This is a genomic window from Thalassotalea profundi, assembly GCF_014653195.1.
GTDB classification, from domain to species: domain Bacteria; phylum Pseudomonadota; class Gammaproteobacteria; order Enterobacterales; family Alteromonadaceae; genus Thalassotalea_B; species Thalassotalea_B profundi.
Map to the genome: position 1 here is coordinate 115,343 of NZ_BNAH01000002.1, position 57,671 is coordinate 173,013.

Annotated in this window: 53 protein-coding genes (2 of these 53 running past the window's edge); 10 read left to right on the top strand and 43 right to left on the bottom strand. The window is 35.3% G+C overall.

All coding sequences use genetic code 11. The features are described 5' to 3' along the window. A protein-coding gene (locus IE155_RS02655) for a sigma-70 family RNA polymerase sigma factor (RefSeq protein ID WP_189376559.1) crosses the window boundary here: on the top strand, positions 1–185 show its end. 331 nt of this gene lie to the left of the window's left edge; the window shows 185 of its 516 coding nt (coding positions 332–516); the start codon falls outside the window, past its left edge; its stop codon occupies positions 183–185. Next, complete coding sequence (locus IE155_RS02660) at positions 178–891, top strand: DUF3379 family protein (protein ID WP_189376560.1); 714 nt, start codon at positions 178–180, stop codon at positions 889–891. The genes IE155_RS02655 and IE155_RS02660 overlap by 8 nt, the downstream gene beginning before the upstream one ends. A 49-nt stretch (positions 892–940) precedes the next feature. Here the strand turns inward: IE155_RS02660 and putP are convergent, their stop codons facing one another. Further along, complete coding sequence (gene putP, locus IE155_RS02665) at positions 941–2,425, bottom strand: sodium/proline symporter PutP (protein WP_189376561.1); 1,485 nt, start codon at positions 2,423–2,425, stop codon at positions 941–943. Positions 2,426–2,714: 289 nt separating this feature from the next. On the opposite strand from putP, the gene IE155_RS02670 reads away from it, so the two are divergent. After that, positions 2,715–3,935, top strand: a complete 1,221-nt coding sequence (locus tag IE155_RS02670; protein ID WP_189376562.1) for an EAL and HDOD domain-containing protein — start codon at positions 2,715–2,717, stop codon at positions 3,933–3,935. Between the two features lie 45 nt (positions 3,936–3,980). Here IE155_RS02670 and galE read toward each other — a convergent pair whose 3' ends face one another. From galE to tviB, 10 genes are all read right to left on the bottom strand, one after another. Continuing rightward, positions 3,981–4,991, bottom strand: a complete 1,011-nt coding sequence (gene galE / locus IE155_RS02675) for a UDP-glucose 4-epimerase GalE (RefSeq protein WP_189376563.1) — start codon at positions 4,989–4,991, stop codon at positions 3,981–3,983. Between the two features lie 51 nt (positions 4,992–5,042). Next, complete coding sequence (locus tag IE155_RS02680) at positions 5,043–5,996, bottom strand: DHH family phosphoesterase (protein WP_189376564.1); 954 nt, start codon at positions 5,994–5,996, stop codon at positions 5,043–5,045. 17 nt (positions 5,997–6,013) lie between these two features. Then, positions 6,014–6,631, bottom strand: coding sequence for an adenylyl-sulfate kinase (gene cysC / locus IE155_RS02685; protein ID WP_373295347.1), 618 nt, complete (start codon positions 6,629–6,631; stop codon positions 6,014–6,016). Positions 6,632–6,646: 15 nt separating this feature from the next. Further along, the gene (locus tag IE155_RS02690; RefSeq protein WP_189376566.1) at positions 6,647–8,374 is read right to left on the bottom strand and encodes an SLC13 family permease; all 1,728 of its coding nucleotides are present in this window, start codon (positions 8,372–8,374) and stop codon (positions 6,647–6,649) included. Positions 8,375–8,501: 127 nt separating this feature from the next. Continuing rightward, a complete protein-coding gene (gene cysN / locus IE155_RS02695) occupies positions 8,502–9,917 on the bottom strand; it encodes a sulfate adenylyltransferase subunit CysN (RefSeq protein ID WP_189376567.1) in 1,416 nt (471 codons plus the stop codon). Between the two features lie 100 nt (positions 9,918–10,017). Then, a complete protein-coding gene (gene cysD, locus IE155_RS02700; RefSeq protein WP_268245236.1) occupies positions 10,018–10,950 on the bottom strand; it encodes a sulfate adenylyltransferase subunit CysD in 933 nt (310 codons plus the stop codon). Positions 10,951–11,053: 103 nt separating this feature from the next. Further along, a complete protein-coding gene (gene pgi, locus IE155_RS02705) occupies positions 11,054–12,682 on the bottom strand; it encodes a glucose-6-phosphate isomerase (protein WP_189376569.1) in 1,629 nt (542 codons plus the stop codon). 55 nt (positions 12,683–12,737) lie between these two features. Beyond that, positions 12,738–13,637, bottom strand: a complete 900-nt coding sequence (gene galU / locus IE155_RS02710) for a UTP--glucose-1-phosphate uridylyltransferase GalU (RefSeq protein ID WP_308433805.1) — start codon at positions 13,635–13,637, stop codon at positions 12,738–12,740. A 107-nt stretch (positions 13,638–13,744) separates the two neighbouring features. Beyond that, the gene (locus IE155_RS02715) at positions 13,745–14,764 is read right to left on the bottom strand and encodes an NAD-dependent epimerase/dehydratase family protein (protein ID WP_189376570.1); all 1,020 of its coding nucleotides are present in this window, start codon (positions 14,762–14,764) and stop codon (positions 13,745–13,747) included. A 106-nt stretch (positions 14,765–14,870) separates the two neighbouring features. Then, on the bottom strand, positions 14,871–16,151 hold the full coding sequence (gene tviB, locus IE155_RS02720; protein ID WP_189376571.1) for a Vi polysaccharide biosynthesis UDP-N-acetylglucosamine C-6 dehydrogenase TviB: 1,281 nt from the start codon (positions 16,149–16,151) through the stop codon (positions 14,871–14,873). A gap of 360 nt (positions 16,152–16,511) precedes the next feature. Between tviB and IE155_RS02725 the strand changes: the two genes are divergently transcribed. The 4 genes from IE155_RS02725 (at position 16,512) to serA (ending at position 20,842) form a co-directional block, all read left to right on the top strand. Continuing rightward, a complete protein-coding gene (locus IE155_RS02725) occupies positions 16,512–18,041 on the top strand; it encodes a peptide MFS transporter (RefSeq protein ID WP_189376572.1) in 1,530 nt (509 codons plus the stop codon). Between the two features lie 114 nt (positions 18,042–18,155). Then, positions 18,156–18,779, top strand: a complete 624-nt coding sequence (locus tag IE155_RS02730; protein WP_189376573.1) for a 5-formyltetrahydrofolate cyclo-ligase — start codon at positions 18,156–18,158, stop codon at positions 18,777–18,779. Positions 18,780–18,858: 79 nt separating this feature from the next. After that, positions 18,859–19,515, top strand: coding sequence for a ribose-5-phosphate isomerase RpiA (rpiA, locus tag IE155_RS02735; protein ID WP_189376574.1), 657 nt, complete (start codon positions 18,859–18,861; stop codon positions 19,513–19,515). A 91-nt stretch (positions 19,516–19,606) separates the two neighbouring features. Beyond that, entirely contained in the window at positions 19,607–20,842 is a 1,236-nt protein-coding gene (gene serA, locus IE155_RS02740) for a phosphoglycerate dehydrogenase (protein ID WP_189376575.1), read from the top strand. A 71-nt stretch (positions 20,843–20,913) separates the two neighbouring features. Here serA and IE155_RS02745 read toward each other — a convergent pair whose 3' ends face one another. The 5 genes from IE155_RS02745 to ribH all read right to left on the bottom strand — a co-directional run bounded on the left by IE155_RS02745 (position 20,914) and on the right by ribH (position 24,625). Next, positions 20,914–22,080, bottom strand: a complete 1,167-nt coding sequence (locus IE155_RS02745) for a nucleotide sugar dehydrogenase (protein ID WP_189376576.1) — start codon at positions 22,078–22,080, stop codon at positions 20,914–20,916. A gap of 21 nt (positions 22,081–22,101) precedes the next feature. Then, the gene (locus tag IE155_RS02750; RefSeq protein WP_189376577.1) at positions 22,102–22,608 is read right to left on the bottom strand and encodes a phosphatidylglycerophosphatase A family protein; all 507 of its coding nucleotides are present in this window, start codon (positions 22,606–22,608) and stop codon (positions 22,102–22,104) included. Next, on the bottom strand, positions 22,601–23,569 hold the full coding sequence (gene thiL, locus IE155_RS02755; protein ID WP_189376578.1) for a thiamine-phosphate kinase: 969 nt from the start codon (positions 23,567–23,569) through the stop codon (positions 22,601–22,603). Before thiL ends, IE155_RS02750 begins: the two co-directional genes overlap by 8 nt. 141 nt (positions 23,570–23,710) lie before the next feature. Then, entirely contained in the window at positions 23,711–24,127 is a 417-nt protein-coding gene (nusB, locus tag IE155_RS02760) for a transcription antitermination factor NusB (RefSeq protein WP_189376579.1), read from the bottom strand. Positions 24,128–24,160: 33 nt separating this feature from the next. Beyond that, the gene (gene ribH / locus IE155_RS02765) at positions 24,161–24,625 is read right to left on the bottom strand and encodes a 6,7-dimethyl-8-ribityllumazine synthase (RefSeq protein ID WP_189376580.1); all 465 of its coding nucleotides are present in this window, start codon (positions 24,623–24,625) and stop codon (positions 24,161–24,163) included. Positions 24,626–24,803: 178 nt separating this feature from the next. Between ribH and IE155_RS02770 the strand changes: the two genes are divergently transcribed. The 3 genes from IE155_RS02770 (at position 24,804) to IE155_RS02780 (ending at position 27,564) form a co-directional block, all read left to right on the top strand. Continuing rightward, positions 24,804–25,100, top strand: coding sequence for a DUF6170 family protein (locus tag IE155_RS02770; protein ID WP_189376581.1), 297 nt, complete (start codon positions 24,804–24,806; stop codon positions 25,098–25,100). 116 nt (positions 25,101–25,216) lie between these two features. Further along, positions 25,217–26,557, top strand: a complete 1,341-nt coding sequence (locus IE155_RS02775; protein WP_189376582.1) for a BNR-4 repeat-containing protein — start codon at positions 25,217–25,219, stop codon at positions 26,555–26,557. Between the two features lie 212 nt (positions 26,558–26,769). Next, entirely contained in the window at positions 26,770–27,564 is a 795-nt protein-coding gene (locus IE155_RS02780; RefSeq protein WP_189376583.1) for a glycosyltransferase, read from the top strand. A gap of 40 nt (positions 27,565–27,604) precedes the next feature. On the opposite strand, the gene IE155_RS02785 is transcribed toward IE155_RS02780, so the two are convergent. The 27 genes from IE155_RS02785 to IE155_RS02915 form a co-directional block, all read right to left on the bottom strand. Then, positions 27,605–28,906 carry a hypothetical protein gene (locus IE155_RS02785; protein ID WP_189376584.1) on the bottom strand — a complete coding sequence of 434 codons (1,302 nt, stop codon included), beginning with the start codon at positions 28,904–28,906 and terminating at the stop codon, positions 27,605–27,607. 5 nt (positions 28,907–28,911) lie between these two features. After that, the gene (locus tag IE155_RS02790; RefSeq protein WP_189376585.1) at positions 28,912–29,829 is read right to left on the bottom strand and encodes a Wzz/FepE/Etk N-terminal domain-containing protein; all 918 of its coding nucleotides are present in this window, start codon (positions 29,827–29,829) and stop codon (positions 28,912–28,914) included. Positions 29,830–29,928: 99 nt separating this feature from the next. Further along, a complete protein-coding gene (locus IE155_RS02795; protein WP_189376586.1) occupies positions 29,929–30,708 on the bottom strand; it encodes a glycosyltransferase family 2 protein in 780 nt (259 codons plus the stop codon). Between the two features lie 14 nt (positions 30,709–30,722). Then, positions 30,723–31,595 (bottom strand): glycosyltransferase, encoded by an 873-nt coding sequence (locus IE155_RS02800; RefSeq protein WP_189376587.1) that lies wholly within the window; start codon positions 31,593–31,595, stop codon positions 30,723–30,725. A gap of 12 nt (positions 31,596–31,607) precedes the next feature. Further along, the gene (locus IE155_RS02805; protein WP_189376588.1) at positions 31,608–32,714 is read right to left on the bottom strand and encodes a glycosyltransferase; all 1,107 of its coding nucleotides are present in this window, start codon (positions 32,712–32,714) and stop codon (positions 31,608–31,610) included. A gap of 27 nt (positions 32,715–32,741) precedes the next feature. Continuing rightward, entirely contained in the window at positions 32,742–34,040 is a 1,299-nt protein-coding gene (locus tag IE155_RS02810; RefSeq protein ID WP_189376589.1) for an oligosaccharide flippase family protein, read from the bottom strand. After that, complete coding sequence (locus IE155_RS02815; protein ID WP_189376590.1) at positions 34,030–35,259, bottom strand: glycosyltransferase; 1,230 nt, start codon at positions 35,257–35,259, stop codon at positions 34,030–34,032. Before IE155_RS02815 ends, IE155_RS02810 begins: the two co-directional genes overlap by 11 nt. 2 nt (positions 35,260–35,261) lie before the next feature. Next, positions 35,262–36,503 (bottom strand): colanic acid biosynthesis pyruvyl transferase WcaK, encoded by a 1,242-nt coding sequence (wcaK, locus tag IE155_RS02820; protein ID WP_229816988.1) that lies wholly within the window; start codon positions 36,501–36,503, stop codon positions 35,262–35,264. A gap of 74 nt (positions 36,504–36,577) precedes the next feature. Next, complete coding sequence (locus IE155_RS02825; protein WP_189376592.1) at positions 36,578–38,641, bottom strand: secretin GspD/PilQ domain-containing protein; 2,064 nt, start codon at positions 38,639–38,641, stop codon at positions 36,578–36,580. A 1-nt stretch (position 38,642) separates the two neighbouring features. Continuing rightward, positions 38,643–39,125, bottom strand: a complete 483-nt coding sequence (locus tag IE155_RS02830) for a hypothetical protein (protein ID WP_189376593.1) — start codon at positions 39,123–39,125, stop codon at positions 38,643–38,645. After that, positions 39,122–39,664 (bottom strand): hypothetical protein, encoded by a 543-nt coding sequence (locus IE155_RS02835; protein ID WP_189376594.1) that lies wholly within the window; start codon positions 39,662–39,664, stop codon positions 39,122–39,124. Before IE155_RS02835 ends, IE155_RS02830 begins: the two co-directional genes overlap by 4 nt. After that, complete coding sequence (locus IE155_RS02840) at positions 39,654–40,832, bottom strand: hypothetical protein (protein ID WP_189376595.1); 1,179 nt, start codon at positions 40,830–40,832, stop codon at positions 39,654–39,656. The genes IE155_RS02835 and IE155_RS02840 overlap by 11 nt, the downstream gene beginning before the upstream one ends. Positions 40,833–40,862: 30 nt before the next feature. Further along, positions 40,863–41,744 carry a type II secretion system protein GspK gene (locus IE155_RS02845; RefSeq protein WP_189376596.1) on the bottom strand — a complete coding sequence of 294 codons (882 nt, stop codon included), beginning with the start codon at positions 41,742–41,744 and terminating at the stop codon, positions 40,863–40,865. Continuing rightward, positions 41,737–42,456, bottom strand: coding sequence for a type IV pilus modification PilV family protein (locus IE155_RS02850; RefSeq protein WP_189376597.1), 720 nt, complete (start codon positions 42,454–42,456; stop codon positions 41,737–41,739). The genes IE155_RS02845 and IE155_RS02850 overlap by 8 nt, the downstream gene beginning before the upstream one ends. Next, entirely contained in the window at positions 42,419–42,859 is a 441-nt protein-coding gene (locus IE155_RS02855; RefSeq protein WP_189376598.1) for a prepilin-type N-terminal cleavage/methylation domain-containing protein, read from the bottom strand. The genes IE155_RS02850 and IE155_RS02855 overlap by 38 nt, the downstream gene beginning before the upstream one ends. An 18-nt stretch (positions 42,860–42,877) precedes the next feature. After that, the gene (locus tag IE155_RS02860; protein WP_189376810.1) at positions 42,878–43,366 is read right to left on the bottom strand and encodes a pilus assembly FimT family protein; all 489 of its coding nucleotides are present in this window, start codon (positions 43,364–43,366) and stop codon (positions 42,878–42,880) included. A 27-nt stretch (positions 43,367–43,393) separates the two neighbouring features. Further along, complete coding sequence (locus IE155_RS02865; RefSeq protein WP_189376599.1) at positions 43,394–44,593, bottom strand: type II secretion system F family protein; 1,200 nt, start codon at positions 44,591–44,593, stop codon at positions 43,394–43,396. Next, complete coding sequence (locus IE155_RS02870) at positions 44,590–46,275, bottom strand: GspE/PulE family protein (RefSeq protein WP_229816989.1); 1,686 nt, start codon at positions 46,273–46,275, stop codon at positions 44,590–44,592. Before IE155_RS02870 ends, IE155_RS02865 begins: the two co-directional genes overlap by 4 nt. Next, positions 46,265–46,672 carry a type II secretion system major pseudopilin GspG gene (gene gspG, locus IE155_RS02875; protein WP_189376600.1) on the bottom strand — a complete coding sequence of 136 codons (408 nt, stop codon included), beginning with the start codon at positions 46,670–46,672 and terminating at the stop codon, positions 46,265–46,267. Before gspG ends, IE155_RS02870 begins: the two co-directional genes overlap by 11 nt. Before the next feature lie 179 nt (positions 46,673–46,851). Then, positions 46,852–47,619: a DsbA family protein gene (locus IE155_RS02880; RefSeq protein WP_189376601.1), complete on the bottom strand. Its 768-nt coding sequence runs from the start codon at positions 47,617–47,619 to the stop codon at positions 46,852–46,854. Between the two features lie 78 nt (positions 47,620–47,697). After that, the gene (locus tag IE155_RS02885; RefSeq protein ID WP_189376602.1) at positions 47,698–49,491 is read right to left on the bottom strand and encodes a hypothetical protein; all 1,794 of its coding nucleotides are present in this window, start codon (positions 49,489–49,491) and stop codon (positions 47,698–47,700) included. 426 nt (positions 49,492–49,917) lie between these two features. Beyond that, on the bottom strand, positions 49,918–50,973 hold the full coding sequence (gene wecA / locus IE155_RS02890; RefSeq protein ID WP_189376603.1) for a UDP-N-acetylglucosamine--undecaprenyl-phosphate N-acetylglucosaminephosphotransferase: 1,056 nt from the start codon (positions 50,971–50,973) through the stop codon (positions 49,918–49,920). A gap of 199 nt (positions 50,974–51,172) precedes the next feature. Continuing rightward, complete coding sequence (locus tag IE155_RS02895; RefSeq protein WP_189376604.1) at positions 51,173–53,911, bottom strand: SLBB domain-containing protein; 2,739 nt, start codon at positions 53,909–53,911, stop codon at positions 51,173–51,175. 124 nt (positions 53,912–54,035) lie between these two features. Continuing rightward, positions 54,036–54,812 carry an MlaA family lipoprotein gene (locus IE155_RS02900; protein ID WP_189376605.1) on the bottom strand — a complete coding sequence of 259 codons (777 nt, stop codon included), beginning with the start codon at positions 54,810–54,812 and terminating at the stop codon, positions 54,036–54,038. A gap of 155 nt (positions 54,813–54,967) precedes the next feature. Then, entirely contained in the window at positions 54,968–56,473 is a 1,506-nt protein-coding gene (locus IE155_RS02905) for a flavodoxin domain-containing protein (RefSeq protein ID WP_189376606.1), read from the bottom strand. 34 nt (positions 56,474–56,507) lie between these two features. Then, positions 56,508–57,341, bottom strand: coding sequence for a DUF4198 domain-containing protein (locus tag IE155_RS02910; RefSeq protein WP_189376607.1), 834 nt, complete (start codon positions 57,339–57,341; stop codon positions 56,508–56,510). Between the two features lie 21 nt (positions 57,342–57,362). Further along, positions 57,363–57,671, bottom strand: partial view of a DUF2271 domain-containing protein gene (locus tag IE155_RS02915; protein WP_189376608.1) — the 3' portion only. It continues 219 nt past the right edge of the window; only the last 309 of its 528 coding nucleotides appear in the window; its start codon lies off the right edge, out of view; the stop codon is at positions 57,363–57,365.

The window sequence follows — 57,671 nt, forward strand, 5'->3', positions numbered from 1 at the left end:
AAATGCCTGAAGAATATCGAGAGCCATTAGTGCTACAAGTTATCGGCGGTTTTAGCGGTGAAGAAATTGCAGATTTATTATCGCTCAATAAAAATACCGTAATGACGCGACTTTTCAGAGCGCGTAATCAGTTAAAAGAAGCCCTTGATGAAGAGCCGGAAGTAAGAGGTCAATATAATGGATGATTTGCAATTTAGACGTAGTTTGTACGCAGATCCCAATAATCGTGATAATGACTTAATAGAGGCATTATCTAAGGATCCACAAAAGCAAAAGTTTGCCCATGAAGTATCAATACTCGAAGATAAAATATTCAATGCTTTGAATGTTCCTGTTCCTGATGATCTTGCAAAGAAATTATTGCTTAAACAAACTTTTGCTAGCCATAAACAACATAAACGTAAAACTCGTATTCAATTAGCATTAGCGGCTTCTGTTGCTATAACCTTTGGTATCACTTTTAGTTTAATGCAATTTTCACATACGTATAAAACAATAAGTGACTATGCTATTGCTCACGTTAATCATGAAGCAGAATATTTTAATAATGATATTAAAACCAGAGTTAGCTTAACCAAATTAAACCAAAAGATGTCGGCATTTAATGGTGTTTTCTTAGAGCAACTAGGCGAATTGATCGCCGCAAATTATTGTCGATTCGATGGTACAAAAAGCTTACATTTGGTATTCAAAGGACAGTCAACCCCGGTAAACATTTTTATTGTACCTAAGAGTGAATATTTGAAAGTAGGTGATCACTTTGAAAATGAGCACATGCAAGGACTGGTAAATAATTTTTACAATAACAACATTATTATTGTCGGTGATAAGAATGAGCCTTTAAAAAAATGGCAGGCTCAGATCAGTCAAAAAGTTCGTATCTCTACATAACCCATTGAATAAAGCCTAATAGCAAACGATATGCTATTAGGCACATTCCTTAATGATGCTCTAGTACACGCTCAAATGTTGCCTCTATTTCGGCATTAGGCTTATAGGTTAATTTACTGACGATGATAATAGTCAAGAAAGATAATATAAAACCAGGAACAATTTCATAAAGCGTTGCACTTAAGGATTGACCATTTATTGTTAATGGTGCATAAATCCAGAATAATACAGTTAATGCGCCAACAATCATACCGGCTAAGGCTCCATTACGATTCATTTTTTTCCAATGCAGGCTTAAAATAATAACGGGGCCAAAAGCAGCACCAAAACCAGCCCATGCATTGCTTACTAAGGTTAATATCGAGCTATTTCTATCAAAAGCTAACATAACAGCAACAATCGCGACTATTAAAACTGAAACTCGACCAGCAAAAACCAATTGCTTTTCGGTTGCTGTTTTATTTAAAAATTCTTGATAAAAATCTCCAGTTAATGAGCTAGAGGTAACCAAAAGTTGAGATGAAATAGTACTCATTATTGCCGCTAAAATAGCCGCTAATAAGAAGCCTGCAATAAAAGGGTGAAAGAGTAATTGAGATAACACGATAAAAATAGTTTCAGCATCATTTAATGTAGCACCTGTTTTAGCTATATAAGCAATACCAACAAAACCAGTAGCAACAGCACCACACACCGAAACAATCATCCAACTCATGCCTATACGACGAGCTGCAGGCAAGTCTTTAATAGAACGTATTGCCATAAATCTCACAATAATATGAGGTTGTCCAAAATACCCTAAGCCCCAAGCCATCGCCGATATAATACCAATGAGACTAACACCACTAAATAAATTTAACAGTTTGGGATCAATTTGTTCGATACTCTGTTGTACAGCGGTAACCCCACCAACATCAAAAAGCACTACTGTAGGTACAAGTATCAACGCAAGGAACATAATACAACCCTGAACAAAGTCAGTGAGACTGACCGCTAAAAAACCTCCAAAAAGTGTATAAGCCACCACAACACCTGCGGTAATATAAAGACCCCACTCGTAATTCAATCCAAATGAGCTTTCAAACAATTTACCGCCAGCTACAATTCCTGATGAAGTATAAAGTGTGAAAAAAATAATAATAACGATTGAGGAAACCAAACGTAGCATTCGGCTTTTATCTTGAAATCGATTTTCAAAATAATCAGGAAGTGTTATCGAGTTATTAGCCTGTTCTGTATAAGTTCTTAGTTTCGGCGCGACAATCAAGTAATTCAAATATGCACCAATAACTAAGCCAAACGCAATCCAAGTGCTGCTCAACCCAGTTAAATACATCGCACCGGGTAAGCCCATTAACATCCAACCACTCATATCAGAAGCGCCTGCAGAAAGTGCCGTTACCCCAGGGCTTAAATTTCGCCCTCCAAGCATAAATCCAGCAACATCACTGGTTGATTTTTTATAAGCGTATAAGCCTATCCCCAGCATAGTGATAAAATACAGCGCTAAAGCAATAAATGTTGCAATTGACAATTAAACCTCCCAAATTATGTTTTTCTTACATGATGACATAAATAATGTATCTAGAGTAAAAAAATAAAACAACTGTAAACAAAGCGCTATACTATAGACTATTAGTCTTGCTTTCTTTAAATAACAAAAATAAGATTAAAAAAAGTGTACCGATTTTCTGCCAATAAAACCTATTAATTAAACTTTATGGATGAAGACTTAGCATTACTATAAGACGTAAGATAAAATATTTAATGAATTTATTTCTTTTATGAAATATATTGAATACAGAAAATAATCAGGATGCTATATGTATTTTTATGCTGCTCGACAACCAATTTTAGATGAAAACAAAAACCTATTTGCTTACGAGCTTTTGTTTCGCGATAGCATAAATAATGTCTTTCCTAATATTGATGGCGATGAAGCAACAAGTAAAATGGTTGAAGCAAGCCAATTTAATGTTGGTGTCAGCGATTTTACCGGCAACAAGCCAGCATTTATTAACTTTACTCAAGAAACTATAGAGCAAGGATATCCTACAATGCTAACGCCTGAAGAGGTGGTAGTAGAAGTATTAGAAACAGTTAAACCAGGTAAGAGACTCCTCGCCTTAATCAAAACTTTACACGAAAAAGGCTATACCATAGCGTTAGATGATTATGAACATCAAAATGTTTGGGCGCATTTTTTCCCATTCATCCACATTATAAAAATTTGTTGGCGTAGAACGAGTCCAGAAGATAGGCTAACGATTAAAAATGCAATTGCAGCATTCCCTCACATTAAGTTACTTGCCGAGAAAATAGAAACTTATGAAGAATATGATCAAGCCAAAGCATTCGGTTGTGAATTATTTCAAGGTTATTTTTTTGCAAAACCAGAGATGATGAAAACAAAGAACTTGTCACCCTCTCAAATGGCAATGGCAGAGCTTTTATATGAAACATCAAAACCCGAACTTGATCTAGAAAGTATCACGGCGGTATTTCAACGAGACGTGTCACTTTCTTATAAATTATTACGTTATGCAAACTCGCCTATTTTTAGACGAAGAACTGAAATATCGACAATTAAACAAGCGCTTGTGACCTTAGGCGCAGGAGAGCTAAAGCGCTTTTTAGGTTTAATGTTCGCAACCAATGTTAATCCTGACAAGCCAACTGAGTTAATCAATTTAGCGATGGCTAGAGCTAAATTTTGTGAATTAACAGCTGTGCGTCTAAAAACACCACTTGATGCATCAACCGCTTTTCTTACTGGACTCTTATCAAAAATAGATGCAATTCTTGATGAAACGCTAGAAAATGTTTTAGAAAAGCTACCGCTTGCTCAGCAAATTAAAGATCCGCTACTGACAAAAAAAGGCCCTATGGCCGCACTTATTACCCTTGTTACGCTAATTGAATTAGCACAATGGGGGAAAATAGGAAAAGTGATGGAAAAATTAGGACTAGAAAAAGAGCAAACGCTTAAAAACTATAACCAAGCTTTAGCTTGGGCTGATGAACAATCTAAACATATTGATTAAATAAGGATCTAGGTCATCAGATAGAGCTAGATCCTTACAGGTTATTTACTCAAATCCGTTCGGGTTATTAGACTGCCAGCGCCAAGTATCAACGATCATAGTATTTAAATCACGCTCCGCGCGCCAAGACAATAAGCGTTCAGCTAATTCTGCATTAGCAAATACTGTTGCAATATCACCAGCACGTCTTGGCTTTATTTCATAAGGAATAGCTTTTCCACTCACTTGACGAAAATTATCGACTACCTCTAGTACTGAGGTACCGTTTCCTGTACCAAGATTAATAGGTCGGCAACCTTGGATTTTCTCAATACTTTCTAGTGCTTTAACATGTCCAATAGCTAAATCAACCACGTGAATATAATCCCTTACGCCAGTTCCATCAGGCGTATCATAATCATCACCAAAAACTTGTAATTTAGGTAAACGCCCAACAGCAACCTGAGCAACATAAGGCAATAAGTTGTTAGGAATACCATTTGGGTTTTCACCGATTAGTCCTGAATGATGAGCGCCAATAGGATTAAAATAACGCAAGCATGCAATTGACCATTGAGGATCGCTCTTGGCTAAATCAAACAAAATATGTTCAATCATTAACTTTGTTTGGCCATAGGGATTTATCGCCGACGTTGGCATAGTTTCTACTAATGGCGAAACATTATGCTCTCCATAAACAGTGGCTGAAGAACTAAAAACGAGCTTCTTAACATTATGTTGCGCCATTACCTGCAACAAAGTGATAGTTCCAGCAACGTTGTTTTGGTAATACGTCAATGGCATATCATTTGATTCACCAACCGCTTTTAAACCTGCAAAGTGAATAACTGAATCAATAGTATGCTGAGAAAAAAGCTGTTCCATCGCATCATGATCACAAATATCAGCCTTAATAAAACTAACCGTTTTACCAGTAATCTCTTTGATGCGATCGAGTACTAAAATGTTAGCATTTGATAGATTATCAACAATAATAATGTCATCGGTTGACGCTAATAATTCAACTACAGTATGACTACCAATATAACCTGCACCACCTGTGATTAAAATGCTCATTTACTTATTCCCTTTAAATACGATTTTCAACAACAAACTAATATTAGAAAACTAATAATATAGTTTAACTGTTTCAATGAACTTTGACACTAGTTCTGCAGGTAAATAATTAATTCCTGCCGCCGCTGATCGGCCGCCACCTGTTGGAAACTGAACACAAATAGTATCAGCTCCTTGCTTGTTGGATAATGGCGCACGCAAACTTACCCGATACGACCCATCAGCATTTTCGGTAAACACCGCATGAGCTTTATTAGGTGACTGGTTAGCTAAATCATTACCTAAAACACCACTTATTCGCCTTGCCCATGCCTCATCAGGTAATACAATGACTTTACACTTAGTTTCATCCGCTAGAATCTCTGCTTGTTTTACTTTGAGCATATCTTCTTGATAAGCTTTTTCTAAGGATGTAAATACAGAATGCTTATCGTTAATTAAATCAAAAGGGTTTTCAAACTGTACCAAAAGCTTAAACAGCTCAGCTGGCGGGTAATGTAGATCTTCAATTGTAGCGCCATATCCATTGTAGTTAACGTAAATACCCAGTGCTTTTAATTGAGCTTGTTGCTCTTCACTTAATCCTAATTTATTAGCTAGCGAAGTGGCTGAAAGATTCATATTATCGCCAAAAGCAGCGGCAATTGCCCAATAAGCGAATTGACCATTCAAATGCTCATTTATCAGTAAGCTAGTACAAGTATTGGCATCGGTATTAATAATTGTTGTTAACCATTCACTTACGGGTATATCACCCGTTCTATGATGGTCGACATAAAAGGTCGGAATATTATGTGCCAGCACTTTGTTTAACGCTTCGGTATTTTTTTCCATTGAAATATCCAATACCGTCATTGAAGATGCTGTGCTTACATCAACCTGCTCAACTAAGTTAATATCTCTTTTAACCCCAGTCACTAATATTGACTCTTTAGGCTGGGCTAAGCGTAATTGTACTAAAGCAATAATGCCATCAGCATCACCATTAAAAACATCGAAATGCATTCTATTTCCTTAATACTTTATTTTATATACTGATGGCTGAGTAAATAAGCGACTATTTGTTCAGCGCATTGGGCAACACTTAACTGCTCGGTTTTAATATGTATTTCTGGAGATAAAGGTACATCATAAGTAGAATCTATCCCCGTAAAGTCTTTAATTTCACCTGCTCTAGCTTTTTTATATAAGCCTTTCGGATCGCGCTGCTCACAAACTTCAATCGGTGTATCAATATACACCTCAATAAACTCACCATCTTCGAGCAGTTTTTTTGCCATTTGGCGATCAGCAGAAAAAGGTGATATGAACGCGGTTGACACAATAACACCAGCATCAATAAAAAGCTTTCCTACTTCACTTATTCGACGAATGTTTTCAATACGATCTTCATCACTAAAGGTCAAATCACCGTTTAAACCATGACGAACATTATCACCATCAAGTAAGTAACTGTGGCAACCTCTTTCGAACAATAAAGCATCGACGGCATTAGCTACGGTAGATTTTCCTGAACCGCTCAAACCGGTGTACCATAACAAACAAGGTCGTTGATTTTTCAACTGAGCACGTTGAAATTTACTCACTTGCTGTTGGTGCCAAACGGTATTTTCTGTTTTCATATTGGTCATTTTTTCCATTTTGATTTCACACCATTAAAAAGGAAATACAATTGGTAATAAGGTTAACACTACCAAGGTATAAGCGATTGATACTGGAATACCAAATTTTACCACATCTGTTAACGTATAATTTCCCGCGTTATAAACCATAACATTCGTTTGATAACCATATGGACTAATAAAACTACCACTCGCCGCAAACGCAACGGCCATAACAAAGGGTAACGGGCTTACTTCAAGCCCCATTGAAATACTATAAGCAATGGGAAATAACAGGGCTGCTGCGGCACTATTAGTCATTACTTCTGTCATGACTAAGGTTAAAATAAAAATGACAATCAATGTAAAATAGGCGCTTTGTCCTTGCAATAAGCCTGCAATATTGTTAGCGACTAGATGTGCAACGCCACTTGAATCTAATGCTTGAGCTAATGTTAACCCACCGAGGACTATCATCCATATCTCTAATGGAAAACGGCGCTTAATTTCATTAATAGTTAAACAACCAGTAAACACAAGTAAAGCAACATAAAACATTAATGCTTTTAATAAGCCTAATGACGTAAAAACAGAAACTGCAATTACAGCAATAAAGCCAAAAACGGTTAAGCTATCTCGCCAACCAGAGAGCATATTTTCAGGCTTATGACCCGATAAAATAAAAAAGTTTTTAGTTAAATTAGTACGCGAACTAAAATCATTACCAACCGCTAAAACCAAAAAGTCTCCCGGTTGAATAACTAAGTCACCTAACTTACCCGATAATGCAGTACCCTCTCGTCTGACGGCAACCACGGCAGCGTCAAAACGCGCACGAAAACCTGCTTTTTTTAATGTTTTACCGACAACGGCAGAATCGGGTTTAATTAATACTTCTGTTAAGTTATCTCTTAATAGCCCATCTTTTTCGGCAAATAACACTAAACCATCAAATTGTTGTAAAACAAGTACTTTAGATACATCACCTGAAAAAATAAGCTTATCGCCTTGTAGTAAAATTTCATCTGGGGCTACAGGTGAAATTAAACGACCACGTCTGACTAATTCAACTAAAAATAATGAATCTAAATTACGTAAGCCATTTTCTTCCACCGTTAATCCAATCAGTTTTGACTCAGCAGAAACCTCAGCTTCAACAAGATAATCTTGATTGGCCATCTTTTCCATCACCATATCAGGCAAACTATTTTGTCGTAAAATAATAATCATCAAACAAATCACTGAAGCACACAAACCGATCAGTGTGAAATCAAAAAATCCTAATGTAGGATGCCCTTGCTTAATCAACATAGTATTGACGATTAAATTAGTTGATGTACCAACTAACGTTAATGTACCGCCTAAAATAGCGGCAAAAGATAAAGGTAATAATAATTTCCCTGGATTAATTAAGGTATTATTTTTAATGGTTGAAATTAAAGCCGCAACCACTGCGGTATTATTCATTAATGCAGAAGCTAGCGCAGTATAAAATAACGTACGCACGCTAGACCTAAACTTAGAGCCGTTAATCATGACTGCAGATAAACGTCTTAATACACTCGTTCTTTCAAATGAAAATGAAGCTAAAACCAGTAAAATAAGAGTAACTAATCCCGGATTAACAGCATTAGCTAACACGTCATGGGTATTTACAAATGAAAAAGCCAAACAAGCAAATAAAGCCCCAGCAAATACTCGCTCAGGAAATTGCTGAAACTTAATAAGCCCAATAAAAGTTGCAACAAAAATAGCGATAAGCAACCATTGCGTTGCACCCATTATTGTTATCCTTTTCAGTACCCTACTAATAAATAGAGACTAATCTTCGTTGAAAAATACAAAAAATTAACGGCACTGTCATTAGGAATAACAGTGCCGACATATACTTTTTATACGACAAGTATAATTAGCTGTTGAACATTTTCTTGACGTCGCGAGTTCCCCAATGTGGAAAATGCTTACGTACTAATGCATTAAACTCAATTTCAAATTCACTATATGTATGTTCTTGTTGCTGAACAATAGCATCTGTGATCATACCAGCACCAACTGTTATATTACTGAGCCTATCAATAATGATGAAAGCTCCCGTTGATGGGTTATTTTGATAAGAATCAAAATGTAAGGTTTCTGCCACTTCAAAATTAACCGAGCCAATTTCATTTAATGCTAATTGTGAAACCTCGGATGTTTCCATGGTATTAACATCTACGCGATGTTCAATATCCACAACATGTCCACTAGTCATTTTACTACCATGCTTAATGTAATACTCACGGCCTTTTTCAAGTTCGTCTTCATGCATCCATACGACTTTTGCATTAAACTCTTTAGCTGACGTCGGTAAGTAACCCTTTTTAACGATCATTTCACCACGGCTAATGTCTATTTCAGTTTCTAGCGTTAAGGTGATAGCTTGACCTTTATCTGCTCGCTCAAGCTCTCCATCAAAGGTGACAATTGACTTTACTGTACTTTCTTTACCTGATGGTAAAGCAACAATTTCATCCCCCACACGAATATGACCCGAACCTACGGTACCAGCAAACCCCCTAAAGTTAAGGTTAGGGCGATTAACATATTGAACCTGCAAACGAAATTCAGAATTAATTTCTTTTGCTTCAATATTAACCGTATTCAATAATTTCATTAACGTTGCACCTGGATACCAATCCATATTGGTACTTTCTTCAACAACATTATCACCATTAAGAGCAGAAATTGGCACAAAGCGTACATCTTCAAAAGCAAGATCATCTGCAAATGTACGGTAATCTTTTTTAATTTCTTGATAGCGGTCTTGGCTATAATCAACTAAATCCATTTTATTGACGGCAATTAACACATGTTTAATACCTAATAGTGAACAAATAAAAGAATGTCGACGAGTTTGAACTTGCACGCCATAACGTGCATCAATCAATATAATGGCTAAGTCACAAGTAGACGCCCCTGTAGCCATATTACGGGTATATTGCTCATGTCCTGGGGTGTCAGCAATAATAAACTTACGTTTATCGGTGGAAAAATATCGGTAAGCAACATCAATAGTAATACCTTGTTCGCGTTCAGACTGTAAACCATCAACTAATAGTGCGAGATCAATTGCTTCGCCCGTAGTACCTGACTTTTTACTGTCTTTTTCTATGGCCGCTAATTGATCTTCAAAAATCATTTTTGAATCATGCAATAAGCGACCAATTAGTGTACTTTTCCCATCATCAACGCTACCACAAGTTAAAAACCTAACTAGTTCTTTGTTCTCATGTTGTTTTAAATATGCTTGAATATCATCTGCAATTAAGTCTGATTGGTGACTCATTTTATTTCCTTTAGAACTTATAACCTATGTTCAATCTGATTTAGGCCAATTAAAATATTCAGTGCCCAAATACCTTGTTATTTAATACATTAGAATAAAACTAGAAGTAACCTTCCATTTTTTTCTTCTCCATTGAGCCTGCTGAGTCATGATCAATGACACGCCCTTGTCGTTCAGAGGTTCTGGTTAATAACATTTCTTGAATAATATCAGGTAATGTTGCGGCTTCAGATTCAACCGCACCGGTTAATGGGTAACACCCTAGCGTTCGAAAGCGTACATTTTTCATTTGTACTTCTTCACCTTCAGATAATGGCATTCTGTCATCATCAACCATAATCAAAGTCCCATCACGCTCAACAACAGGACGTTTTGCAGATAAATACAGCGGCACAATTGGAATACTTTCTAGGTAAATATATTGCCAAATATCAAGCTCCGTCCAGTTAGACAAGGGAAAAACTCGAATGCTTTCACCTTTGTTCACTTTACCGTTATACACATTCCATAGCTCTGGACGCTGACTTTTAGGATCCCAACGATGATTTTTATCACGAAACGAATAAACACGTTCTTTAGCTCTCGATTTTTCTTCGTCGCGACGTGCACCACCAAAAGCAGCATCAAACCCATATTGATCTAATGCTTGTTTCAAGCCTTGTGTTTTCATAATATCGGTGTGTTTAGCGCTACCATGAACAAATGGATTAATATCCATTGCTAACCCTTCCGGGTTTTTATGCACTAATAATTCAAATCCATAGTCTTTGGCCATTTGATCACGAAAAGCGATCATTTCTTTAAATTTCCAAGTAGTATCTACATGTAATAAAGGAAAAGGAATTTTTCCCGGCGCAAAAGCCTTTCGCGCTAAATGTAATAACACCGCAGAGTCTTTACCTACAGAATAAAGCATTACTGGTTTATCAAATTCAGCCGCAACTTCTCGAATAATATGAATAGATTCAGCTTCTAATTTTTGTAAATGAGTTAGGTTCATATCTTTACTACCAGCATGGTTAGCATAAGTGATAATTAATGAGGCTATTCTGACACAAAGGTATATGCCTTTCCATATAAGAAAAAGCTTTAATATATCAATATTGAATAAGGAGGTGAGTTATAGGACGTTATATTTATTTAGCTACATTTGCGTACTTAAAACGGCTAATTAATGCTGAGGTTGAAGCAGATAAAGACGGGTCTTCCCCACCATCGATAACCGATAATATTTGTTGTCCCAGCTGTTTACCTAATTCAACGCCCCATTGATCAAAAGAGTTGATTTTCCATAAGAAACCCTGCGCTGCAATTTTATGTTCATAAAGCGCAAGTAACGCACCAAAACTATGAGGGGATACTTCATCAAGCATTAACATATTACTTGGCGTATTACCTTTCATGACTTTATGGGGGGCCAATTTTTTAATTTCTTCTGAATTGAAACCTTGTTCGAGTAACTCTTGTTGTGCCTGAATTAAAATTTTTCCTTGCATTAATGCTTCACTTTGAGCAAAGCAGTTAGCAACAAGCACTTTATGATGTTCCTCTAACTCACTTGCTCCCTTTAAGGCCACAATAAAGTCGGTCGGAATAATTTCGTCGCTTTGATGCATTAATTGCATAAAAGCATGTTGGCTATTGGTGCCTTCCTGACCAAAAACAATAGGGGCAGTAGTACATGTTAATTTCTCGCCTTTTTTATTAACAGACTTACCATTACTTTCCATGTCAGTTTGTTGCAGATAACCAGGTAAAGCTCTAAGACTATGATCATAAGGTAAAATGGCCAAGCTACTATGGGCTAATACATTTCGGTTCCATATTCCAATCAATGCCATAATTACCGGCATATTATCTTCAAATGCACTATGACTAAAATGCTGATCCATCTCATAAGCACCCTGCTTTAATTGAGCAAACGCTTGATTACCTATCGCTAAAGCTAACGGCAATCCAACCGCTGACCATAATGAAAATCTACCACCGACCCAATCCCACATAGGGAAAATATGGTCAACTAACAAACCAAAGTCTGTAGCTTTTGCAATATTAGTGCTAATAGCAAACCATTGTGTAGAAATAACATTGCGTGAATACTGAGTATCGCTCTTAGTTAGCATCCATTGCTTAACAGCTTTCGCATTAAGTAATGTTTCCTGAGTAGTAAACGTTTTAGAGATAACGATTACAAGTGTTGTGCTGACATCAAGGTTTGCAAGTTTTTCCTGAACTGCTCCACCATCTACATTTGCAAGTACATGGACTGATAGCGTATTGCTACAAAATGGCCTTAATGCCGTTAGCGCGACTTTTACACCATAAAAAGAGCCACCAATACCAATAACAAGTACATCAGTATATTGTTTTCCTGACGCAGAAATGAGTTTTCCTGAGCGCACCTCGTCAACAATTTTTTCAACTCGACGTTCCGTTTCAATGACCTCTTCAGCTACATCCTTTAGAATGGTTTTCTTAACGGCATTAGGCGCGCGTAATACTGAATGAAGTACCGCTCGGTTTTCTGTTGAATTTATTTTCTCACCAGAAAACATCTGTTGAATATCATCTGCAAGTCCTTGCTCTTTTGCCCAAGCGATTAATAAAGAAAGTTCATGCTCTGTGATATTTTGTTTGGAGTAATCGAGAAATAAGCCTGCTGCAGTTAATGACATAGCTGCAGCACGATTATTAAGTGAAAATAACGAAGATATTGAACGGGTACTAACCTTCCCTTTCATTTGACAAAAGTCAGACAATTCCATTTAAAGTACCCTACCTACTTTGATGCTAAAACTAAACAGATAACTTCAATCATAACTAGTTATTAATTAACGTTTTCAAGTAATCCTTAAACTCGTCACCTAACTCTTTATGGCGTAAAGCATATTCAATATTAGCTTTCATATATCCCATTTTTGAACCGCAATCATGTGATTTACCTGTCATATGAAATGCCTCTACCGGCTCTACTTTCATTAAGCTCGCAATAGCATCAGTTAACTGAATTTCATCACCAGCCCCTGGCGGCGTGTATTCTAATAAATCCCAAATGGGTGCAGAAAGCACATAACGACCAACAACGGCTAGATTTGACGGCGCTTCATCAACTGCTGGCTTTTCTACAACTTGGGTCATAACTTTAGACTCACCTGCAACTAACGTCTCGCCATTACAATCAGCAACACCATAACTACTCACTAACGCCTCTGGTACAGGTTCTACTAATATTTGACTATGGCCGGTTTCTTCGAATCGTTTTAACATTGCCGCTAAATTTTCAGTTTTTAAATTGGCACTTGCATCATCCAAAATAACATCTGGCAACACCACTACAAAGGGTTGGTCACCAATTAATGGGCGTGCTTTTAGCACCGCATGACCTAAGCCCTTAGCTTCGCCTTGTCGAACATGCATTATAGTAACGTCTTTCGGACAAATAGCTTGAATTTCATCAAGTAATTGACGTTTAACACGCTTTTCCAAAGTTGTTTCTAATTCAAATGACTTATCAAAATGGTTTTCAATGGCATTTTTTGATGAATGAGTAACTAAAACAATATCTTTAATACCAGCGTCCACACATTCATTAACGATATATTGGATCAATGGTTTATCTACAATCGGTAGCATTTCTTTTGGAATAGCCTTAGTTGCAGGTAACATTCTCGTACCTAAACCAGCAACAGGAATAACCGCTTTTTTAATATTTATACTCATTTATGTTTCTCTTTTTAATCCATTTTCAATTGATAACATACAATAAAATACTCGTTAACACAGGTGAATTAAGCTCACTTGTATAATTAAAATCTAATAATGAGTACTTATAAATGGCTTACATACCATTTCATTGCCTTAGTAATACCTTGTTGAATGCGGTATTCAGGTTCATAACCTAAGAGTGTGTTTGCTTTAGAAATATCCGCTTGAGAGTGACGAACATCACCGGCTCTAAAATCACGATAAACGGGAGGTTTATCAACAATAACGCCATTTTCTGCCAAAGCAACTTTTAAACTATCAAATAATATATTTAAAGTGGTTCTATCACCAACGGCAACATTATATACCTGATTTTTACCCTTATCGTTTGCCATAGCCGCTAAAATATTAGCTTGCACAGCATTTTCAATAAAACAAAAATCTCTAGAGGTTTCACCATCGCCATTAACGAATACATCTTCTTGGTTGTACATAGAAGCTGTCCACTTAGGAATAACCGCAGCATAAGCGCCTTCTGGGTCTTGACGTTTACCAAAAACGTTAAAATAACGAAGGCCAATACAATCTAAATCATACGTTCGCTTAAACACACTTGCGTATAACTCATTAACATATTTCGTGACGGCATAAGGTGATAATGGGTTGCCAATATTATCTTCTAACTTAGGTAAAGCAGGATGATCACCATAAGTAGAGCTTGATGCAGCATAAACAAAGGTTTTAACGTTTGCTTCTTTCGCCGCGACTAGCATATTTAAAAAGCCAGTAATATTAGAAGCATTTGTAGTTATTGGATCAGCGATAGAACGTGGTACAGAACCCAAAGCAGCTTGGTGAAGAATATAATCAACACCCTGAGTCGCTTGCTGGCAATCCTCTAATTGACAAATATCACCCTTAATAAATTTAAAATTCAGCCATTGCTCACTCGAAACGGTTTCTTGAACTTCGTCTAAATTCTTTTGATATCCGGTGGAGAAGTTATCTAATCCAACAACACGTTGATTAAGTAATAGCAAAGCTTCTAATAAATTAGAACCAATAAAACCGGCGCAACCTGTCACTAGCCAGGTATATTGCGTGTTTTTTAATTGCGCTTGAATTTGATGATAATGACTCATACAACGTCCATTTAAAGATTATTGATAATTAACGAATAGTTTAACATTGAGAATTTAGCCGACACAATGCCAATAAGTGCTCTTATTGGCATTAATCTATTTGTGGTTATAAACGAATATCAGCTAATTGAGGGTCTAGCATGTATTTTAAATCATAAATAACATGCTCAGGTTTTAAGTAACCTTTAATATCGTCAGCTGTTAACACCTTAAATTGATGATGGGCCACGGCAAAAATTACGGCATCGTATTTATTGCTATCAGGCTGTTTGATAAGATCAACGTCATATTCATGTTTTGCTTCTTCTGGGTTAACCCAAGGGTCGTAAACATCAACATTAATATAGTATTCAGCTAATTCAGATAGGATATCTACCACCTTTGTATTACGTACATCAGGGCAGTTTTCTTTAAAGGTTAAGCCCATTACGAGTACATTAGCGCCATTAATTTGAATTTTACGCTTAATCATTTGTTTGGTTAATTGGGCTACAACATACGCCCCCATACCATCATTAATGCGTCGACCTGCTAGTATTACTTCAGGGTTATACCCTATAGACTGTGCTTTATGTGTTAAATAATAAGGATCAACACCAATACAGTGTCCGCCTACAAGCCCTGGACGAAATGGTAAGAAATTCCATTTGGTTCCTGCAGCTTTTAAGACTTCTTCTGTATCAATACCTAGCTTGTTAAAAATAACCGCTAATTCATTGATTAGTGCAATGTTTAAATCGCGTTGTGTGTTTTCAATCACTTTAGCCGCTTCTGCCACTTTAATTGATGAAGCCAAATAAGTGCCGGCAGTAATAATAGAAGCATATAAACTATTCACAAAGTCAGCAATTTCAGGTGTTGACCCTGAAGTCACTTTTAGTATGTTAGTTACGCGATGTTCTTTATCGCCTGGATTAATTCGCTCAGGGCTATAACCCGCAAAAAAATCAGTGTTAAAAGTTAACCCTGAGACTTTTTCAATTTCCGGTAGGCATTCGTCTTCTGTTGCTCCTGGGAAAACGGTTGATTCATAAATAACAATATCACCTTTACTAATCACACTGCCTAACATTTGGCTGGCTTTAATTAATGGCGTTAAGTCAGGCTGTTTGTGTTGATCAATAGGTGTGGGTACGGTAACGATATAAACATTACATTCTTTTAAATCATCTACATTCGCTGAATAATTAATAAATGGTGACTCCGCCATTTCTTCTTTAGAGACTTCTAAAGTAAAATCATTTCCCTGATTAAGCTCTTCAACACGTTGCTTGTTTATATCAAATCCTAGTGTTGGATATTTTTTACCAAATTCAACCGCTAGCGGTAATCCAACATATCCTAAACCGATAATGGCCACTTTAGTATTTTCTAATGTATGAAACATAGCTCGCACTTAATCCTTTATTTTTTAACATATAAACTTTCAATAACTAATATTACTATTATTTAACAATTGAACACTAGGAATAATTAGTTTAACTGAACACAAAATAGATTATACATTATCCAATTAGCCTTATTTTCAACTAAAAATTAATGTGATTATTGTAAATAAAACTTTCATAGAGCCTTTCATATGAATACGCTAATTACTTGCACTTCTCTTTTATCCTCGGTATAACAAGCGCAGATTTTATTTTATCAACGTCATTTTTAACTATTTTTAGACAAATTGTTCAATTTAAAATCAATATATAAATAAAATAATTATAAATATAATGACGCAATCTGAAGGATATCGTTTATGACAACACAAACCGAAAAAACATTTTTTGGTCAACCATTAGGCCTACAAACCCTGTTTTTTACCGAAATGTGGGAACGTATGAGTTACTACGGCATGAGAATGCTATTAGTATTATTCATGACAGCAACATTACAAGAAGGTGGTTTAGCACTAACCGTTGCTTCTGCTACTGCCATTTATGGTTTATACACAGGTTGTGTATATTTTATGGGGTTACCTGGCGGTTGGATATCTGACCGATTATTAGGGGGGCAACGAGCCGTATGGTATGGCGGTATTATTATTATGATAGGCCATATTATTTTAGCCATTCCTAATGATAAAACTTTTTTTATTGGCATGATTTTCGTTGTATTAGGGACTGGATTATTAAAACCGAATATCAGTGCGCTTGTTGGACAACTATATAGTGATAAAGATGTTCGCCGTGATAGTGGTTACGCTATTTATTATATGGGTATTAATATTGGCTCTGTAATTGGTAACGGTGTTTGTGGTTACTTAATGGAGTATCAAGGATGGCATTGGGCTTTTGGTGCTGCAGCTGTTGGTATGGCTATTGGTTTAATTCAATATAGAAGAACTATCGGTAACTTAAACTCAATCGGCGCTAAACCTGAGTCACCATTAACACCAAAAGGTGAAAAAATTAGCTGGATGGTTATTGGGGGTATTTTAAGTCTTATTGCTCTAATAGCTTTTATGGCACTGTCAGGCAATTTAGAAATCAACCCTGTTTCAGTTGCTGAAAATGTAGCCATCAGTTTCACCGCTATATTTGTATTATATTACGTAGCTATATTCTGGTTAGGTAACTTAACTCCTAATGAAAAAAGACGCTTAGGGGCTCTATTACTTGTTTGTATAGCTTCAGCCTGTTTTTGGTCTGGATTTGAACAAGCCGGCTCTTCTTTAAATTTATTCACTCGTGACTATACAGACCGTTTAGTAGGAAGTTTTGAAATACCAACAGGCTGGTTCCAATCATTAAACTCAATATTCATCGTTGCACTTTCTCCTTTCTTTGCAGCAATTTGGATTAACTTTGGTAAACGCTTTGTAAGCCCTGCATACGGCATAAAATGTGCTGTTGGTTTAATCATAATGGCGAGTGGTTTTATCGTAATGTTTTTCGCAGCACAATATGCAGCATCAGGTTTGAAAGTTGCACCTTACTGGTTAGTTGCTACTTACTTTTTACATACCGTTGGTGAACTATGTTTAAGCCCTGTTGCATTAAGTGCGATAAGTAAACTTTCTCCTCGCCGTTTTGCCGGTCAAATGATGGGAATATTCGTATTAACATACTCTATCGGTAATATTATCTCTGGCTTGTTAGCGGGTAACTTTGACCCTAATGCTATAGAGCAATTACCATCAATGTACTTACAAATTAGTTTATTCAGTATTGGTATTGGTATTATGATTTTATTATTCAGCTTTAAAACCCGCATCTGGGAAAGCTTACAAGATGACAAAACTGATAAGCACATAAAACCAGAAGATGTAGTACCTAGTATCCAGTAAATAAAAAATACATTAGTATTAAACTTAAAGCAGTGAACTATAACTTGTTCACTGCTTTTTTTTTGGTTAAATTATCATTCCTATTTGAAATTATACTAGCGCTTAGGCAAGTCTTTGAGTAACTCAACATTAATCTCTCCTAATCAACTTAGAAAAACCATACGCCAACGCAGGCAACAATTAACAGCCCCAGAACAAGTTAAAGCAAGCCAATTGTTACTAGAGCAACTCGCTCAACGTCTCCTAATAAACAAAGTTAAAAACATTGCTATTTATCTCAGCAATGATGGGGAATTAGAAACAGAGTTGGTTATCAAGTGGTGTTGGAAACAAGGTATTACGACTTACTTACCTGTTATTCACCCTTTCAGTAAAGGTCACCTGCTGTTTTTACACTATCACCAAGATAGCGTAATGCAAACTAATAAATATGGCATTTTAGAGCCTAAACTAAATATACAGAATATTATACCCGCGCAAAATCTCGACATTATATTTACACCTCTGGTGGCTTTTGACACAAAAGGTAATCGCATAGGCATGGGCGGAGGGTTTTATGATAGAACTCTGGCTAAGTGGTATCAAGATTATCGCACTAATCCTCATGCAACACCTCGACCTATTGGGATTGCTCACGATTGTCAAAAGGTAGAGGATATTCCAACCCAGTCTTGGGATATTCCATTACCCGAAATTATCACACCGACTCAGCATTTTACTTTTAGTTTGCATAAGTAACTTTGACATAGACAAATGCAATGACACTGCTGAGCCTAGCTTGCTATACTGCATCCATAGATCCTAATGAGATTATCCAATGACACAAGATGAAATGAAGAAATTAGCTGCAATAAAAGCGCTAGAATTTGTAAAAAATGACACTATTGTTGGCGTGGGCACAGGTTCTACGGTGAATCACTTTATAGACGCCTTAGCCGCTAAAAAAGATGACATTAAAGGTGCAGTTTCCAGCTCCGAAGAATCAAGCAAACGCCTAAAAGCTATAGGTATTGAAGTATTTGATTTAAATAATGTTGATACTATCGATGTTTATATTGATGGTGCAGACGAGATCAACGAACAAATGCACATGATCAAGGGCGGTGGTGCGGCATTAACCAGAGAAAAAATAGTGGCTGCAGTTGCAAAAACGTTTATCTGTATCGCTGATGAAAGCAAGCAAGTTCAAGTATTAGGTAACTTTCCTTTACCGGTGGAAGTCATTCCTATGGCACGTAGCTATATTGGCCGCGAATTAGTTAAGTTAGGGGGAGATCCTATGTATCGTCAAGGTGTAGTTACCGATAATGGTAATGTAATTCTTGATGTATATAACTTAGATATAATTAATCCTAAACAACTTGAAACCGACATTAATGCGTTAGTAGGCGTGGTCACAAATGGCCTATTTGCACATAGAGGCGCAGACATTTTAATTGTCGGTACGGATAAAGGCGCTAAAATCGTAAAATAACGCTTTAGAGTTTATGCACTATATGCTAATTTACTATAGTAGTTTTAGATATCTAGCCATCTAAAAGAAAATAACTTAGAGAACGTTAATCATGAGCAATACCAATAACTCTTTAGCAAAAGAAAAAATTAAAATTCTATTATTAGAAGGTGTTCATCAGAGCGCATTGGAAGAATTAAAATCCAAAGGCTACACCAATATTGAGTACATTAAGACGTCGTTAGATGAAGATGAACTCATTAAAAAAATTGCTAATGTTCACTTTATCGGTCTTCGTTCTCGTACCCAATTAACGGAAAAAGTACTTAGCCACGCTAAAAAACTAGTCGCTATCGGCTGTTTCTGTATTGGTACTAACCAAGTTAATATTACTGCCGCACAAAAACGTGGAATTCCAGTCTTTAATGCCCCATTTTCAAATACTCGCTCCGTAGCAGAGTTAGTGATTGGTGAATTATTATTATTATTCCGTGGGATTCCAGAAAAAAGTGCCCAAGCTCATCGCGGTATCTGGAATAAATCAGCTGTTGGCTCAGTTGAAGCCAGAGGGAAAACGCTTGGTATTGTAGGTTACGGTCATATTGGTATGCAAGTTGGCATATTAGCAGAAACTATCGGTATGAAAGTGCGCTTTTATGATATTGAAACCAAGTTACCTTTAGGAAATGCAAGCCAAACATCAACACTTACCGCATTACTTCAAGAGTCTGATGTTATTAGTTTACATGTTCCTGAAACCTCTCAAACACAAAATATGATGGGTGCTGCTGAGTTTGAAGCAATGAAGGATGGTGTTATTTTTATTAACGCCTCACGAGGTACAGTAGTTGATATTGATGCACTTGCTGAAGCATTGGAAAGTAAAAAGGTTTCAGGAGCAGCAATTGACGTATTCCCAGTAGAACCAACAGGCAACGATGAAGAGTTTATATCACCTTTACGCGCATTTGATAATGTTATTTTGACACCTCATATAGGTGGTAGCACTAAAGAAGCCCAAGAAAACATTGGATTAGAAGTTGCCAGTAAGCTTGCTAAGTACTCCGATAATGGTTCAACATTATCTGCGGTAAACTTCCCTGAGGTTTCTTTACCAAGTCATATTGGTACCAGTCGATTACTTCATATTCATCAGAATCAGCCTGGCGTGTTAACTAAAATTAACCAAGCATTTGCCGAGCACAACATTAACATTGCTGCACAGTACCTACAAACTGATGCCAATATTGGTTATGTCGTTATTGATATTGAAGCAGAAGATAGTGAGTTAGCATTACGTCAATTAAAACTAATTCCAGGCACAATCAAAGCAAGAATATTACATTAATTTTCCGGCACAAATACCAACCTACAATCTATTTATTTATGTAGGTTGGTCTTTAGACCAACAATATGCCCTTAATCGCTGCCAAATAGATCGCGTGTATATACCTTATCAGACACGTCATCTAACATGTCAGTCATGCGATTAGACACAATAACGTCTGACATAGCTTTAAATTCCTCTAAATCAGAAATAACACGCGCATTATTATAAGAATCAGCAGTTAACTCAGGCTCATAAATAACAACCTCAATTCCCTTATCTTGCACTCGTTTCATTACTCCTTGGATAGAAGAAGCCCTAAAATTATCAGAGCCAGCTTTCATTATTAAACGATAGATCCCTACAATTTTAGGCGCTTTCTTGATAATAGAGTCTGCAATAAAATCTTTACGGGTTTTATTGGCTTCAACAATAGCTTTGATCATACTGTTTGGTACATCTTGGTAGTTAGCCAACAGTTGCTTGGTGTCTTTAGGTAAGCAATAACCGCCATAACCAAACGAAGGATTGTTATAATGGTTGCCAATACGAGGGTCTAAACTCACGCCTTCAATGATTTGTCGACTGTCTAAGCCATGAGACTCAGCATACGTATCTAATTCATTAAAATAAGCAACTCGCATGGCCAAATACGTATTAGCAAATAGTTTAGTAGCTTCCGCTTCTGTGGAGCGAGCAAATAATATAGCAATGTCTTTTTTAATGGCCCCTTGTGATAATAATTGAGCGAACTGTTTGGCCTTTTCGCAATTAGCGCCGACAATAATACGTGAAGGGTATAAATTATCATAAAGAGCCTTACCCTCACGTAAAAATTCTGGGGAAAAAATGAGCTTTTCTGTTTGATGTTTTTCTTTCATGCTACGAGTGAAGCCAACAGGGACAGTTGATTTTATAATCATCACCGCTTCTTTATTGATAGATAACACATCATCTATGACGGCTTCAACAGAGCTTGTATTAAAATAATCTGTATCAGGATCATAGTCTGTAGGCGTTGCAATTATAACAAATTCAGCATTCTTATATGCTAACTCTTTATCTAATGTCGCCAGAATATTAATATCCTTATTGGACAAAAACTTTTCAATTTCAACATCATGAATAGGAGAAACCCTTTGATTAATCATATCAACACGTTCAGACATTATATCTAGTGCAATAACATCATTATGCTGTGCTAATAATAAAGCGTTTGACAACCCTACATAACCCGTACCAACAACTGTAATTTTCATTAAAAACTCTTTTTTATAAATTTATACTGAATAAATTAAATGCATACACAAAAAGGAAGCAAACCCAGCAGCAATATCATCGATCATAATACCGAAACCACCATGACAATTTTTATCTAAATAGGAAATTGGCCAAGGTTTAAAAATGTCAAAAATTCGAAATAGTACAAAACCCAATAAAACAGAATGCCAAGTCCATGGGATCATAAACATAGTAATTAAGTAGCCAACAATTTCATCCCAAACAATCGCGGGATGATCATGAACCCCCATATCTTTAGCAGCTTTACCGCAAATATAAACGCCTGACACAGCCATCAGAAAAACAATGAAGGCGTAAACATTTACTGAAAGTTCTGCCATAAAGTAAAATAAAGGAATAGCAATCAAGGTACCAAAGGTGCCAGGGGCTTTGGGTGATAAACCGCTACCGAACCCTAATGCTAAAAATTGAATAGGGTCATACAGATTAAAATTAACCCTATGATTAGCTTCAACAGCTTCTTTCTTTGTTTCTGGATTAGTCATTTGTCGCGAAGTGCTCAAAACCTTTCACATTAATTGCGGTAGGTTTACTATTTAAAGTTGTAGTTATTTTTTCACTTGGATTAAATTGACCTATACAAGTGAACTTAACCCCAGTATGACCTAGTGCCGTTTCCAAGCCCACTTTATTATCTTCCGATACCGAAAATAACAACTCGTAATCATCACCACCTGCTAATGCGGTTTCAATCGCTTTTTCTTCTCCCAGCGCTTCAACAAGTGAATCAGACAAGGGAAGTTTTTCTAGCACAATATTAGCACCAAGTCCCGAAGCACCACAAATATGACTAAGATCAGCCATTAAGCCGTCTGATAAATCAATAGCAGAAGACGCATAATTTCTTAATGCTTGTCCTGCAAGTACCCTTGGTGTGGGGTAGTCTAGTCTTTGCTTAACTTTTTCAAAAATAGCTTGCTCAAGTGTCTCTTTACCCAAAATATGACTTAAGGCAAGTGCAGCATCACCCAATTCACCAGTCACATAAATCCAGTCACCCGATTTTGCCCCTGTTCTTAGCATTTCTTGGCCGGCAGGCACTAAACCTTGAGCTGTGATCGTTATACTCAATGGGCCTTGCGTAGTGTCACCACCAATGACTTGAACATTATAATATTCGCAAAGCTCAAACAAACCTTTACAAAATTCGTCAATCCATTCTTCATCTATCTCAGGTAACGTAATAGCTACGGATACCCAACTTGGCTCAGCACCTACAGCAGCAAGGTCAGATAAATTAACAGCTACGGCTTTATGCCCAATCGCACGCGGAGATGTATTTACCGGAAAATGAACCCCTGCAACCAAGGTATCGGTTGCTATTGCAATATTTTGTTTTTCAGAGGGAGTGACAATTGCGCAATCATCGCCTACCCCAATTAATACATCTTTACGCTTCACCGCTTGTTCTGTGAAGTATTTTTTTATTAACTCAAACTCTTTCATAGTAACTTATATCGCTAATTATCTTAAATTAGATCAACTCAAAGCAGGTTAATTTTTTAATAAGACAACTGTTCATCCTTAAAAACAAAAGGCGCACTCAAAAGTTACGCCTTATTTAGTTCAACTTTAATATAATATTGTTTATTCTTGTGGGCGGATTCGCTTAACTGTTTTATCGAGCACACCATTAACAAACTTATGACTATCATCAGCAGCAAAAAGCTTTGCAAGTTCAATAGCTTCATTAATAACCACACGATAAGGCACATCAAGACACTCTATTAATTCAAAAACGCCTACACGTATGATGGCTTTTTCAATATGATCTATTTCATCTATTGGACGGTCAACATGAGGTAAAATTTCCGCATCTAATTCTTCAACGCGAGACGTTACACCACGAAATAACTGTTGAAAATATTCGATATCGAAACGTCGTTTCGCATTTTCAGTTAAAAAATGTACTTCAACATCTGTTACTGAATTATTACTCATCTGCCATGAATATACGGCTTGAACCGCTAATTCGCGCGCTTTTCTTCTAGGGGTTGGTTTCACAAATAGCTCCAAATAAACTTAATAGCAAATGTTTTATAATTGCGCCATTACATTAACCATTTCTAATGCACCTAAAGCTGCTTCTCCGCCTTTATTACCCGCTTTAGTTCCCGCACGCTCAATTGCTTGCTCAATAGAATCAGTAGTTATAACACCAAAAGATACAGGAATTTCAGACTCTAAACACACTTGCGCTAAGCCTTTATTACATTCGCCAGCAACAAAATCAAAATGTGGTGTGCCGCCACGAATCACCGCTCCAATAGCGATAATCGCATCAAACTTGCCACTTTTAGCCGCTTTTTTAGCCACTAAAGGTAATTCATAAGCGCCAGGCACTTTAATTACGGTAATATCACTTTCCGCAACATCGCCATGACGCTTAAGAGTATCTACCGCACCGGCTAATAGACTATCAACAATAAAGTGATTGAAACGAGAGACAACAATGGCAAACTTTTTACCTGATGCAACAAAAGAACCTTCGATTACGTTCATGAAATAAAACCTACAATTAAAAAATTGTCGCGATTCTAACAAAAAACAGATCAATTAGGTACTGGTTTATCGAATATCTTCCTTACCATTGAATGAAAAGCCGTTAAAGTAACATCTAGCTTAACTCTGTTTTTTTCATTAACATTCACATCATTATTTTTATATCTCTTGGGTAACAATGAAATTTATTTTTTCTACCAAACAAATACCAGCTTTATCAGGATTAACACTGCGTGAACGTGCCGAAAAACTCCATAAAGCACAAACAAAATTGACTGTACCAGAAAAACTTACATTAAATTTACTTAAATTATGCATGCTCATTCCAGCATTTTTTTATATAGCTAATCAGAAAGTATTATTTTCTATCATTTTTGGCATACTTTCCTTGTTAAGTTATTTTATTATTTTTTTACCTATAAAGTTCAGTTTTTTAAATAAATATTTAATTGAGAAATCAGATAAAAAAAACTAAACCTTACCCCTTAAATTAGACTTTTGTTTAAAAAGTAAAATCAAGGTTATTTATTTTGTCAATATATATGTTACATTTTGACTCTAATAAAAATAAAAATTACGACATTATTCCTTATGAAATTTATACCTATACTTTATTTATGCTTCTTATTACTTATTGGTTGTAATATAAATTCAGAAAAATTAGCACCTCTACCCTCACCTATTCTAGAAGAAACTGAAGTTAATACCACTTTCCTCGCAGATAGCTCGAACAGAGCGGGTTGGTGGAAGCCTATATCGAGTCATAATGATTACATATACATAGCTTTTAATTCTCAGGGTGAATATGACGCTAATTGTAAAGACAAAAACAACCATATGTTAACCCTTGCTTACCAGAGTGATAATACCAACTGGCAATACAAAACAGCTTTAAACAACAAAAAATATTGGACAGGATGTGATGATGTAGGGCACCGACAACCCACAATAGCTATTGATGGTGATGGGGCTATACATATTTGGGCTGGTATGCACGGTGAGTCTGATGGTTGTTGCTACTTTAGGGCGGATGACAAGACTGCTGACCTTAATATAAAGGATGACTTTAAAAACCTTGGTCGCTTTACTTATCCCATAGCTAAAACAGCACCTAATGGAGATATATACCTTTTATTAAGAGATTTACCAAATATTACATCAAAATCAGAGCAGGAACAGTTTTTAGGCTCTGGTAAACTATTTCATTGGAACAATATTATAAAAAAATGGCATTTAATTGATTCTTTTGCAGCCAATACCTTCGAAAAGAATCAGTTTAATGCTCCCATTTATCCTAACGATTTATACATTGATGAAAATAACATTGCACATATATTGTGGGAGTGGTCAATTGATAAAACAAGCGATAGACGCTTTCAAGGGAGTTATCTTCAATATGATATTATCAACAAAGTTTTCACTTCAGTAGATAATACTCTCCTCACCCCTCCTATAAGTTTAGATACAATAAAAAGCTATCCAGAAATCACTTTTGAGCCTTCAAATGCGACATTAAGTAACGAAAATTACATTCAATCAGCGCGTTTATTGATAAGCGAAGATTATTGTATGCCTTGTGTTATTTATCGAAGTATGACTAATAATACGTCAAAGATTATGATGACCAGATGGCATAATAATCAATGGCTTTCGCCTGAACAAATTATCGATAAAAATACAGAATCTTTCGCTACATTAAGTATTGAGATGCGCAATAATATCATTAATGTATTTTATGCCTTAAAAGAAAAAGGCGTTTTCACCGCAAGTAGAAAAATAACAGAAGAACAATGGAAAACAACTCAAATTTTAAATAGCACTGCGGAAGACATTAGATTATCTACAGAACAAATTGAGGATACTATCGTACTCTATATGAATTTATTTGAGTCCACTCAAAATGAATCACATTTAATAATCCAAGAGTATTGATCTAGTTTAATAGCATTATTCACTATGATTAAGGATGAATTCCTAATTAATCATAGTGTATTGTAATTCAAGAACGACAAGATAAAACTTATACCGATCTTTTAAAGAAGAAATTGTGGCCAGTTTATTATACCCAAGCATTAGACGAGTAAGTATAATTACGTTAAAGTGTCGGCCATAATCACTTGCGTTTTTTATGATGAAAAAATTACATGGCAGATAAAACATTAACACTTGCATTTTCATGTATCGGAGAGCGCTTTTACTCCTTACTAGACAATTTGTCCTCCTTATCGATCCCCCACAATGTCAATATTATTGTAATAATACAAAAACCACAATTTGATACTCATAATCTTATCGATAATACATCGGTAAATGTTATTGTTTTAGATAACATAGGCCTAAGTAAAAGCAGGAATGCCGCGATTATGTATGCCCATTCTGACTTTATTTGGTTTTTAGATGATGACGTGCTATTAACCAATAATGACATTGAAGCAGTACTTGCGATAATTAATGCAGGTAATGCCGACTTTTATCGCGCACAAATCGGCTGTATTGAATGGCACGATAAAACATTCAAACAATATAAATCCGTAAAAAAACCATCAAAACTCAATTTACTGCAAATAAGCTCTATCGAAGTTATCGCCAACTTAACCTTTATTAAAAACAAGCAATTAACTTTTAACGAAAATATTGGCTTAGGTACAAAATATCAATGTAATGAAGAAAATAACTTCTTAATTGATGCCTGGGAACATGGCGCTAGGTTTACCTTTGTTGATAAAGTTTTTGTTCGACACACTTGTATATTTGAAAATCGAGTATTAGCAAATAATGAAATTTTTGAAATTAGAGGCGCGACCGCGTCTCGCTTCAAAATAGTAGGGATATTATTGCTCATCAGATGGACACTACGATACCTAATAACTGAAAAGAAATTATCGTATATTAGCGCTCTTTATAAAGGCTATTTCCGTGGTTACTCCTCTTATAAATAAAGTCGTGGCTTTTAATGACCTATCATAAAAAGTTAAGAAGTTAGTTATTTTTATTCTGACCTATATTTAATCTCTGCTTAATTGACAACAGCGTACAACCAACAAAAATAAAATAAATCAGCTTCATATACGAAATATTAAACATAATCAGCTCACCTTTATAATGATAAATAAATGACAAACCGACTAAGGCGAGTATTAATACACCAATATTCTTCATATATGGTTTATTGATGACATAATAATTAAACATCACCCACAAAAAACCAAAGTAGATAACTAAACTTGGGAAGATACCAAACAATAAAGTAAAGCGCATATAACCAGGGTCAGTATGCAAATAATATGAACCATCTGATCCGGTATACTGCCCATCACCCAATAAAACTTGTAGGTCGGTTAGTGGAAAATACATAGTTTTTAGAGTATCTAACGAAGAACGACCAACGTAACCGTCATAAAAATACTTATGAATAAACTGAAAAGCATATTGGTAATAACTAGTAACCACCTCTTTTAATTCAGGTACCGACATTATATAAAGAATTAAAGGGGCAATAAGTATTAAACAATAAAAGAAAACTCTAATCGCGCCAGTAAAATAATGACGAAGACCGATGGTAAAATAGTAAAAAGCTAATCCAAAAACAAAGCCTGCAATTGCAGAACGCCCCGCGGATATTCCTGCAATAATAGTGATAAAAAAGATCACTACTTTTATCATTAATGACTTATTTTTTCTAAACTCAGCAAAATAATAATTCATATACAAGCCAAGTGCCCCCATCAGTGTGCTAAAACTAAAAGCTGCAAAGCTCGTTAGGCCAAGTCCCCTAGCACCACCATATCCTTCCATTCTAGCCATAGTTGAAGCATCTTTCGTTAACTCTTGAATAACATCACGTAAAGGAGTTATCGCCATCATTAGCCAAACAATTACCGCTTGTACTAGTAAAATGATAAACACAATTTTAAAAAATTTTTTATACTGCGCACCTGCACTCACCACAATACATGCAAGAATTGACATTGCGACATAAGAAAATATATTGTTCACCCATGTTTTTACCATAGTTATGTCATATGTTTGATGGAATATAGGCCATAAAAAGGCAGTTAGAGTAGCGAATAGTAAAATAGATAAAGGAGCGTAAAATATTTTTTGTTTTAATAACAACTTTACTTGAGTAAAAGAGTCATTAACAAAAAATAAGGAGCCTAGAATTAACACTAAGCTCCAATAGGATGAATTACCAATACCTGGCAATTTAAATGCGAAAACGCTTGAAAATAATAAAAAACCACACCATAAAATAATGAGTGAGTTTTTAGAAATTTGCATAAAAGTTAACTATAGCTACGCTTAAAAAAGCGAATTAATACCCATAGCACTGATAAAAAACCACCAATCACACCACCAGCAATAACAATAAGCACTCGGCTAGGCTTAGATCTTTTCTCAGGTATCATTGCTGGCGAAATAGTTTTTAAAATATATTCTTTATTTGAATTCGCTAGCATAAGTATCTTAGTTTGATCTTCTATTAGCTGATAAAAAGAGGTTTGCATACTGGTATTAGTCACTTTAGCTAATGCATCATTTAAATAATCAATACTGGCTTGAGCTTCGGCAATATCCTCTTGTCTCATTTCTTCATTAATATCTTCAATCAACCACTCTAGCCACTTAACTGCAATTTTCGGCGAGTAAAATTCGATAGATAAATCAACAAAGCCGCTTTTAGGATCGTGATTTACCTCAAAAATATCTAAAAATCTTTCATAAATTTCTTGTGGAGTTGGTTCAACTGTTTTAGGTGGTTTTACTTCTCTAAGCCATTTGTTAGTTTGTCTATCATATTTATCTTCATCATAAATCAATTCGAAAGATACCGGATGACTAGCTTTAGATACCATCAGAGGTACAACCAAGTTATGCTTTTCAACAAATTGATTGATAAAGCGTTGAGACTTTAACACTTCTAATGCAACTTGAGTTTTATCTGGCCCACTAGAACTGCCTAATTTAATTCCCGCCATACCAGCAAGACCGCCTAAACCATTTGTAAGAGAGCCTAAACCACCTGACTCCTCCATTTTAGGTACAGTTAGCACTTTTGCTGTATACATATTAGGTAAACTTAAGGCGATAACAACACCAATGGCGGCGCATAAAAAACCAGAAACAATAATGAATATTTTGCGACGGAAAACTTCAGCCCAAACTTCAGTTAAAGATATTTCATCAGACGTTGTGGTCGACATTCTACTTACCTAATCAAGTGTTTTAAAAATTATTTGTGAAATTATATCATTATTTATATAAACATTAGCTACACTAACGCTTAACTTACTTAGTATTAACTACTCAACTCTATGTTCATTGAGCTTTAAAAAAGCTTTGATAGCATAATGGCAAAAAACAATACTAGCTTTAAATAAATTTAATCGCTCAACATTTCTATAGATATGCCAAATTCTTAACGCTTTTTTATATTTATTACGAGATAATGAATTTGATACAATTCTATATTTACTTAACGGTTTATTAAAAATAACTGCGTTAGCCCCTGTTTTTAATAGTTTTAACCATAAAGCATAGTCTTGACCTGCCCATACTAAAGGCATCGATAAATCATTAAAAGCAGACGTTCTTACTATAACGGTACAGCACCCCATCGTCGCTCTCTTTTTAAGCATATCTTGATACGAATACCCCCCACTGCAATTCGCATCCACTATTCGGTTTAAAGAAGCCCCACTTTCATCAATCAAATAATAACTAGTAAATGATAAATCAAGTGAATTTTTATTCATAAATTCAAGGTGTTTTACTAACTTTTCAGGTAGCCAAATATCATCACTATCTAAAAAAGCTATAAAATCTCCATTCGCATGACTAATAGAGTTATTTCGTGAAATTGCAGCTCCACTGTTAGTCTTATTTTGAAAGATTTTGATTCTATCATCGTCTTTAGCTATATCTTGTAAATATTCCCAAGTATCGTCAATAGAGCAATCATCTGTAATTAACCACTCCCATTGTTCGTACTGTTGGTTCTTTATGCTTTCATACGTGTCTTCGATATAACTCATCGAATTATAGGTAGGTGTAATAATTGAAACTAAATCTTTATTCATCATTTTATTTAAAAAGCCTACTTAAATCTTATTTTATCAAATGCATGCTTAAGCCAAGACATGTTAGTATTTACAAAGTAAGACAGTGACATTTTAAAATTATCCTTATTTGTTAATTCAATAAACTCACTCAAAGAATAAGCTTCATTTTTAATTTTTTTCGAGAGTATCAACATACTATCCTTGTGTCTCATGGTCATATAGGTATCATGCTTTCCTATAAAACGCTTTAATGCAATCTGTCGTTTCGACATACTTTTGCTAATTCTATTCTCTTCATGATCGGTATACCAAATATACGTAATTGTCGAAGACTTGTAGGCTGGACCATATGCTGCTACTAATCTAACCCATGTATCATAGTCCTGAAAAGCAGGCATTTGAGGATCAAAACCATTGATATCTCTTAAATAAGTTGTTTTGGTTAAAATTTGATTTCCAATAACATTTGAGTGTAATAATTTTTGTAATGAAATATCTCCATCATCTAACGTTCTTTCTATTAAACCATTGGAAGTAAATTCAGCATAAGGTGAAGCAACACAAGAGTATTGACCTTGTTCAAATAATTTAACTAAATGCGCAACCCTGTCCGGTAAAAACTCATCATCATCATCTAAACCCGTAATATACTCGCCTTGAGCGATATTAATAGCTAAATTCCTTGCACTACAAGCCCCTTTTGGCTTTTCATTCTTTACATAAACTATTTTATGGTCTTTGATATATTCTTGAATCACTTGACTCGTTTCATCTTTAGAACCGTCATCAGCAACTATAATTTCAATATTTTTATATGTTTGAGCCAATACTGAATTCAGTGCCCTTTTCAGCAAATTAACCCTATTGTGTGTCGCAATATAGACACTGACTAACGGAATGGAGTCCATGACTAATTACCCCTAAACATTTTTCTTAGTAAGTAGGTAATTATAAAGGAATTTTAATCGATTTGTATTAGTATTATAGCAAGCCTTTTCAATAACCTTATTTCTATTCTCAATAATCATAGGTTGAATAGATGACTTAGCTAAAAGTTCAACCCCGCGATGAAAGCCTTTAGCAATAGAAGAAACCTCTGCTTGATCAACAAATATAGCCGTTTTGTCACAAAACCATTCTCTATTGGCATCTATATCTGAAACTATTGGTATTAAACCTACATATATACTTTCTAAAACTGAAAGCGGTGTGCCGTCAATAGAAGGAATACTCACCACAAAATCAGACGCTAATAACAGTTTTTTCAAGCTTTTGTTATCTACAAACCCAATAATATCAACATCATTTTCACCAAAATCAAGTGTTTTGACTAAACTTTCAATGGCCGCTTTTGTTTTGAGATCGCCTTTACCGATAAGCCTTAGTGTAGCTTTATTTTTGCTTTCTTGGCTAAACATGCTAAATGCGAATAATACTGATTTAATATTATATAAATCATCCCAATTTCTAATAGACAAAAATACAGTTTGACCCGATTGTTCCTGTGAACAGTCTTTAACAGGGTATTCTGTCAGGTTAATCCCATATTGAAATACTTCTATATTATTCCCATTAAAACCTAAAGCTTGTAATTTTTCTTTAATATGATGTGCCGGAGCATTAATAATGTTGTAACTTGAAGCCGTCCGCTTTAAAAAATACCTCAGTAGTTTATTCGTTTGCGCCTTGCCATTAACATCTGTTCCCCATGTTGATAATATTTTGGGGATGTTTTTAAAATCGCACACACTGACCATTAGACCGTAAGACGAAAGAAAGTGCGCATGTAGTAAATTGGGTGAATATTTCAAAATGGTATAAATTAAAAACGGAACCGCCAATAAAAAATCTATTCGAGTACCGGTGATTCTTGGGAAAGAAATTATAGGCATTCCCTCTAAAACTTTATCGTTTTCTGAACGATGTAAAGTAAAAAAAATAAAATCAAATTCGTTTACCAGGGGTTTAACCCATTTTTGAATGTGCCCGGAAGATAAAGGGCCAACAACTAGTACTCTTGCTTTCATAAGTAATACTCTATCAATTGTGCTAAATTACCAATTAAAAAACACAATTTGCAATAATAAAAACACGGATATAATACCGCCGATTCTCAGTAAATGAGCTCGATAATCTAACTGAATTAAGTTCCTAGAAAAAAAGAAGACAGCATACGAGGACAGAATAACTTGCGCCGCAGACATTAAAGCCGCATAAGTCATAATATCTTTAAAGAAAGTAGCGATAAACATAAAGCTAGAGACTACAACAAAAGAAAGAATATTCCATTTAAACTCAATTTTACTCTGCCCCCTAGATTGTGCAAGTGCTCCAAAAATACTTCCTAAGGGCCTCACCATACCAATAACCACCATGATTAAAAATAGATCAAATGCATTTGAAAAATCATCACCATATAAAATTGGTATTAGGAAATATAAACACACTGTCATCAATACAAAGATGATTGTATTAAAAATCAGAATATAATTATTTGAATTACTAAAAACTACTGAAAATTCATCATCTTTACCCTGGTTTTTAGCAAGTCGAGGTAAAATAATTCGAGAAATAAGTGGAGAAATTAACTTGTTTGGCTGCAATACTAACTCTTTCGCAATGGTATAAAGACCCAATGCATCAGTTCCAAGCCATTTACCTATTACAATTTGATCTAGCCTTCCTCTCAGTTGATTTAATACTTGGGAAGCCATTTGATAACCACCAAAAGACAGTGCCGGCGATAAAATTCTTCTATCAAAAGTTAAACGGGGATGCCACTCTTTTGGCACAAGATACAAAATCAATATCCATTTAAATGCTGTGGAAAATAAAACAGCCCAGATATAACTATCCAAAGGAGGATGTCCTAAGTAGTATAATCCAATCATACAAATCAATATCGACAACTTCGTCACTATTTCTATTTTTGCTAACTTCGTATTTTCTAAATTTTTAATGAAATGCGCTTGATATTGAGACGTTAGACTGATGAAAATAAAATTAAAAGCTACAATACTTAAACACCTAGCTATATTTTCAGAATGATAGAAATCACCTACCCATCCAGACAAAAAAAACACTAATATTGTAGCTATTAAACCGAGTAAAACATTAATAAAAAATAATGAAGACCTTTCACTACGAGTTAAATTCTGTCGATGAATAAAGTAATTTGAAAGACCCGAGTCCTGCAGCAAAAGTGTAAATGACAGTACAATATTAATAATTGCTAATTCACCAACAAGCTCTTGGCCACCTAATTGAGCTAAAAATATGAAAACTAAAAAAACCGAAGTTATGTTTAGTGATGTTGAGCTAATTAGCCAAATTACTTCTTTTTTAACTGCCATGAACCTTTTCTATTATGCTTTTAAGTTCTTGATATAATAATTGTTGATTAAATTTATTTTGAATAACACTAGATGCATTACTACGAATAATCTCTAGATCAAATATTTCTTGAGAGATACTAATTAATGTCTTTGCTAACTGTTTTGGGGCCCCTTCAGATACCAAAAATCCAGACACTTCATTTTCTATCAATTCAGGTATGCCGCTATGGTAAGTAGAAACCGTTATAATTCCCATAGCCATAGACTCCATTAGCGCAACAGGTATGCCCTCCATATCACCATTTTCTGCCGTTATCGATGGTAATAAAAAGATATCAGTCTCTTTTAGCACTTCTCTAACTTTTTCTTGTGGTAAAAAACCAACTAAGTCAACACAATCTTCAAGCCCTAAGTCAAGAATATAGTTTTTCAATTGTTCTTCTAAAGGACCATCACCGATAATTTTATAGCTGAAGTCTATTTGGGCATTTTTTAACAAACTCATTGCTGTAATTGCATCAAAAAGACCTTTTTTTTCAATAAGTCTAGCTACACTCACTAATTTTAGTGTGGATGATGTCCCACCTTGTTTAAAACTAAAGTCTGTTAAATTAATTCCCATGCGATTAACAAAGACTTTATTTTCAGGGCATCCCATTGCGATAAGTTTATCAGCCCATAAATTACTTATAGGTAACACTGCGGCACTTTCATCGAATAACTTTTGATAGTCAAACTTGTACTGCTCAAGTACACTTTTCATCGAAATATCGTAACCATGAAAAACTGTCATTATCTTGCCGTCAAGTTTACCTAGGCTTTGTAAGTTTTGAGCAAAAACGCCTATTGGGCCAAAGTGAGCAATCACAACATCAGCGACTAATTGCCCTTTAATTCGAGAAATAACAGCAGGCAACATTAAGCCTTTATTGCTATTTTTGTATCTCTTTTTAAATAACTTAGATATTAATCGGACATTTACAAGTAGCTTACTAGCACTTATGAAACGCTTAATAAATTTTTTAGACTTTGCATCACCTATCCTTTCTTCAAATAAATAGGTTGTTTTATTAAGCAAATCATATTGACTTACCAAAGGATCTAAAGGGTTTAAATTTCCTTTATTTAAAGCCCAAATATTTACATCTACTCCTAATGAAATTAAACCATTGATTTGATTAAGTACAAAAGTCTCTGAAGACACAGGAAACTTACTGAGGAAAAATGCAACCTTCATTTTTATGACCGCTCAAAATTTTGTAAAAACTGACTAATCATCGTTTTGGCTCTTTGTCTTTCATTTTCAACTGGGCTTGATATATCAAATTCACACACTTCAATTTTTTTAAGTAAATCAAACGCTTTACTTGTTAACGAACCATCAACTAATTCAGTTAAATCACTCGAGCAGTCAGGCACTCCTAATTGAGCCATGATCCCTTTTGATTTATGTTCATAATTTAAGGCAATGGCTGGTGTATTAAAGTTCATAGAAATTATAGCACTGTGTAATCGAGTTCCTATTGTCAAAATACACTCAGAGAGGCATTGCCCTAATTCGATATCGTTTAATTCATCCATAATAACTATACACTCTGTGGAATTATCTATTTTTTCGGCTATGTTTAATGCAACCATTCGATCATCCCTATTATAACTATCAATCCCTGTACAAGTAGAGAATAAAGCAACTCGATAACCTTTTTGAATTAACGCTTCTATCATCATAGACATAGCATGTTCATAGCTATCTTGGCTAATACCTAAACGTCGATCAAAAGGTGCTAAATTTCTCACAGTTATAGCAATAGTCTTTTTTTCTTGGAGTTTTTTATACCAATGGTTCTTCAAAGGAATCGTTAAATTAGGCACCAACCAGGCTGTATCTGCCCCTTGAGAAATTACGCTGTTTTCACACGACAAACCTTTTAAATGCGCTAAACTTACACGCTCCCTTAAAGAAAGCAAGCTAACATTGTTAAATACCATTTTCGCTAAACTTTTGAAGCGTTTTCTCTCAAAAGGACCTACAGAGTGCCCTAATAAATAAATAGGTTTACCTGCAGATAATGCACTTAATGCATGTTCAAATTGAGTTTCACCATATAAGTCGACAAAAAAAGAACCTCCTACTTGTATAATTGCATCATATTTTTGTAAGTTTTTTATATGCTTTACAAAGTGATTCGGCAATATAAACAGTGGCAATCCAGCACATGTCATTCGTAAGAGCCAGGGAAGCGCAATCTTAAATACTCGACCTTTTATTCCTTGATGATTACGATGAAATGCATCCAATGTGTCTGAATAAACCTTTTCACCTAAAAGATAAGATGAACTCACCGGAAAGCGAGAGATAATATCGATATCTATACTCGGATCTTGTGCTCTTAATTCACTTACCAAGCCTCTTAAAATAGCAGCATCGCCCCTATTACCACATGTATGGTTACCAACTAATAATACTTTCATTTTATTCATCAAATCACGTAAAAAACTAAGCGCTACATATTAAAATATGTAGCGCTACTTAGCACAAATATATCTATATATCTCTATTGAGAGAGAGGGAAACTATAAGTTTCAAGAATTTTATCTCTAAACTCATCAATTTCACTGATCTTCTTAACTGTTCTAGTAGTTATCAGCATAATTAACTCAGATCTAGAATAATCATCTTGCTTTCTTTTGAATAAATTCCCGATTATTGGAAGGTCTCCCAATATTGGAGTATGGTTATTATTATCGGTGAGTTTTTCACTAATTAACCCCCCCAAAGCTACCGTCTGACCATCAGAACTAAAAATGTTAGTGGTAATTGCTCTATTGGTAATAACTGGTGTTAACGTCGTTGGAGAAGATGAACTACTCGACATAGATACAGTTAAATTAATCAAGCCTTTAGCATTGATAGTTGGTGTGACTGAGACACTTATCCCTGTACTAACGTACTGAACAGCATTGGTTACTCTATCAGTATCACTAGTACTTGTCTGAGTAAGCGTTGGTATCTGATCGCCAGCATTAATCGTAGCACTCTCACCATCTTTAACAATTAAGAAAGGTTTAGCCAAAACTCGTACATCAGATTTTGAAGCTAACAAACTAATGGCTACTCGCCAATCACCGTCAAAGCCAGCCAAAACTAATTCTCCAGCACTTTTAAAGTCACCTGTTAAGCCTCTTGTTACTGCAGCAGAAACCCCATCTTGGCCACTTGAGTCGTAAAACCAATCTATACCTGAAGAAACATTATCAGTTAAAGTAACTTCCGCAATGACAATGTCCAAAATTACTTGTCCAGGCAACTTATCTAATTGTTCCAATAATTGCAGTATTTTTCTGTATTTATCGGCTGTAGTATAGAAAATTAACGCATTTTGACCTTCATCAACTGACATTGTTGATGACGAAGCTCTTGGTTTTTCAGCATTTTCACTATCGTTACCTTTTCGATTGGCTCCTTTAGCTGAAATTTCAGACGAATCAGTGCCCAAAATAGAGCTAATTAATGGTCCTAATGAGGATTGGATATCAGTGGCTTTATTATATTGTGGCCGAAAAATGTAAAACTGGGCTTCATTACCAGCAACGGCAACATCTAGAGTTCTACTCCAGTGCTCAACCCTTTGAATCACCTCAATGCTAACAGCATAAACAACTAAAGCGCCTAATCGGGGCATTGTAATAAAAGCAACATCTTGATTATCACCAACTTGGTATCCATCACTTTCAAGTAGTTCGCTTAATTTTTCAACAAGACTATCAGGTGATATATAAGCAAGATCAATTAAACGAATTTCTTTACTCGATGAGCTTGGAACATCCAACATATTAACCACTTGCATTACGTCTAACACCTCTTGTCGAGAGCCTTCAACAATGGCGAATTTTCGGTTAGAGTCTAACTGTATTTTTATATTAGTCAGCTTTTGGATAACACTCGATAAACTTCGACTATTAGTGTAAGTATATGGAATTATTTGAACGATCTTATCTACAGTATCAGGTATATCAGTTTCATGACTCCCGATCCCAACTTCATTTGTTTTATATCGCTTATTTTTATCTTTCTTTTGAATATATAAAATGTCATTTTTACGTAAAATAGCCAGATCATTTTCTGATAAAAGCTGCTCAGCAGTTGAATATATAACTGACTTAGAAATAGGCTCAGATAGATTAAGCGAAACATCTTTATCATCCACTTCTGCCTGAGTGGAAATAACATAATTAAGACTTAATAATTCATCAAAAATATAATGAATAAAATCGTTCAAACTCATGTTATCAACACTAACTTCTATAGGCTCTTCATCATCAAAAATTGGTGCTTCTTTGCCAAGCTTTTCTAACTTAGAAAGGCCGCCAACACTATCTATCACAGTACTTGAAAATTGCTTTAATTCTGCGGTGTTATCATCAGTAACATTCAAATCTTCATTTATATACTCAGCCGCTCTTTTTCCTAAAATACCTTTATCCAGCGTTAGAGTATTAGGCTTTACTAACGTTTGTTTTTTTTCTAATTCAGGATTGGAAGAACACGATGCAAGAACACAACACAACACACTTATCGGTAATACTTTCATAACATTTTTTTGGTTCAATATATTCATCTTAATTCAGCTTTTTTTTATGAAAAAGTCTAACAATAAATTCTTTACTATCTTTTTCAATTACAATACGCTTACTTTCTATCTGCTTGACTAGTAAGCCGTTAATAGAAACTCCTGCTTCTGCATCTGCCTGAATAGTCTTACCATCAGCTGTAACTTCAAGTAATACATTAATAACTCCAGAAATATTTGATGTTGCAAGAATTTTGACCACATGTTCAGGTAATTCTGGAATTAAATCCCCTCCAGAATTTTCATCCTCATTGTTAACCATCTCTATACCAAATAAAGTCAACACTGACTCTGTAATTTCAGTTTCAATAATCTCGTATGGCGCCTGTTTTACCGCTAATGTATCAAAGGCGCTTTCATTGACTTGTACTGAAGTCATAAATTGAATAACTAAATATATTAGCAGTAATACAACACCTGCCATAGATCCTGTTATGATAGCAAGCAACACACGTTTATTAGCAAAAATCAATTACCTTCCCCCTCAAATTTATACCAATGACCAACTATCATTTGAGCCACCAACTCAGAGTTTGAGTTAATAGAAGGCTTACTTAATTTAATTTCACCAATAAACAAAGAAGGACTTTTCATCTCTAGCTGAATGACTGACTCTATAACCTTATTTGCATTTCCAGAAATAGATAGCGTCCCTGTTACAACCCCAAGAGAGTTTGAAACTGGTGATATGAATTCAACATTTTGATTATATACTTTTAATCCTTTATTTTTTATCTCCGAAGCAAGGTTCAACCAATATAAATTAATTTTTTGTTCACTGTTTAGGTTAGGTAAATCACCTGAAAACTCTTGAAGGTTATCTTTATGTATTTCAAGGTTTTTTAATGCCAGTTGTTCATTATCTATGGCCTTCCTTTGTTTATTGTTCATTAAAGATAACCTTTCATTTTCGAGTTCAACAGATTCAACCCAATCATCCCAAGGTAAATAGAAAAATTTAATAAATATCAATAAACTAAGCATTCCTATTGCTAAATTTTTATGCTTCATTGTTTTCGCCCACGATTTTACCATTAGCTCTGTATTCAAAAGAAATATTAAAGAATTCTTTATCTTTACCACGGCTGGAGGGGGGGGAAATGAATTTTATATTTTCAAATTCATTTAATTTAATTAGTATAGATAACACGCCTGTCGCATTAGCACTTACTCCACTGATCTTAACGTCATTTTTATATATTTCTACGCTTTGAATAATGAGTGAATCATCTGCTTCCTTCAGATTATTTAGTTTAGCTAAAAGCAACGCTTTGGAGCTGGTTTGAGAAATCTCATTATTTATTTTTAATATATCCGCCTTTAACGTATTTAATTTATTAACAACATTTACAGCTCTATTCGCTTCTTCTCGTTGCTCTTCAACTTTATTTGTAAAATAATTATTTTGCCATATTAAAAAGGCAGACCAGCCAAGGTTAAAACTTAAAAACACACAAACAATAAAAATTAGAACGTACTTAGCACTGCTACCCCAGCGCGCTTTTAAATGAAAAAAATATTTAATTAATGGGTTAATTAAGTCCGTGTATTTTAATAAACTTGGCTTCTTGAGTGCATCATTAACTTCCAATTCATCAAGCCTACGTGCCTCTTCACCTTTCATGTTTAAAAATTGATTTTCATCATCAGTTGAACAAGGTAAAGATGACATACTACTTTCAGAAATTTGAAGTAATAAAGACTCCTTAGGTTGAGTGCAACTATGTATATCAACCTTGTCAGAAATACTATTAACTCTATAAAAAGGAATATTTAAATATAATAAACTCGGCTTGTTATTGTACTGGCGATAAAATGGTAGTGAAATAGGTGTAAGTCGCCATAAACCAAGCTTATTTACTTGCTGCATAAACGCTTCATTATAACAACAGTAAAGTACAGTAGAGTTATCAGAGTCAATATTAATAATATACGCTTGGGTCGTGCCTTTTATAGGAGAAATAATATCAACTTCGGCCTGAATTATTTTATATAATTCAATAACATTAGCAGTAGGGTAGCTTATAACTTGCTCCCAATACTGTTCTCTAGACACAAAGTAGTTTTGCCACGACGATATAAAGCTTAACCGACCATCATCTTCAACTTTAAGGCTGGAATTCGCATTGAAACTACTTATTCCATTCGCCCCAAAAATCATCATATTACTTTTTAACATATAGACCTAATATTTGCATACACAATCACTTTAATTAACACGCTCTTGCCAATTATTAACAATAAACGGTCTAGTATCACCAAAACGTCGTATTAAGTGAAACATTCTACTTGATTTAGCATCACCATAGCTACTTGTAACGTTAATAATCCAATAAAGACTAGAATAATTCTCAATAGGATTAATGGCATTAGTCGTTAACCAATTATCCCTAGCTTCAGAAAATTTATTTACTTCATGTGCTTGGATATTTAACGATAGTAAACTCTCTGGCGAATAATCATAATTATCTCTTCCTGGATTATACAGTATGACGTTCTCATCATTAACCAATGATTGTAATAATTTCTGCTCGACATTTATCAATAATGCGAGTTCTTTTTTTGATTGAAGTTTATTATTAAATGGAAAACCCTCTACTTGATACTCTCGGCTCTCTGCACCGTTCAAGTGAGTAAAATCGTCCTTATCGACCCAATCAGCATAACCATCTAAAAAGTTTCTTATTTGATCAGCCGGCCATTTTTGGAGACTCAAGTAATTTGTAATTCTAACCTTGTTAAATGGGATCAAGTATAACAATCCCCCGCCATCTTGTACCTGAAGTACAGAATCTCCAAATTCAAATGGACGGCCAAATAAATTTGCCGTTTTAGGTAATGAGGAGGTAAATGGTGGGGCCACTACACTATCTCCCATAATAAAATACGGAGTACTGTGAACTTCAAAGATAAAACGACTTAAATCAGAGATAACATTTCGTTCTGCTTGCAAAAAGTTTTTAGCAATTTTAATGCGTGATGTATGAGCTTTTGTTTTCACAATTAATAATGCTGATACACTAGCAAGAGCAATTGAAATTAGTAGAACTATAATTAATGCAGCTCCATTAAATCGACTTAAATTATTCATGATTTGAACTGTTTTCAGCTAAATGTACAGGATCAGCATCTGGTATTCTAAACCACATCTGTTCAGGCTTATATACGGCGACCTTTTCTTTATACTCAATACGAACCTGGATATATTGCGGCAATATTTTAGCATTCTCTCCATTCCAATCTGTTTTCCAACGCTTTTTTTTCTCAACACCTAAACTGCTAATACCGAATAGATCATTTATCGATTCATAGCCAAAATAGCTAAAAGAAACATCGTCGATAGAATCGGCAATCGTCGCTGTAAAGCTACAATTATCATTTCTTGTTAATAAAGGGTAGCTTTGTTTCATGTCATACTCACAATAAAGTAATGATTTTTGATCATCTTCATTGGTTTGAACAAATACTCTGTATTGTGTTGGTCGACTTTGAAAGCCTAATGAACGTGCAGTAATTCCCGTAAAAGAGTTATCAGTCCCATTAAAGAACAGCTTCGAACCTATTAGTTGCTGTTTCTTTAAAGGAAGAAAGTAATGCTCCGTTCCTTTAATTGCATTACGTATATTAATCAACATAGCGGTTTCATTTAATATTTCGTCGCTTATTGATGTCTTTGTACTGTTAGTAATAAAAAACTTGAATGCTAACGATGCTATAGCCAAAATAGCCGCAAAGATTAATGAAGCAATAATTGTCTCTAATAAACTAAAACCCTGCTGTCGCTTGGATGTTTTCTGTAACAACTTGTTTAATCTCAAAGGTTTTATCCGGTAAACTCATAAAATAGTAATTAACACTTAATAGTTTAATAGTGCTTGAAGATGCATACTGATTATTTGCATCTAGCTCAGGATCAAAACTATTTATTACTGCACTTTCCTGCTCTAAAGTACTCTGCCAAGCAATTACATACTCTCCAATTTTATACTCTCCAGAGTATATTTTTTGCTCAAGAGAGTATTCGATATAATCAAAAAATGACTGTTGATTTAACAATAAAACATAATCTAGTTGATTTAATTGTTGATAATGCGTTAATACTCGTTGAACCCCAGAAACTGTACCAATAGCAATAAATAAAATAATAGAGGCAACCAACACTTCTATAAGCGTCATTCCCTTAATTTTTGAAGGAGAATTTAACAAAATTACACACCAATTTTCTTAATCAATTTCTAACGTCACACTTGGTATAGAGCTATTTTCAAAAAACTTAATAAATTGATGCTCATTAATTTTCCCTCCGCTGATAAAAAAAGAAAGCTCTTCAAATGTATAAAATCGACTATAGATTTCTTTCAATTTTCTACAGTTTTTCTCAGCCTCGGGCTCTTCATCAGCACTTTGTTCTTCTAGGTCTTTATCCGAGTTACACATTAATGCTAACTCTTTATTAGAATATAAACGCTGCTCAGCTAAATACTCGTATACGGAAAATTGGTTATCTATAAACGTAATAAAATAACCATTAGACGAGAAAAAGCTTTTTTCTTTAATCAGTTTAAGCGTGGCACTAATAGTCATCTGCTCTTCACGCTTTTGCACTCGTTCCAACATTTTAAACATATCAGGTGCAACTACACTAGCGCTTAACCCCATAATTACTAGCACTACTAATAACTCAATCAAAGTAAAGCCATGGCTTTTGACCATATTGTTCAAAACTAAGTCCACATAACATTAAAAAGAGATGTCATTTACAGACACAATACTTAATAACATGACTACTACAACACCTCCAACAATAGCTCCCATTACAAGTATCAGTAGTGGCTCTAAAAGCGATGTCATTTTCATAATCCAAGACTCAAAATTGGCTTTAATACGATTAGTGACTTCATTAAAAGATTTATCTAATGTACCGCTTTGTTCTCCAACTTTTATTAAGGACACTGAAATTTTATCTAATACTCTACTCTCTGATAAGCTTTCAGCAAGAGGAGCCCCTGCATCAACTTTCATTCTCACTAGCTCTAATTGCTGTTTATTATTCTCGATACTCAGTGTTTTATTACTTAACAAAATGGCATTAGAAAGGCTTATACCGCTATCTAATGTTAACTTCATGGCCGAACAAAACCTAATTTGTTCAGTTTTTAATACTAAAGCTTTTGAAAGAGGCAATATCGCTAAGATATTCTGTATTTTTTTCTGAGTATTCGGATTATTCCATAGCCCAATGAAGCCAAAAATAATAAAAAGTGCAAATAACAGAATCATCCCATTATTCTCAGTCACAAATGCGCTAGTATCCAATAGCCATTGTGTGTAACCGGGTAGATTTTCAGCTGAAGAAAAAACGGATTCCATATTAGGGATCACAAAATTAAATATTGCAAATATTGCAATAATACATACGCCAAAAATGATCATAGGATAAATTAACGCTTGAATGGTTTTACTTTTTAATTCTCGTTGAAAACTTAAATTATCTGAAAGTCCCCTAAATACTTCAGGTAAAGTACCTGTTTGTTCAGCAATATTTACCATTTCAAGATACAAGACATCAAAAGTATCAGAGAATTCTTTTAACGATTCGTGTAACGATTTTCCTGACTGAACTTGTTTATGTACGGTTCGCCACAAACTAGAGAGAGAGTTAGTCGTTGAAGTATCTATCAATACTTCAATAGCCACATTAATTTTCACACCATTTTCAAGTAAAGTTGCTAATTGATTTGTAGATTGTTCAATCTCAGTTGCAGAAATTTTACTTCCAGAAAGAAAACTTTTTTTGAGTGAGTCCTCTTCGATAGACACTAAAGTAATATTTTGCGATTTAAGTTTCTTTCTTGCCTGGTTAATATTTTCTGCCACTACCGAATCACTAACTCGCTTTCCTGTCGATGTTAAACCTTTATATTTATATCTTAGGCTCATCCAGCAACCCTTAATACTTCTTCAATTGTTGTTTGCCCTTTCATCGCCTTTAAGAAGCCATCTTGCTTCAAGGTCCTAAGGTCATTAGATTGCATATATTTTGCAGCCTCTAATAAAAATTTTTCTCCTTTAGGTAATTGCATAATTTCATCGTTACAGGGCAAATACTCTAGAATAGCAACACGTCCATTAAAGCCTGTGAAGTTACATTTTGTACAACCAACAGCACTTTTTATCATGACCTTATCATCAATAAATTTTTCAACCAGTGGCGATAAACCATATTGATTAACTAGATTTTCAATTTCTGACTCAGTTTTAACAAGAGCGCAACTGCATAAACGTCGTACTAGTCTCTGAGCTAAGATAGAGATCAATGCCGCATTGAGTAAATACTCTTGCACGCCGAGGTCTAATAACCGCGTATATGCTGTAGCTGCATCGTTCGTATGTACAGTACTAAATACAAGGTGACCCGTTAATGCTGACTGCAAAGCCACTTTAGCGGTTTCATTATCCCTAATTTCACCCACCATAATTACATCAGGATCTTGCCTAACAATGCTGCGTAAGCCTTTAGCAAAATCGAAGCCTATATCACTATTAACTTGTACCTGATTAATACCATCTAATTGATACTCAATCGGATCCTCTAACGTGATTATTTTGACTTCTGGGCCATTTAATTGATTCAAATAAGAGTACAAACTTGTCGTTTTACCAGAACCGGTAGGACCCGTCATTAAAATAACACCTGCGGTTTTCTTTAAGTCTGCTTGTATTCTATCGGCTAAATCTTGTTCATAGCCTAAATCAGCTAAATTAAACTGTACTGCCTTCTTAATAAGAAAGCGCATTACCATACTTTCGCCTTGACCTAAAGGCAGCGATGAACAACGAATGTCTAACTCTACATTATTTGCTTTCGTCTCTATCTTTCCATCCTGCGGCCTACGTTTTTCTGCGATATCCATGCCTGATAATATTTTGATACGTGAAATAACCGCAAGTTGTAAATTTTGAGGAATGGGATCAGTTTCATGTAATATACCGTCAACTCTATAGCGTGCTCGATATTTATTAGCAACTGGCTCAATATGTAAATCTGAAGCGCCTAGCTTAACGCCTTGTTGAATAAGTTGATTTACAAATGAAACTGTAGGAGCCCCTTGGGCCAACTCTTTTAAACGTTCAACCTCACCATCAGCAACAAATTGTTGGCCATTTTGCATCAATTTGGCCGATTGCCAATTTAACTCAAATTCTTCCTTTAAAAGCGCTAAATTTTTACTTTGCGTAAATTGATAGGTTACTTTCTGATTAATAAACCTAAAATAATCATAAAGTTCCCAATGTTCAGCTTGATCAATAGCTAAGACTAAAATGTTTTCATTTGCTTCAATAGGAATAGCATCACAACGTAGTAAATAGTCATGGTCAATGTCTGATAAATATTGATTAATTTTTTCACTGGAAAGCGCAACAGTATCAGATGATATTTCAGCAGCACCGTATACATCAGAATACAATGCAACAAGTTGTAATTCATCAAGTTTACCCATTGAAAGTAATACTTTTTCAATGGGCGCTTTAAAAGTTTCTTTAAGCTTTAATGCTTCATTTATATCTGCTTCAGGTATTTGCAATATACCTTGTAAGTAATCTTGTATCTTAGTAGACAACGTCTGTTGCCTCATCTTTTCCACCGGCATTGCCATCACTACCATAGCTTATTAGATCATATTCAGCATTTTCACCAGGGTATTTAAAGTAATAAGGGTTGCCCCACGGATCATTAGGTATTTCTTTTGGTAAATAAGGTCCTTGCCAGTTATTATTATCCGAAGTTAATAATTCTGACAATTGTGTTGGATATCTTCCTACATCTAATTTATACATATCTAATGCTGTAGATAATAATTCCATTTGTGTTTTAGCAGTTTGTACCTTTGACGATGCAACTTTGCCAAACATTTTAGGTGCAACTAAAGAAGCTAATAGACCAAGAATTACCATAACTATTAACAATTCAACCAGTGTAAAACCCTTCACTTGGTGTCGTTTTCTGCTTTGAAACATTTACTTTTAACCTCTACATAGTAACTATGCTTATTTATTAAATAATTTACGATAACAACGCTAAAAGGGCTAACGTTTGAAACCTTATTCAACAAGCAGTTTACATGAAAATAAAAAATGGAGCTAGGTTAGTCTTTTTAAAAAACGTAACAAAAAGCTCCATTAAAAAATTTCAATTTTTATTGTTCAATAGCTAAAAATTGTTCAATAGCATCTGTAAAATTATCGATGCCCTTTGCACCTGTAAATGTTTTCCACTTAGTGACTGTTGTTCCCTCTTTAAGCCCAATAGCAAATGCCGGAGTAGAACTTAATCCAAGTTGTTTAACTAAAGCAATATCTGCATCTATAGCACTTTCTACCGTGTCTGATTCCATACAAGCATCAAATTCTTTCTGCTCTAATTCCATTTCATTTGCAAAAATACTGAGCTCTTTACTATAAAGTCTAGAACCTTGGTTAAATAACCAGTTTTTAGCATCTGTATAGTGTTGCTCATTATCTATTTTTTGACTTCTAGCACACTCTAATGCTTTAGCTGCTATATAAGCATTTTTATGTAAAGAGGTAATTGGATAATGTTTACCAACAAAAAATATTTTACCCGTATCAATAAACTTTTCTTTTAATGTTGGCAATGTTTCATTATTAAATTTTTTACAAAATGGGCAATGTAAGTCGGTAAACTCTATTAAAACTACTTTTGCAGTGTCTTTACCTAATGTTGCACTACCACCAATTTGCACAGCTTGTTGATCGTTTTTCTTAATCAAGCCCGTGTGCTCTGCTAGCGCTTGTTGGTTACTGATCACTACTCTCATATCACGTTTTAGCTGTGCTACTTCACGTTTAAGGCTTTCAATATCGGTAGTGGTGTTGGCAGCGTCTTCAGCGATGGCCGCACTTGATAATACCATTGCTACTGTTAATGCTATCCGTTTTATCATGTTCATTTCACCTATGTTTCTAAAATAAAAAAGCCCCAACAGGGGCTTTTTTTAATGAATCTAAATTAAATGTTTAGATTATTGAGTCCAGTCATTTTGATCAAGAACTGGTAATACGCGATCTACGCCACCAGGGATCTTCTGAACACTTACGCCATGAACTGTGTTGCTAGGAGCAGTTACAGTAAATGTCATAGTGTGACGAGTACCAGTACCCATGTAACCAGCAGCTTTAGCTTTCTCAATTAACTCATCAGCATATAATACTACTGAAGCATGCTCAGCAACTTTACCAACGTTAACGCTGTTCTTCTGGTTGCTGTTCTCATCGAAGATATCTAAAGTAATTTCAGCTTCTTCGTTGTGCTCGTTAGTAATACGCACCCAAGTATTGCCGTTGTCGTATGTGTAAGGCACTTTAAGTACTGCACCGTTTACACCAACTTCGTGTAATGTTGGTTTTTGCGCACAGTGGTCAAGTAAGTTAGCATCGTTGAACTTTAATGTATGCTCTGGAGTGTGCATGTAGTTGAAGTTCATTACGCCGTACTCAGTTGCACTAGCTGGAACAGTATTTTCTAATACATAATACGTTTCGTTGTAATCGTAGTTTGCATCATTTGTGTAGATGTCAGTTACACTTGTACCAGTTAATGCTGTTTGTGCAGCAGCTTCTTCAGCACCAGTATCATTACTTAAATCAGCAAATAACGCTTGCGCTGATGTATCAGAAACAGGAGCAGTACCGTAATCTGTGCTTAATACAGCAAATAAAGAAGTACCGTCAGAATCAACATCAATACCGTTTGTTAAAGCACCATTACCACCTTTGTCTTGCGTATCATAAATACCAGCAAATACAGTAGCACCGGCATCAGACGTTGTAACAAACTTAGTTTCTAATACGTCATCAGCATCTAAAGCAAAGTTATCATCTAACTCGTCTTTCTTGTTGATGAATACTGCTTTGTTAATTACTTGGTAAGCATTACGTGTTAACTTATCACCAGCTGTAACTGTTGCATCATATACAAATTGTGTACGTGCAGTGATAGCACCACCGTTGTTGTTTGAACTTTCAGCATTAACTTGTGCATCGTCGATGTTGCTGTTGTTGTAGAAAGTTACAAATTGCGGAGAAATATCAGCAACGTTTTGAATAGCTGAAACACCACCTTGGATGTTATAACCGTTACCACCATCAGTTTTCGCTGATGTTGCTTGTAACGTTACATATTTTTGTGTAGTTGGGTCAGCACACTCAGTGTTCTTAATATTAATGCTAACTGGTACTAATTCAGACGCGTCTGCACCTGAAGCTAATTTAGATAGTACTAAACGCGTACCTGCAGTAATGGTAACACCGGCTTTTGTTAAAAACGTAATGGTGTTTTCACCATCAACCGCGCCATCGGTAGACGCTACTGCGTCAAACGCTGTATTACCTAAGTTACCTAAGTCATTATCTTGTACAAGGTGAATAATATCATTATTACCTTTGAAGGTAGCACCAGATAATGTCATTGAAATTAATGTACCTGATGGAATATCAGTAGTAGGGATATACACAATGTGTGTATCCGTATTAACACCATCAGTAGTATCGAAATCGATATCGTAATCTTTGGTTAATTCATATGCAATTCTTGCTTCAAGTGTTGGCTGTAAATCTACACCAGTTGCACCACCACGATTAGCTTCTGCAATACAGCTAGCATTTGTGTATACAGTATCAAATACAGCATCAGTTACAGCTGCGTTGTCAGCACCTTTAAAGATTTCAAAACAAGCTTGAGTACCTGCGAACGCTTGGTTTGAAAGAGCTAAACCAGCAATTGCTAAAGGTAACGCTGCAATTTTAAAGTTTTTCATTTGAGATATTCTCCATTTTATTTCTGACCTCAACTTTATCGTTAAGGCCTAGTGAACACGTGTTCATGTAAAACTAATTAATTTATAACAATCAAGTTAGTTTTCTATTTTTGTATGTTCGGTTAATCAGTCTTCAATTATCTTTGTTAATAGTTCAGCCACAACTAATAAATAACGAAATTTATTGGCATGCCCTCCCCTATTTATTAACTAAGCTATCACTGCCTACATCAATAAAAGAAAATTGTTTAACTTTACAAACATAAGGAAATGTAAGGTCAAGTCACTGTGATGTCAACACATTAATCATAAAAAAACGATTAAAATCAATTTTTTTAGAATAAGTGTGTAAAAAAAACACAGTTAAGGTTTCCTTCTATTACCTTAACATTTCATACTAACCGAGTGAACCCGAAAGTGTTATTTTTATTGCTTGAAAGTACGAATAAATTTCCACGCATGCTGTAACGAAAAAGCATATAGACAAAAAACAACAATAAACCCAATTAACATAATATATTCAGGAAGTTGAAATACTTCCCCTAATATTCCTACAAGCGAAAATAGTACAGCTAGGGCGCTAATTGCCCATAATGCTTGGCGAGAAGATAAACCTAATCGCATACAGATATGATGTAAATGCCCATTATCAGCTTTAAAAGGCGAAACACCTTTACGAATACGTCTTAACATAATGGCGAACATATCCATTAAAGGCACCGCAATGATCCATAATGCTGTTACTGGACGAAATACAGCTTCACCTTCTGGTGTGTTTTGTGTAGCAATTGTTAGTAGCCAAATAACAGTAAGTCCCATGAACATGCTTCCCGCATCACCCATAAATATTTTCTTACCGCGAGGATTACGAGTACTGACGTTATAAAAAAGGTAAGGAATAATGGCTACCACTAAAATAAGAGGCAGTAAAATATCAGCAGTATTATTATTTAATAAGGTTAATATCGCAACTGATGCAATGGTAACAATGCTCATAGAGCCGGCCAAGCCATCAATCCCATCAATCATATTAAATGCATTTATGGCGGCAACACAGGCTAACATAGTAAATATCATCCCATAGCTACCGATATCTATAACTCCTGTAGATAACAAATTGCCAAAATTGTGAATATAGAGTCCAGCACCAAATACCATTAATGTGGCTACAATTCCCTGAAAAATCATACGAGGGGCAACACTTAAGTCATATATATCATCCATTGTGCCAATAAACACTAATAAAGCAGAAGAGATGAAATAAAGGTTTAATAATTGACTTTGCTCTACAAATAATGTGGAAGCAATTAATACCCCTGTATAAATGGAAATACCGCCAATTAATGGGATAGCACCATCATGTTTTTTCCGTTCATCAGGAAGATCAACCAAACCAATATGTGGTGCTAAAGGCAGTAATACTTTAATTGTAAGTATTGAAACAAAAAAGGCGACAAATAAAGCAGAAGAAATAAACAACATTAATATTTTACCAAATATACTTGTTAATAGGTTCTTTAATCCGTCAAAGAACAATGAGCTAAAAATTTCGCTAATTATAATCGCCTATTAGCCATATAGCTAGGGGAACCACTTAATAATAACCAATTAGCAACGATATTATTAAGTGGAACAAACTAATTTTTAGCTAGCTGAATACAGACTCAATGCTATTGTGAAGTTAAATACCTGAAATTGCCGCTATAGCAACTGCTGCTTGATAAATGATTTGCGTCGAAACTTGCCATAGTGTTATGTTCTCCATGTATGAGGAGTCTAATGGCACAACAACGGTATCACCGGGCCGTAGCGTATGCTCATTACTCGCAAACCAATTACCCGAGCTAGGTATTTGAACTGAACCATTGGCTTTAATTACATAGATACGTTCATCATCAGCCTGTTTCTTTAAGCCTCCGCTCAGTTCTATATAATCAATAGCATCTAGTCCTGGTTGGTAGATATGCGAAGTTGCTACTTGTACTTGTCCAACCACATTGATTGAATCTTGTTTCGTTGGTACATATAAAACATCACCATTTTCCAAAACAATGTCGGTATCTGTTTTAGAAATAATACGAGGAATATCTACAACAAGGCGACCAATTGGTGTCACTTTGGTTAAGTCGGCTAACAGCACCCTCGCTTGTTCATAATCTAAGCCTTGATTACTATCTCTTTGTGCTAAACTTTTTGAAGCTATTTCCATCCGTAAACTTTCAGATACTTTAATAATGTTTTCTAATTCCATTTTTTTAAGCTTTTCACGGGTAAATAACGAAGCTTCAATATCAGCATATTCAGTAAAGCCATCAACCCGTTCAATAAGTTGTTTTAAAGACTCTCCTCGTCTAATAGTGTACTTCCCAGGGAATTTGAATTCTCCTTTTAACTCAACAATATGGTTTTCTTGCCATGCAGGGATATGATGAATGTTCAAGCGATCTTTGCTTTTCATTTCTATGTTTTGACTTTCATCATCTTTTAATGCTGCTGACAAATTAAAACTTAATGTGAGTTTGTTAGCCATTTCATCGTCAATTTGGTCACGGGTTATTTCCGCTTTGACTAAATATGCCGATTCAAGCAAACCTCCTGCAGCGACAACAATATCTATTGCTTTAGCTCCTTTAGAAAGGGGATATATTCCTGGGTATTTTACCGCACCATCTATTTCTACAATCTGCATCGGCTCCCCAGAAGCTGCTTGCCTTCTAAGTTGTTCAACAACTGGCGCTAACATACGTTTGCGCGAAAAGTAGCCTAAATCTTTAATATCAACGTCATTTTTTGCAGTTCCAGTTAACTCTTCTAATGATAAGTATGCTTGTTTAAGAGTCTCGTCTGCTTCATTATTGCTGCCTACTACCAGATTAGGATCATCATTATAATATTGCCAGAACATTCTTTCTTTATAGTTCTCTTCTGCCTTTGCTTTTGCGCGTTCAATTAATTCAGCTTTTGTTAATGCAAAATCATCTAGTGTCTCTGTTTTAGCAGTATCAGTTTCTATGTTTGAAAAGAATAAAATTTTATCTCGTGGTCGAAGCTCAATATTATCTACAGAATTATTGTCTGATATTGCTTTAAATATACTAAATTGTAATACTTCAATATTGCGGCCAATATCTTTTTCTCTAATAATTAAACTATACGTTAAATCAGCTTTGTCAGCTAAGTAGGCATGAATATTAGGCAATAAATCGGTAACTTTTTGCCCTTTTTTCCACTGATATTTACCTGGTCGAGTGACCGCACCAATTACAGTAACAGACTCTTCATAAAGCTCTGAGGTTTTCATTACCCGAACATAGTCGCCTGCATTCACTGATTGTTTTAATGTTTTTTGTGTGGATAAATCAATATTAACAACCGTTCGTAAATTTTGGCGATTAAATCGTTCAACAACGGTTGAAGATGGGTATGCTGAAGGTAACAAACCACCTGCCATTTGCAATAACGACTGAAAGGTATCTCCCTTAGTGAGCTCATAAATAGCTGGGCGAGTGACTTCACCTTCAATTGTTGCTCTTTCACCAACAGGTGCGATAAAAATTACATCTCCTGATTTTAATAATAAATCATTAGAGGAATCACCTTTAATTAATAGATCGTACAAATCAAGTGTTGTTATCAGTTTACCATTTCGTTTTAACTGAATATTTCTTAAAGACCCTATTTCATTAATGCCACCTGACGCAAAAATTGCATGGGTAATACTTGACAATGAATTCAGCACATAAGGACCAGGCTTAAAGGCATCACCTAATACAAAAACCCTAATAGATCTGAGTTTGCTAAGAGTGACGATAACATCAACACCAAGTACTTTATTTTGAATTTGATTACCGAGGTATTTTTTTGCTTCTAAAAATGTCATTCCAGTAATATTAAAAGGGCCTAATTCTGGAACAATAATTTGACCTTCACGACTAACTTCTAATTGGTATTCATTATTTTCTTTACCAAACATTTGCAAAGAAAGAATATCGCCAGGGCCAATTATATATTTTTCCGGTACTGCAATATCTATTGTAGGCGCAAAAGTATAGGGGGCATTTGCAAATACGTCATAACCAAATGGTTTAGGTTTACCGTCATCTTTTTCTAGTTCTTGAGATATAACATCTTCTTGAAAGATAGGGTTGCCTTCTTCGTCATACTGAGTACCACGAGGAAAGTATTGTTGCAGAGGCTTATTTTCTGTAGATTCAATATTTTGTGTACTTTTATTGAGTTGCGCTTTAATAGCGTTGTAATCAACTCCCATACTTTTAGCTAATGCTTGTTGTTGTGCTGGTGGTAATTTTTTAAATTGCGCAAGTTGTTGTGGTGAAATATTACTCGGCAACTGTGCAGCCATTGCAATACCTGTAACCATAAATAAAACAAAGCCAATGTACTTACAGATTTTTATCATTCTAAACGCCAATATATCCAATAATTAATATGTTACAGCCGTATTTAACTTGCACTGTAAAAATTTTATCAAGTGTAGCACTTTCAAGGCAACACTCAATCATTTCATACTTTTCGATCTTGTTTTATTCGTCAAACTCTTCAAGAAAAGCTTCAAGTTCAGCTTCTTCTTCAGCATTAACCATAATCGGAGGGTTACCATCGTAAACTTTAAATTTCATATTCTGAAAGTAGGCATTTTTTACGAATTCATAAGAGTCTATTGATTCTTTAATTAATTGTTCTTGATCGGCTAAAGCAGCACGAGCTTCTAAACCAATGACTGCACTTCTTACAACATTAGGCCAAAAATCAATGACTGCCAAAGGCCAATAATATCGGTCTACGTAATCACCAACTTCTTCTCTGACCGAGGATGGACCTAATGCAGGAACCACTAGGTATGGTCCATCACTAACACCATATTTTCCAAGTACTTCTCCAAATTCTTCGTGCTCTCTAGCCCAGCCAAAATCACTAGCGGGATCAAATATCCCTAGTATGCCTATGGTTGAATTTAAAATAAAACGCCCAGTACTTTTAGCGGCACTGGTAAATTTACCTTGAAGTAAGTTATTAATAATGGCTGAGGGTTCATTTAAATTAAGCGCGACATTATGTAAACCTGTACGTATTTCGCTTGGCACATATTTAACATAGCCTTGAGCCGCCGGTTTAAAAGCGTATTTATCAGCATAGTCCCAAGTAAAAGTCCAAAATGGTCTGTTAATCGATTCTAGTGGATCACTATTGGTATCCGCACTTTGTTGATTTACAGCATTTGTTGAAGAACAAGCGCTTAAACCAATAAGTACTGTCACTAAAAGAAAGTGTTTAATAAAATAAACTCTAGATAAAAACAAGATAACATTCCCTATAAAATTCGCTAAATAGCGCTATAAATACAATAATTTATATCATCACTTAAATTATTTTGGTGTGGGATTTTATCATGGGCTATCTTTGAGTGGTATATTTTGAAGCAATAATTTTGTAATAAGTTGTACAGGCTATTGGGTTAATAAACATCTCTAATGTAACGTTGTTGGCATTGTAACTCTGTCAGTTTTTCTTGCCCTAGTAATTCAATTAAGGTGTTATGGACACTTTCACCCATGCCAGACAAACAACCACATATATAAATTACAGCACCTTCACTAAGCCATTGCTTTAGCATCGCTTCCTCATCAGCAAGGATATGCTGTACATATTTTGCTTGCTTACTATCTTGAGAGTATGCACAACTTAGCTTAGCTAAATTTGACTCTTCTAATGTTAATAAGTACTTATTAATTGGCAATTGTGAATGACTATTGCGCTCACCAAATATTAACCATGTTGGACCTGTTGGTTTATTAAGCTTAGTTTTAAAATAAGCTCGAGCATCGATTTGCGCTTTAAGTCCTGCTAACCCGCTACCGGCACCTATTAATATCAATGGCACTGTATTATCAATTTGATGGTGAGTACTTACTGAGCGTATTTGGCCTTGTACGATAGCTCCAACGGAACAGTTATTACTTAAATAGCCTGACGCTAGACCAAAGCTATTTTCCTCTTTTTCTAATAACCGAACAATTAATTGCAATTGTCCTTGCTCTGAAATAGAGGCTATTGAGTAACTGCGTGTAGTTAAAGTAGGCAGATTATCGAGTAGCTCATTTATTGAATATGTACAATTATTAGGTAATTCACGCATTGCCAACCATGCGCTTAATGATTGTTGATGTCCTTGGTATGTCAATAATTGAGTACCGTCATATTGATGAGCTTGCAACCACTGATTGACAACGGCTTTTGGCTGATGAGGTTGTATATCAATTAAATCCCCTGCCTGCCAACTGGGTGTTGGACCAATACTAGTGAAAGTTAATTGAAATAGCTTTTCATCATCGCAATCAGGATTTAGCAATAAACGTTCGGTTAATTGCCAATATTGCGGTGAATTTGTCTTCGTAGATGTTTCATTTACCTCTTGGATATTTAGCCAACGGGGTGTAATACTTGCTAATGTGGTTGTTTGCTCATTGTATTTATCAACTGCAATTACCTCATTATTAGGTTCAGATCCTATATCCAACATACTTTGATGAACTTGGTATCCGAAGGCACAGAATTTAGGGTATCCCGTATCACCTAATGCAATCACAGAAAATTTAAGATGATTGAGTTTAACCGTATTTTTTATTGCGTTTTGTATGCGCTTTATAAATAGATTGCCATTATCGGGTGCTTCACCATCACCATAAGTACTCACAATAAACAGTACTTGATCGACGGATGATAAATTCTCTATTGAAAGGTGATTTAAAGCCACTACATTAGCCATTTCAGACAAATGTAGTGCCTGCGCATAGCGATTAGCTATCGCCTGTGCATTACCTGTTTGACTAGCATAAGTAATCAATAACGAAGTGTCGGCAGATATATTATTGCGTTGCCGTGCGATATGTATACGCCACATAGCAACGCAAAATAAAAGCCATACTGAAATAACAACAATAATGGTTAATAAATTTTCCATAATTTAACTTCAGTTATCTGCCCTTTGCTGTTAACTATAACGGTAATACAGCAAATGTAGCGCCGTAGCTGCCTTTACGAGAAGTAGCGGGAGCTTTGGCTTTATCATCTTCATATTCTGCTTCGATTAAATACATACCAGCTTCAGGCCATGTAATAGTGGCATAGCCTTTTGCATCTGTAACTACGTCTATTTGATTTTGATCGTTGCGATAGCGAGTGTCACCTTTAACGATTGCCAATTTCACACCAACGGCAGGTTGCCCTTGAAATAAAAATTGAAATTTAGCTTCTTCACCAACAAATAAATCATTCGGATGAGTTACTGGCACTAATTCTAATCCTGAATTTGTCGGCTCAAACACTTTCTTGGTTGGTTCACCTGATGTCACAAATGTTTCAATACGTCGATAGCTTTCAGATACTCTTAATTCTTTAGCATTTTTTGGCACGGCAGTAGAAAATTCTGAGGCGACAGCTGTTTTACCTCTTGCAGGCCACATTTTACGTTTGCCATTTTCGTCTCTCCATACGGCGCGTAAGCCACCTGATGCAGTGCTAATTCTATAAGTCCCTGGATTCACTAAGTTCAAATCAAATGTTGAGCGATATTTACCAGTATGGGCATTAACCACATCAATTAATTTTCCTGAAGGGTCTTGTGCCACTAATCCATTCATACGTAATGGTACATGCTCAAATACAAATAAAGAGTTTGAAACGGCAGCATCGAATGTAACCCAAGGCGCTTCCCCTGATAAACTGGTACTACTTGGTAAAATCCAAGCTCTGTGTGCATTTACACTAAACGCTAGGCTCATCATCACACCAACGGTTAATATCTTCTTAAATGGTTGAGATAAATTCATTGATTAATTCCTTTATTGTTATTACTTCAGTTTAATATTAATGTTGCCAAGCTCAGCATTACCAGATGCTGCTAATGAAAATTCATCTGCCGTAACTGGCCATGTAAGAGGAAGATTAACGACTTCTTTGCCGCCAACTTCTCTTGAAGCTTCAACTCGCAATTGATAATCACCTGCAGGGAGTTGTGCGAATGTTTCAGAATCTAAAGCGATAGACAATTTATGTTTACCAGGGCCTTTCGTTGCCGACGTTAAACCATCATAGGGCTGTTGAGCTGATCTTCCTACTCTGCGCCACCACTGTCTAATATCTTTTAACCATTTTTTACC

Excerpts from the sequence above, each read along its gene's own strand:
- cysN (WP_189376567.1), bottom strand. The coding sequence starts at position 9,917 with ATGAGTCACCAATCAGACTTAATTGCAGATGATATTCAAGCATATTTA.
- IE155_RS02745 (WP_189376576.1), bottom strand. The coding sequence starts at position 22,080 with ATGAAAATTACAGTTGTTGGTACGGGTTATGTAGGGTTGTCAAACGCT.
- IE155_RS02770 (WP_189376581.1), top strand. The coding sequence starts at position 24,804 with ATGAAATTTATTTTTTCTACCAAACAAATACCAGCTTTATCAGGATTA.
- IE155_RS02840 (WP_189376595.1), bottom strand. The coding sequence starts at position 40,832 with ATGTTAAAAAGTAATATGATGATTTTTGGGGCGAATGGAATAAGTAGT.
- IE155_RS02680 (WP_189376564.1), bottom strand. The coding sequence starts at position 5,996 with ATGCATTTCGATGTTTTTAATGGTGATGCTGATGGCATTATTGCTTTA.
- thiL (WP_189376578.1), bottom strand. The coding sequence starts at position 23,569 with ATGAAAGAGTTTGAGTTAATAAAAAAATACTTCACAGAACAAGCGGTG.
- IE155_RS02905 (WP_189376606.1), bottom strand. The coding sequence starts at position 56,473 with ATGGAAAATTTATTAACCATTATTGTTGTTATTTCAGTATGGCTTTTA.
- IE155_RS02845 (WP_189376596.1), bottom strand. The coding sequence starts at position 41,744 with ATGAATAATTTAAGTCGATTTAATGGAGCTGCATTAATTATAGTTCTA.
- tviB (WP_189376571.1), bottom strand. The coding sequence starts at position 16,151 with ATGTTTCATACATTAGAAAATACTAAAGTGGCCATTATCGGTTTAGGA.
- IE155_RS02815 (WP_189376590.1), bottom strand. The coding sequence starts at position 35,259 with ATGAAGGTTGCATTTTTCCTCAGTAAGTTTCCTGTGTCTTCAGAGACT.
- wecA (WP_189376603.1), bottom strand. The coding sequence starts at position 50,973 with ATGTTGTTTATTTCTTCTGCTTTATTTGTCGCCTTTTTTGTTTCAATA.
- IE155_RS02860 (WP_189376810.1), bottom strand. The coding sequence starts at position 43,366 with ATGGTCAAAAGCCATGGCTTTACTTTGATTGAGTTATTAGTAGTGCTA.
- galU (WP_308433805.1), bottom strand. The coding sequence starts at position 13,637 with ATGAGTATAAATATTAAAAAAGCGGTTATTCCTGTTGCTGGTTTAGGT.
- IE155_RS02800 (WP_189376587.1), bottom strand. The coding sequence starts at position 31,595 with ATGGACTCCATTCCGTTAGTCAGTGTCTATATTGCGACACACAATAGG.
- galE (WP_189376563.1), bottom strand. The coding sequence starts at position 4,991 with ATGAGCATTTTAATCACAGGTGGTGCAGGTTATATTGGTAGTCATACT.
- pgi (WP_189376569.1), bottom strand. The coding sequence starts at position 12,682 with ATGGAATTGTCTGACTTTTGTCAAATGAAAGGGAAGGTTAGTACCCGT.
- IE155_RS02885 (WP_189376602.1), bottom strand. The coding sequence starts at position 49,491 with ATGAAAAACTTTAAAATTGCAGCGTTACCTTTAGCAATTGCTGGTTTA.
- IE155_RS02670 (WP_189376562.1), top strand. The coding sequence starts at position 2,715 with ATGTATTTTTATGCTGCTCGACAACCAATTTTAGATGAAAACAAAAAC.
- IE155_RS02775 (WP_189376582.1), top strand. The coding sequence starts at position 25,217 with ATGAAATTTATACCTATACTTTATTTATGCTTCTTATTACTTATTGGT.
- IE155_RS02780 (WP_189376583.1), top strand. The coding sequence starts at position 26,770 with ATGGCAGATAAAACATTAACACTTGCATTTTCATGTATCGGAGAGCGC.
- IE155_RS02785 (WP_189376584.1), bottom strand. The coding sequence starts at position 28,906 with ATGCAAATTTCTAAAAACTCACTCATTATTTTATGGTGTGGTTTTTTA.
- IE155_RS02660 (WP_189376560.1), top strand. The coding sequence starts at position 178 with ATGGATGATTTGCAATTTAGACGTAGTTTGTACGCAGATCCCAATAAT.
- IE155_RS02825 (WP_189376592.1), bottom strand. The coding sequence starts at position 38,641 with ATGAATATATTGAACCAAAAAAATGTTATGAAAGTATTACCGATAAGT.
- IE155_RS02715 (WP_189376570.1), bottom strand. The coding sequence starts at position 14,764 with ATGAGTCATTATCATCAAATTCAAGCGCAATTAAAAAACACGCAATAT.
- IE155_RS02910 (WP_189376607.1), bottom strand. The coding sequence starts at position 57,341 with ATGAATTTATCTCAACCATTTAAGAAGATATTAACCGTTGGTGTGATG.
- IE155_RS02895 (WP_189376604.1), bottom strand. The coding sequence starts at position 53,911 with ATGATAAAAATCTGTAAGTACATTGGCTTTGTTTTATTTATGGTTACA.
- IE155_RS02725 (WP_189376572.1), top strand. The coding sequence starts at position 16,512 with ATGACAACACAAACCGAAAAAACATTTTTTGGTCAACCATTAGGCCTA.
- gspG (WP_189376600.1), bottom strand. The coding sequence starts at position 46,672 with ATGTTTCAAAGCAGAAAACGACACCAAGTGAAGGGTTTTACACTGGTT.
- IE155_RS02750 (WP_189376577.1), bottom strand. The coding sequence starts at position 22,608 with ATGACTAATCCAGAAACAAAGAAAGAAGCTGTTGAAGCTAATCATAGG.
- IE155_RS02865 (WP_189376599.1), bottom strand. The coding sequence starts at position 44,593 with ATGAGCCTAAGATATAAATATAAAGGTTTAACATCGACAGGAAAGCGA.
- serA (WP_189376575.1), top strand. The coding sequence starts at position 19,607 with ATGAGCAATACCAATAACTCTTTAGCAAAAGAAAAAATTAAAATTCTA.
- IE155_RS02805 (WP_189376588.1), bottom strand. The coding sequence starts at position 32,714 with ATGAAAGCAAGAGTACTAGTTGTTGGCCCTTTATCTTCCGGGCACATT.
- IE155_RS02795 (WP_189376586.1), bottom strand. The coding sequence starts at position 30,708 with ATGATGAATAAAGATTTAGTTTCAATTATTACACCTACCTATAATTCG.
- IE155_RS02790 (WP_189376585.1), bottom strand. The coding sequence starts at position 29,829 with ATGTCGACCACAACGTCTGATGAAATATCTTTAACTGAAGTTTGGGCT.
- cysC (WP_373295347.1), bottom strand. The coding sequence starts at position 6,631 with ATGGAAAAAATGACCAATATGAAAACAGAAAATACCGTTTGGCACCAA.
- IE155_RS02690 (WP_189376566.1), bottom strand. The coding sequence starts at position 8,374 with ATGGGTGCAACGCAATGGTTGCTTATCGCTATTTTTGTTGCAACTTTT.
- IE155_RS02810 (WP_189376589.1), bottom strand. The coding sequence starts at position 34,040 with ATGGCAGTTAAAAAAGAAGTAATTTGGCTAATTAGCTCAACATCACTA.
- IE155_RS02880 (WP_189376601.1), bottom strand. The coding sequence starts at position 47,619 with ATGATAAAACGGATAGCATTAACAGTAGCAATGGTATTATCAAGTGCG.
- IE155_RS02835 (WP_189376594.1), bottom strand. The coding sequence starts at position 39,664 with ATGAAGCATAAAAATTTAGCAATAGGAATGCTTAGTTTATTGATATTT.
- wcaK (WP_229816988.1), bottom strand. The coding sequence starts at position 36,503 with ATGAATAAAATGAAAGTATTATTAGTTGGTAACCATACATGTGGTAAT.
- rpiA (WP_189376574.1), top strand. The coding sequence starts at position 18,859 with ATGACACAAGATGAAATGAAGAAATTAGCTGCAATAAAAGCGCTAGAA.
- ribH (WP_189376580.1), bottom strand. The coding sequence starts at position 24,625 with ATGAACGTAATCGAAGGTTCTTTTGTTGCATCAGGTAAAAAGTTTGCC.